Source organism: Flavobacterium sp. FG19 (genome assembly GCF_057809475.1).
The window spans coordinates 1-57,671 of the sequence record NZ_JBMDKA010000006.1 but is presented as its reverse complement, the minus strand read 5'-3'; the positions used below and the strand labels follow the sequence as shown (position 1 = coordinate 57,671).

47 protein-coding genes and 1 other RNA gene (1 of these 48 running past the window's edge) are annotated in these 57,671 nt (G+C 35.8%); 22 read left to right on the top strand and 26 right to left on the bottom strand.

The window, feature by feature from the left end:
- The 4 genes from ppk1 to ACODST_RS07935 form a co-directional block, all read left to right on the top strand.
- Positions 1-1,897, top strand: the 3' portion of a protein-coding gene (gene ppk1, locus ACODST_RS07950; RefSeq protein WP_488931584.1) for a polyphosphate kinase 1. The gene continues 182 nt to the left of window position 1, outside the view; the window shows 1,897 of its 2,079 coding nt (coding positions 183-2,079); the start codon falls outside the window, past its left edge; its stop codon occupies positions 1,895-1,897.
- Positions 1,898-1,933: 36 nt separating this feature from the next.
- Positions 1,934-2,824 carry a Ppx/GppA phosphatase family protein gene (locus ACODST_RS07945; protein ID WP_488931583.1) on the top strand — a complete coding sequence of 297 codons (891 nt, stop codon included), beginning with the start codon at positions 1,934-1,936 and terminating at the stop codon, positions 2,822-2,824.
- The gene (locus ACODST_RS07940) at positions 2,824-3,384 is read left to right on the top strand and encodes a Crp/Fnr family transcriptional regulator (protein ID WP_488931582.1); all 561 of its coding nucleotides are present in this window, start codon (positions 2,824-2,826) and stop codon (positions 3,382-3,384) included. The genes ACODST_RS07945 and ACODST_RS07940 overlap by 1 nt, the downstream gene beginning before the upstream one ends.
- A gap of 98 nt (positions 3,385-3,482) precedes the next feature.
- On the top strand, positions 3,483-4,061 hold the full coding sequence (locus ACODST_RS07935) for an NAD(P)H-dependent oxidoreductase (RefSeq protein ID WP_488931581.1): 579 nt from the start codon (positions 3,483-3,485) through the stop codon (positions 4,059-4,061).
- Between the two features lie 16 nt (positions 4,062-4,077).
- On the opposite strand, the gene ACODST_RS07930 is transcribed toward ACODST_RS07935, so the two are convergent.
- Together ACODST_RS07930 and dnaX are read right to left on the bottom strand one after the other, a co-directional pair.
- Positions 4,078-4,422, bottom strand: coding sequence for a DNA polymerase III (locus tag ACODST_RS07930; RefSeq protein WP_488931580.1), 345 nt, complete (start codon positions 4,420-4,422; stop codon positions 4,078-4,080).
- A 335-nt stretch (positions 4,423-4,757) separates the two neighbouring features.
- Positions 4,758-5,843, bottom strand: a complete 1,086-nt coding sequence (gene dnaX, locus ACODST_RS07925) for a DNA polymerase III subunit gamma/tau (protein ID WP_488931579.1) — start codon at positions 5,841-5,843, stop codon at positions 4,758-4,760.
- Positions 5,844-6,097: 254 nt separating this feature from the next.
- Here dnaX and ACODST_RS07920 point away from each other — a divergent pair, with 254 nt between their 5' ends.
- The gene (locus ACODST_RS07920; RefSeq protein ID WP_488931578.1) at positions 6,098-7,426 is read left to right on the top strand and encodes a tetratricopeptide repeat protein; all 1,329 of its coding nucleotides are present in this window, start codon (positions 6,098-6,100) and stop codon (positions 7,424-7,426) included.
- Between the two features lie 5 nt (positions 7,427-7,431).
- On the opposite strand, the gene ACODST_RS07915 is transcribed toward ACODST_RS07920, so the two are convergent.
- The gene (locus tag ACODST_RS07915) at positions 7,432-8,085 is read right to left on the bottom strand and encodes a hypothetical protein (RefSeq protein WP_488931577.1); all 654 of its coding nucleotides are present in this window, start codon (positions 8,083-8,085) and stop codon (positions 7,432-7,434) included.
- A gap of 138 nt (positions 8,086-8,223) precedes the next feature.
- Between ACODST_RS07915 and ACODST_RS07910 the strand changes: the two genes are divergently transcribed.
- The 7 genes from ACODST_RS07910 (at position 8,224) to ACODST_RS07880 (ending at position 12,955) form a co-directional block, all read left to right on the top strand.
- The gene (locus ACODST_RS07910) at positions 8,224-9,018 is read left to right on the top strand and encodes a hypothetical protein (RefSeq protein ID WP_488931576.1); all 795 of its coding nucleotides are present in this window, start codon (positions 8,224-8,226) and stop codon (positions 9,016-9,018) included.
- A gap of 65 nt (positions 9,019-9,083) precedes the next feature.
- Positions 9,084-10,136, top strand: a complete 1,053-nt coding sequence (locus tag ACODST_RS07905) for a hypothetical protein (RefSeq protein WP_488931575.1) — start codon at positions 9,084-9,086, stop codon at positions 10,134-10,136.
- A gap of 4 nt (positions 10,137-10,140) precedes the next feature.
- Positions 10,141-10,623, top strand: coding sequence for a hypothetical protein (locus ACODST_RS07900; RefSeq protein ID WP_488931574.1), 483 nt, complete (start codon positions 10,141-10,143; stop codon positions 10,621-10,623).
- Positions 10,624-10,632: 9 nt separating this feature from the next.
- The gene (locus ACODST_RS07895; protein ID WP_488931573.1) at positions 10,633-11,184 is read left to right on the top strand and encodes a hypothetical protein; all 552 of its coding nucleotides are present in this window, start codon (positions 10,633-10,635) and stop codon (positions 11,182-11,184) included.
- Between the two features lie 4 nt (positions 11,185-11,188).
- Positions 11,189-11,689, top strand: coding sequence for a hypothetical protein (locus tag ACODST_RS07890; RefSeq protein ID WP_488931572.1), 501 nt, complete (start codon positions 11,189-11,191; stop codon positions 11,687-11,689).
- A gap of 408 nt (positions 11,690-12,097) precedes the next feature.
- Positions 12,098-12,577 carry a BON domain-containing protein gene (locus tag ACODST_RS07885; RefSeq protein WP_488931571.1) on the top strand — a complete coding sequence of 160 codons (480 nt, stop codon included), beginning with the start codon at positions 12,098-12,100 and terminating at the stop codon, positions 12,575-12,577.
- 6 nt (positions 12,578-12,583) lie between these two features.
- A complete protein-coding gene (locus tag ACODST_RS07880; protein WP_488931570.1) occupies positions 12,584-12,955 on the top strand; it encodes a LysM peptidoglycan-binding domain-containing protein in 372 nt (123 codons plus the stop codon).
- A 206-nt stretch (positions 12,956-13,161) separates the two neighbouring features.
- On the opposite strand, the gene ACODST_RS07875 is transcribed toward ACODST_RS07880, so the two are convergent.
- On the bottom strand, positions 13,162-13,455 hold the full coding sequence (locus ACODST_RS07875; RefSeq protein WP_488931569.1) for an SH3 domain-containing protein: 294 nt from the start codon (positions 13,453-13,455) through the stop codon (positions 13,162-13,164).
- A gap of 124 nt (positions 13,456-13,579) precedes the next feature.
- Between ACODST_RS07875 and rnpB the strand changes: the two genes are divergently transcribed.
- The 3 genes from rnpB to ACODST_RS07860 all read left to right on the top strand — a co-directional run bounded on the left by rnpB (position 13,580) and on the right by ACODST_RS07860 (position 16,247).
- Positions 13,580-13,909: RNase P RNA component class A (gene rnpB / locus ACODST_RS07870), an RNA gene on the top strand.
- A 32-nt stretch (positions 13,910-13,941) separates the two neighbouring features.
- The gene (locus tag ACODST_RS07865; RefSeq protein ID WP_488931568.1) at positions 13,942-15,192 is read left to right on the top strand and encodes a cation:dicarboxylate symporter family transporter; all 1,251 of its coding nucleotides are present in this window, start codon (positions 13,942-13,944) and stop codon (positions 15,190-15,192) included.
- 137 nt (positions 15,193-15,329) lie between these two features.
- Positions 15,330-16,247: a ketopantoate reductase family protein gene (locus tag ACODST_RS07860; protein ID WP_488931567.1), complete on the top strand. Its 918-nt coding sequence runs from the start codon at positions 15,330-15,332 to the stop codon at positions 16,245-16,247.
- A 125-nt stretch (positions 16,248-16,372) separates the two neighbouring features.
- Here the strand turns inward: ACODST_RS07860 and ACODST_RS07855 are convergent, their stop codons facing one another.
- From ACODST_RS07855 to ACODST_RS07845, 3 genes are all read right to left on the bottom strand, one after another.
- A complete protein-coding gene (locus ACODST_RS07855; RefSeq protein WP_488931566.1) occupies positions 16,373-16,567 on the bottom strand; it encodes a hypothetical protein in 195 nt (64 codons plus the stop codon).
- A gap of 95 nt (positions 16,568-16,662) precedes the next feature.
- Positions 16,663-17,349 (bottom strand): response regulator transcription factor, encoded by a 687-nt coding sequence (locus tag ACODST_RS07850; RefSeq protein ID WP_488931565.1) that lies wholly within the window; start codon positions 17,347-17,349, stop codon positions 16,663-16,665.
- A 10-nt stretch (positions 17,350-17,359) separates the two neighbouring features.
- Entirely contained in the window at positions 17,360-18,718 is a 1,359-nt protein-coding gene (locus ACODST_RS07845) for a sensor histidine kinase (protein WP_488931564.1), read from the bottom strand.
- Between the two features lie 139 nt (positions 18,719-18,857).
- Between ACODST_RS07845 and ACODST_RS07840 the strand changes: the two genes are divergently transcribed.
- Positions 18,858-20,975, top strand: a complete 2,118-nt coding sequence (locus tag ACODST_RS07840; protein WP_488931563.1) for a TonB-dependent receptor domain-containing protein — start codon at positions 18,858-18,860, stop codon at positions 20,973-20,975.
- A gap of 77 nt (positions 20,976-21,052) precedes the next feature.
- On the opposite strand, the gene ACODST_RS07835 is transcribed toward ACODST_RS07840, so the two are convergent.
- Both ACODST_RS07835 and ACODST_RS07830 read right to left on the bottom strand, forming a co-directional pair.
- On the bottom strand, positions 21,053-21,661 hold the full coding sequence (locus tag ACODST_RS07835) for an RsmD family RNA methyltransferase (RefSeq protein ID WP_488931562.1): 609 nt from the start codon (positions 21,659-21,661) through the stop codon (positions 21,053-21,055).
- Positions 21,658-22,479: a DUF3822 family protein gene (locus tag ACODST_RS07830; RefSeq protein WP_488931561.1), complete on the bottom strand. Its 822-nt coding sequence runs from the start codon at positions 22,477-22,479 to the stop codon at positions 21,658-21,660. The genes ACODST_RS07835 and ACODST_RS07830 overlap by 4 nt, the downstream gene beginning before the upstream one ends.
- Positions 22,480-22,857: 378 nt before the next feature.
- Between ACODST_RS07830 and ACODST_RS07825 the strand changes: the two genes are divergently transcribed.
- Positions 22,858-24,267, top strand: coding sequence for an ATP-dependent DNA helicase (locus ACODST_RS07825; protein WP_488931560.1), 1,410 nt, complete (start codon positions 22,858-22,860; stop codon positions 24,265-24,267).
- A gap of 175 nt (positions 24,268-24,442) precedes the next feature.
- Entirely contained in the window at positions 24,443-25,177 is a 735-nt protein-coding gene (kdsB, locus tag ACODST_RS07820) for a 3-deoxy-manno-octulosonate cytidylyltransferase (RefSeq protein WP_488931559.1), read from the top strand.
- Positions 25,178-25,229: 52 nt separating this feature from the next.
- On the opposite strand, the gene ACODST_RS07815 is transcribed toward kdsB, so the two are convergent.
- The 9 genes from ACODST_RS07815 to ACODST_RS07775 all read right to left on the bottom strand — a co-directional run bounded on the left by ACODST_RS07815 (position 25,230) and on the right by ACODST_RS07775 (position 41,782).
- The gene (locus tag ACODST_RS07815; RefSeq protein ID WP_488931558.1) at positions 25,230-26,570 is read right to left on the bottom strand and encodes a hypothetical protein; all 1,341 of its coding nucleotides are present in this window, start codon (positions 26,568-26,570) and stop codon (positions 25,230-25,232) included.
- Positions 26,571-26,796: 226 nt separating this feature from the next.
- Positions 26,797-29,208, bottom strand: coding sequence for an alpha-ketoacid dehydrogenase subunit alpha/beta (locus ACODST_RS07810; protein WP_488931557.1), 2,412 nt, complete (start codon positions 29,206-29,208; stop codon positions 26,797-26,799).
- Between the two features lie 189 nt (positions 29,209-29,397).
- Positions 29,398-32,145, bottom strand: a complete 2,748-nt coding sequence (locus ACODST_RS07805) for a gluzincin family metallopeptidase (RefSeq protein ID WP_488931730.1) — start codon at positions 32,143-32,145, stop codon at positions 29,398-29,400.
- A 304-nt stretch (positions 32,146-32,449) separates the two neighbouring features.
- Entirely contained in the window at positions 32,450-33,178 is a 729-nt protein-coding gene (locus ACODST_RS07800) for an LOG family protein (RefSeq protein ID WP_488931556.1), read from the bottom strand.
- Between the two features lie 485 nt (positions 33,179-33,663).
- Positions 33,664-36,495, bottom strand: coding sequence for an excinuclease ABC subunit UvrA (gene uvrA, locus ACODST_RS07795; RefSeq protein ID WP_488931555.1), 2,832 nt, complete (start codon positions 36,493-36,495; stop codon positions 33,664-33,666).
- Positions 36,496-36,597: 102 nt separating this feature from the next.
- Positions 36,598-37,551, bottom strand: coding sequence for a Fic family protein (locus ACODST_RS07790; protein ID WP_488931554.1), 954 nt, complete (start codon positions 37,549-37,551; stop codon positions 36,598-36,600).
- Between the two features lie 63 nt (positions 37,552-37,614).
- Complete coding sequence (locus ACODST_RS07785) at positions 37,615-39,399, bottom strand: chloride channel protein (protein ID WP_488931553.1); 1,785 nt, start codon at positions 39,397-39,399, stop codon at positions 37,615-37,617.
- Between the two features lie 85 nt (positions 39,400-39,484).
- The gene (gene ggt / locus ACODST_RS07780) at positions 39,485-41,167 is read right to left on the bottom strand and encodes a gamma-glutamyltransferase (RefSeq protein WP_488931552.1); all 1,683 of its coding nucleotides are present in this window, start codon (positions 41,165-41,167) and stop codon (positions 39,485-39,487) included.
- Positions 41,168-41,197: 30 nt separating this feature from the next.
- The gene (locus ACODST_RS07775) at positions 41,198-41,782 is read right to left on the bottom strand and encodes an acyl carrier protein phosphodiesterase (protein WP_488931551.1); all 585 of its coding nucleotides are present in this window, start codon (positions 41,780-41,782) and stop codon (positions 41,198-41,200) included.
- A 212-nt stretch (positions 41,783-41,994) separates the two neighbouring features.
- Here ACODST_RS07775 and glmM point away from each other — a divergent pair, with 212 nt between their 5' ends.
- The gene (gene glmM / locus ACODST_RS07770) at positions 41,995-43,383 is read left to right on the top strand and encodes a phosphoglucosamine mutase (RefSeq protein ID WP_488931550.1); all 1,389 of its coding nucleotides are present in this window, start codon (positions 41,995-41,997) and stop codon (positions 43,381-43,383) included.
- 66 nt (positions 43,384-43,449) lie between these two features.
- Here the strand turns inward: glmM and ACODST_RS07765 are convergent, their stop codons facing one another.
- The gene (locus tag ACODST_RS07765) at positions 43,450-44,928 is read right to left on the bottom strand and encodes a glycosyl hydrolase (RefSeq protein ID WP_488931549.1); all 1,479 of its coding nucleotides are present in this window, start codon (positions 44,926-44,928) and stop codon (positions 43,450-43,452) included.
- Between the two features lie 187 nt (positions 44,929-45,115).
- Positions 45,116-45,988 carry a lysophospholipid acyltransferase family protein gene (locus ACODST_RS07760; RefSeq protein ID WP_488931548.1) on the bottom strand — a complete coding sequence of 291 codons (873 nt, stop codon included), beginning with the start codon at positions 45,986-45,988 and terminating at the stop codon, positions 45,116-45,118.
- Between the two features lie 111 nt (positions 45,989-46,099).
- Between ACODST_RS07760 and ACODST_RS07755 the strand changes: the two genes are divergently transcribed.
- From ACODST_RS07755 to ACODST_RS07745, 3 genes are all read left to right on the top strand, one after another.
- Entirely contained in the window at positions 46,100-46,738 is a 639-nt protein-coding gene (locus ACODST_RS07755) for a rhomboid family intramembrane serine protease (protein ID WP_488931547.1), read from the top strand.
- A 53-nt stretch (positions 46,739-46,791) separates the two neighbouring features.
- Complete coding sequence (locus ACODST_RS07750; protein WP_488931546.1) at positions 46,792-47,481, top strand: SIMPL domain-containing protein; 690 nt, start codon at positions 46,792-46,794, stop codon at positions 47,479-47,481.
- A 244-nt stretch (positions 47,482-47,725) separates the two neighbouring features.
- Positions 47,726-49,495 (top strand): mechanosensitive ion channel family protein, encoded by a 1,770-nt coding sequence (locus ACODST_RS07745; protein WP_488931545.1) that lies wholly within the window; start codon positions 47,726-47,728, stop codon positions 49,493-49,495.
- Positions 49,496-49,522: 27 nt separating this feature from the next.
- Here ACODST_RS07745 and ACODST_RS07740 read toward each other — a convergent pair whose 3' ends face one another.
- The 6 genes from ACODST_RS07740 to ACODST_RS07715 all read right to left on the bottom strand — a co-directional run bounded on the left by ACODST_RS07740 (position 49,523) and on the right by ACODST_RS07715 (position 56,666).
- Positions 49,523-50,623 carry a PepSY-associated TM helix domain-containing protein gene (locus ACODST_RS07740; protein ID WP_488931544.1) on the bottom strand — a complete coding sequence of 367 codons (1,101 nt, stop codon included), beginning with the start codon at positions 50,621-50,623 and terminating at the stop codon, positions 49,523-49,525.
- Positions 50,624-50,680: 57 nt separating this feature from the next.
- A complete protein-coding gene (locus tag ACODST_RS07735; protein ID WP_488931543.1) occupies positions 50,681-53,059 on the bottom strand; it encodes a TonB-dependent siderophore receptor in 2,379 nt (792 codons plus the stop codon).
- Between the two features lie 191 nt (positions 53,060-53,250).
- Positions 53,251-53,829 (bottom strand): DUF417 family protein, encoded by a 579-nt coding sequence (locus ACODST_RS07730; protein WP_488931542.1) that lies wholly within the window; start codon positions 53,827-53,829, stop codon positions 53,251-53,253.
- 72 nt (positions 53,830-53,901) lie between these two features.
- Positions 53,902-54,759, bottom strand: coding sequence for a helix-turn-helix domain-containing protein (locus ACODST_RS07725; protein ID WP_488931541.1), 858 nt, complete (start codon positions 54,757-54,759; stop codon positions 53,902-53,904).
- Positions 54,760-54,832: 73 nt separating this feature from the next.
- A complete protein-coding gene (locus ACODST_RS07720) occupies positions 54,833-55,294 on the bottom strand; it encodes a VOC family protein (RefSeq protein WP_488931540.1) in 462 nt (153 codons plus the stop codon).
- 82 nt (positions 55,295-55,376) lie between these two features.
- The gene (locus tag ACODST_RS07715) at positions 55,377-56,666 is read right to left on the bottom strand and encodes a hypothetical protein (RefSeq protein WP_488931539.1); all 1,290 of its coding nucleotides are present in this window, start codon (positions 56,664-56,666) and stop codon (positions 55,377-55,379) included.
- Positions 56,667-57,671 lie beyond the last annotated feature (1,005 nt).

Sequence of the window (57,671 nt, the reverse complement as noted above, 5' to 3'; positions counted from 1 at the left end):
TTCCGGTATTTCCGGAGAGAAGTATCTGGGGGGGATTTCTGCGCATCAGCTGATTAAAGATATTACCGAGATCGTAATTCAGCAGCAGTCTGAAAGTTTACGTATTTTAGGTAATATTGAAACAGAACTCGAAGCCGAGAATATTTTTATTATAAACGAAGATCAGGTAACACCAAAGCAGGAATGCTTTTTAAAGGACTTTTTTATGCAGAAATTAAGTCCGGAGCTGGTAACGATTATCCTGAATGATCTGGCTGTTTTTCCTGTTTTAAAAGATACAGCGGGATATCTGGCAGTTCGTCTGGAATTGGCCAATAACGAAATTCGTTATGCACTGATCGAAATTCCTAAAACCATTAACAGGTTTGTGGTACTTCCTTCTGAAGATGATAAACAATATGTGATTTTAATCGATGATGTCATCCGCTTAAAGCTGAAAAACATCTTCAATATATTTGATTATAAAAGTGTTTCGGCACACATGATTAAGATTACCCGCGATGCCCAGCTCGATATCGACAGTGATCTGAGTAAAAGTATGCTGGAAAAAATTGCGTCTTCGGTAAAAGACCGACGTATTGGTGAGCCTGTACGTTTTATCTACGACAGCTTAATTGAAGAAGATACACTGCGTTTTTTCCTCGAAAAAATGAGAATTGTGGAGACCGATAGTATTATTCCGGGAGGAAGATACCATAATCGTCGTGATTATATGGATTTTCCAAATCTGGGACGTTACGATTTGTTGTATAAACCCAACGAGCCGCTGCCGGTTCCGGGATTAAGTCTGGATGGAAGTATACTCGAAAAAATCAGTAAAAAGGATTATCTCGTACATGCACCTTATCAGTCCTTTGCCTATCTGACTAAATTTTTAAGAGAGGCCGCTTTAGATCCAAAAGTAAACAGTATAAAAATTACGTTGTATCGTCTGGCAAAAAACTCCCAGATAATCAGTTCGCTTATTAATGCGGCAAAAAACGGAAAAAAAGTAGTAGTACAGATTGAGCTTCAGGCCCGTTTTGACGAAGCTTCGAATATTTCTTATGCCGAGCAGATGCAGACCGAAGGGATAGAACTTATTTTTGGAATAAAAGGGCTTAAAGTACACAGTAAAATTTGTGTTATTGAAAGAATTGAAGATGGGAAAAACCGTCGTTACGGATTTATTTCAACCGGAAATTTCAACGAATCGACCGCTAAAATTTATACAGATGTAACGCTGTTTACCTGTCATCAGGGAATTTTAAAAGACACTTCAAAAATATTTGAATTTTTTGATATCAATTACAGGGTGCACCGATACAAACATTTAATTGTATCACCGCATTATACCAGAACCAAATTTGTAAAACTCATAGATCGTGAAATCCTTCATGCTCTGGCCGGAAGAAAAACATTTATAAAATTAAAAATGAACAGTTTATCTGATTTTAAAATGATCGATAAACTGTACGAAGCCAGTAATGCCGGAGTAAAAATCCAGCTTCAGGTAAGAGGAATCTGTTCTCTGATTCCGGGAATTCCGGGAATGAGCGAAAATATTGAAGCCATTAGTATTGTCGATAATTACCTGGAACATTCAAGAGTATACATCTTTGGAAATGCCGGCCTTAATGAAGTTTATATTTCTTCGGCCGATTTTATGACCCGAAACCTTGACGGAAGGGTAGAAGTAACCTGCCCTGTATATGATCATGAAATCAAAAAAGAATTAATAGACAATTTTAATATTGCCTGGAAAGGAAACGTAAAAGTAAGATACCATTCCTATAAGCTGGATAATAAATATAAGCCTCGAAACCACCATGCTCCATTCAGAGCGCAATTTGAAACCTATAAATATTATCAGAATAAAATTGCGGTACAGGAAGAAATTCCTCAAAAAGTAGATTAAATCAATACAATTCAATTACAAAATCATAAAGTGAGCATGATTAATATAAGGAAATTAGCAGCTATAGATATCGGTTCCAATGCCATGAGGCTTCTGATATCGAACGTTGTAGAACAGGAAGGAAAAGAGCCCCAGTTTAATAAAAGTTCGCTTGTGCGTGTGCCTATTCGTTTAGGACAGGACGCCTTTACTGTAGGTGAAATTTCGCCTGAAAATATTGACCGGATGGTGGATGCAATGAAAGCATTCAACCTTTTAATGAAAGTACATAAAGTAGAACGTTATATGGCGTTTGCTACTTCGGCAATGCGTGAAGCTTATAATGCCAAAGAAGTAGTGGCTCTGATTAAGAAAAAAGCCGATATTAAAATTGAGATTATCGACGGTAAAAAAGAAGCGGCGATTATTGCTTCTACAGACCTGCATCATTTGCTGAAAACAGACGAAACGTATCTTTTTGTTGACGTAGGGGGTGGAAGTACGGAGTTTACACTATTCTCTGACGGAAAAATGATCAATTCCAGATCGTTTAAAGCCGGAACGGTTCGTTTACTCAACAATATGGTACACGATGTGGTCTGGGATGAAATCGAAAAATGGATTAAAACCAATACGGCAGATTATGAAGAAGTAACGTTGATTGGTTCCGGAGGAAACATCAATAAACTGTTTAAAATGTCCGGAAAGCAACAGGAAAAACCGCTTTCGTACATCTATATTAATTCGCAGTATGCTTTCTTAAATTCGCTGACCTATGAGCAGAGAATTGCTGAACTGGGATTAAATTCCGATCGTGCGGACGTAATCATCCACGCTACCCGTATTTACCTGAATGCAATGAAATGGAGCGGGGCACGCCAGATTTTTGTTCCAAAAATCGGACTTTCAGACGGAATTGTAAAAGCAATGTATTACGGTAAAATTTAATGAAAACCGTTTTTCAGTCCATTCAGGATTTTTCAGAGGAAGAATTATCTCTTTTAGAGGATTTGATAACATTTCGGACTCTTAAAAAAGGAGAATTACTATCAGTTGAAAATCAGGTTTGTAATGAAATAGTATTTATAAGAAAAGGAATTTTACGTTCCTTTTTTTTTAATCATAAAGGAGACGAAATCACGAATTGCTTTGCTTTTGAAAATGAATTTATGGCTTCTTTTGCCAGTTTTATTACACAGGAAAAAGCGGAAGAAAATATTCAGGCTTTAGTCGATACCGAATTGGAGGTTTTAGATCGTAAAGCACTGGAAATCCTTTATAAATCAGGTTTTAACTGGCAGGAAGCCGGAAGAAAGTTAACCGAAATGGAGTTTGTAAATCTTCAGAAAAGGATGGTTTCTTTTCAGAAATTATCGGGTGCCCGTCGTTATGAAGAACTCTTTCAAAACCATCAAAACTACCTGCAGTTAATTCCCCTGCAGTATTTGGCTTCTTATTTAGGAATAACGCCAAGACATTTAAGCCGGATCAGGAAAGCTGTTTTGTAAGCTTCTGTAGATTTTGTACTCATAAATTAAAATAGTTTTCAGGACATTTGTCCGGTAAAAGGAATGAATCGCATAGTATTTTTGGAAAAAGAATATTTATGAAAAAGATACTCATTATAAACGGACATCCTAATCCTGACAGTTTTAATTTTGCTATTGCGGCTGAATATCAAAAAGGAGCAGAAGCCTCTGGAGCAGCTGTAGAAGTAATTACTATTGCGTCGCTGCAGTTTAATCCCAATTTGAAGTTTGGTTACCAAAAACGAACAGAACTCGAACCGGATTTGCTGGAGTCCTGGGAAAAAATCAAAAGGGCCGATCATTTAGTCTGGGTGCACCCGGTTTGGTGGGGCGGACTTCCGGCTGTTACAAAAGGGTTTATCGACAGACTTTTTTTACCCGGAATGGCATTTCAGTACCGCGAAAATTCAGTGTGGTGGGATAAATTACTAAAAGGAAAAACGGCGCATATTATTACCACTTTAGATCAGCCAGGCTGGTATTACAGAGTATTTTTTGGCAGACCAAGCGTTAATCAGTTAAAAACGTCGACTCTGGAATTCTGCGGAATAAAGCCTGTTAAGGTAAGTTATATTGGGATTATAAAAGGTTCTGATGATTCCCAAAGAACAAAATGGCTCGAAAAAATATACCGTTTCGGATTACAGAATAAATAATCCTTTCGTAAAAAAATTAATCTTTTAAATCCAGTCCAAATGTTGAACGTAAGAGTTCGATATTTGGATTGATTTCCAGAAAACGGTTGTAACGATCCTGGTTGTTATAGGTTCTTTTGGTTTCAGCTTTTTCGTTTACAATAATTTCAATTGTGATGTCGTGATTGTGCAGATGACCTCTTAAATGACCTAATAAACCGTTAAGCTGTCCTTCCATTTCGAGTTTGGAACCTTCGTTTGGCAGCTCGTAACTAATTTTTGTACCTTCCAGAAACGGATCATTGATCAATAAGATAGATTCCATGATCTTTAATCCTTTTTGACCTAAACGTTCCGCATATTTGTTCCAGTGAAGACGCATGTCGGTTTCGTTAAACTCCTCAGTAGGTAAAACAGACGAGGGTTTTACATAATTTTTACTGCTTTCTTCCAGCTCTTTTTTCTTGCGGATACTGGCAAGAGAAAAGGCAGAAACTCTTGGTTCACCACTGGTCTCAGTTTTAGGAACTTCTGCTTTAGGTGTTTCCGGTACAGCCGCATTCGTAACAGCAGGAGTTACGTTGTTATTGTCACTGTTTGTACGGTTTTCCTGTGATTGGGAAGCCGTATTTTGAGTTTCTGAATTTGGATTCTGAGATTTTACACTGGGTACTTCAACGATAGAAAAGCTGCCGTTTTTGTAATAAGTGGGCTGGATTATGAATTGCTCAGCTTTTTTTTTTCTCCATCAAAGTTGATAGAGGCTAACTGCATCAGGCATAATTCAACTAAAAGGCGCTGGTTCTGGCTGAGTTTGTATTTTAAATCGCAGTCGTTGGCAAGATCGATTCCTTTTAGTAAAAATTCCTGCGAGGCTTTTTGAGACTGGGCGGCATACATTTGCTGCGCCTGTTCTCCAACTTCCAGCAGAGCAATGGTCGAAGGTGTTTTGCTTACCAGTAAATCCCTGAAATGAGAAGCCAGTCCGGCAATAAAATGATGTCCGTCAAAACCTTTTGCCAGAATATCGTTGTACGCAATTAAAAGATCGGGGATTTTGTTTTCCAGAATCAATTCGGTTACACTTACATAAGTTTCGTAATCTAAAACGTTAAGGTTTTCGGTTACGGCCTGACGGGTAAGGTTCGTTCCGCAATACGAAACGACACGGTCAAATATCGATAAAGCATCACGCATCGCACCATCTGCTTTTTGGGCGATAATATGCAGCGCATCGTCTTCAAAATGGATTCCCTGACTTTCAGCAACATCAGCCAAATGTTCTTTAGCATCTTTTACCGTAATTCTTTTGAAATCAAAAATCTGACAACGGGACAAAATCGTTGGAAGGATTTTGTGCTTTTCTGTTGTTGCTAAAATGAAAATAGCGTGTTTTGGCGGTTCTTCTAATGTTTTCAGGAAAGCATTAAAAGCAGCCGAAGACAGCATATGCACCTCGTCGATGATATATACTTTGTATTGTCCTGTCTGAGGCGGGATTCGAACCTGATCGATCAGGTTACGGATGTCATCAACCGAGTTGTTGGAAGCAGCATCCAGCTCAAAAACATTAAAAGCAAAATCTTCGGTAGGATCGTCATATCCCGGCTGGTTTATTTTTCGTGCCAGAATACGGGCGCAGGTAGTTTTACCCACTCCACGGGGTCCTGTGAATAAAAGAGCAGAAGCCAGGTGATTGGTTTCAATAGCATTCAGCAAAGTGTTCGTAATGGCTTTCTGCCCCACTACATCTTTAAATGTCTGAGGACGGTATTTACGCGCCGATACTACAAATTGTTCCATGTTCCTTTTTTATTCGATAGCAAATATAGGCTGAAAATTACCAAATCACAAATCTGAAAATCATAAATCTTTTAGTGGATTTTGAGTGGTTTGAATGTGAGGAAGTAACGTTAAAACTAAAATCAGTATATCTTTTTTTAGTCAGATGATTTCGAATATATTTTTTAATACTAAACCTGAATAAGCTTCATTTTGTAATCTAAAAAGAATTATTTTAGCGCTTATATCACAGACTAAAAACACTATATAATAATATGGGAATATTTGATTTTTTATGGAAAAAGAATCCTGAAAATAAAGAACCTGATTTCAATTCGCCACAGTTTCAAAACGAGATTTTAGCTTTAGCATTGACCAAACTGCAGGAAAATCAGTTAGAGCCTGATTTAGCAATTGCCGAACTTAAAAAGTCAGGCCTTACACAAGAACAAATTGATCATGTTTTGCGTAGTGCAAACAGAATTTTAGAAAATGATAAAGTAAAAGATGTTGAAGACCATGGAATTGATGCCTTAAAATTTCAAAGTAATGAGTATCAGACTGAAATTTTGAAATATGTACAGAACTATTTTTTGGCTAATAACCAGAATTACGAAATAACAGAAGAACATCTACAGGAAAAAGGCTTAAATCAAAACCAGGCTGCTGAGGTAGTACTTAAGCTTAGAAATTTAAACGCCCAAATGGTAAAAGATTTTCAGAGTGAATTGGATTCCGGCGCTATTTCTGGTATTCGAATAATTCCAAATCCGGACCATGTAAGGGAAAACGCCGATGCGGATCAGGTTGATAAATACATAGGTTACGGTGCTTATCAAATGGAAAGAGGAGATCTGGACAATGCACTTGAACTTTTTGATAAAGCGATCGAACTGGACGAAAAAGCGACATTGGCCTATGCCAATAAAGGAACATTATATTCCAGAAAAAATGACAATGTAAAAGCACTTTATTTTTATAACAGGGCATTAGAACTGGATCCTGAAAATGTTCAGGTTCTGGAAAATAAAATGGAAGTTTTGTTTGATATGTTAAACGAAACTAACGAGGCTGAGTTTATCGAAACCGTGCTGTCTCTTCTGAAAAAGGATGCAGCACATCCAAACGCTTTAATTTTTATAATTCAGTTTTATTTAAAAGAAAATGAAACAGAGAAAGCTTTAGCGTCTGTAAGGACATTGTTTGCTGATTATTTCAGGGAACATGTGGCTATTGATTTACTGCTTAGGACATTTCACAGGTTTTCTAAAGAAAGAGCTATGGCTGAGTTTGAAAATTTCAAAAGGGCATTTGATATACATGCTGCTTACCAGCTGGCATATTGTAAAGGAATGTACTTAATGAGAATTGAGGATTATGAAGAAGCCATCGATCAGTTTAACGAAAACAATATAATCCATCCTTTTTCCTGGAATTATTACCAAGTAGCGATCATAAAAAACAAACAGGGTAAAACCACAGAATGTTTGGATTATTTAAAACTGACATTTGAATTAGAACCGGAATTAAAAGAGGATGCCAAACAGTTTCCCGGACTTCAAAATTTATGGTCTGATCCTGATTTTACAGCATTGACGAAATAGAGATTTCAGGTTTGTTTCAGTTTGTATTGTAAAAAGACAAAAAGTAAGCTCAGCAAAACTATACTATTTACAGCGAGAGATATAAAAATGTATTTAGTATAAGTCTCCGGTTCTGCTTCCGTTTTTTCTTTTTCAGAAATTTGATTTTGTTTATAGGCTCTTAATTGCTCCAGCTGATAAAAAAATGTAGAAAGCGTTTCGTTTTTAATTTTTAAGTTCAAAATTTCATTTTCCAGAGAGTCTATTCTGGTGATTTTTTCGTTATATTTTTTTATAACAGGAATTGGAGGCAGAAATCCGGGAGGAATTTCCAAGGTTTGAGAAGGTTCGCAATGACTAATGTTTATGGTGCTGTCTTCATTGAAATGAGCATAAACAATCCATAAATCTTTTTTGAAAGGAGATATATCACAATTTCTATTTCTGCTTTTTCCATGTATTATTTTGGATTGATATTTTCCTTTAAAAAGTTCAATTATTCTGAATTCATAAGTGTTTTGAATAGTGTCAGTTTTTAATAACTCTCCATAAAATACAATGTCGGCATATCTAAGACCATTATTAACTAATGTTTCTTTTCTATGTGGAGGGCAGTCACAGGCAAACACATAGTTTAGGAAGAAAAAAGTAAATAAGAATAAAGTATATTTCAATTTCATAAAATTGGTTTTGAATACAATAATACTCTTTTTATGTTTATTTTTTTCGTCACAGAATTGAATTTTTGTAATAAAAAATGTACTATTTTTAATCCGAAACTAAAATGATAAATCTGTAAAATAATAATTCGGTAATTTATGAATGCAAAACAAATAGTACGATTAAGCAATATTATAGGCATAACTTCAATACTCTTACTGGTTTATTGGGTATTTACTTTTATTCTGATCCAGGTTTTTGGATTAAAAGTATTCAGAGAAAATATGACGGAATCATTTTATTTGAGCATTCTCGGAATTTTGGCTTTAATGACAGGTTCATTGATCGTGAATTTAATGTTTAACTTAACCCGAATTGCCGAAAAACACAATCTCGATGCTGTAACTTCCAAAGGGAACCGATGGCGTTTTCTTACTTTGATTCTGATCTTTCCTCTGATTGCGGTTATTTTGTTTGGAGGAGATTATGCAACTGCAGCCAGGAAAGAAAAAATGCTGACTGACTCTGCCAAATCTGTAATGGAAGTAAATAAAACCAATAGTGATAAGCTCGTAAATTACACTTTTACAAAGAAATATATTAATGAAACTGCCAGTATTCTGGAAGTGCTTTCGGGAACAGATAAGAATTTTCCAAATGTAGTTTTGATCGTAAAAGATTCTTTAGAAAACACACCGGTTTTCTTAGGATTTGATGTTTATCAATCTGTAAATCTCAATGATACCCTAAAACCTTCTAAAAGAAATTATCTTTATAAAACAACCAAAGAAGAGCGGGAATATTTAAACAGCGTTTTCGACACTAAAAGCAAAGAATTACGGTACAGTAATCATAATGGTAATTATGAATTGTTTTATCCTTATGCCAAAAAAGGAAAGAAAATAGTTTTGTATTTTTCTGAAAACCAGCGATATGGTAAAATTGGTAAATAATTAAAAGTAAAGCAAAATAGTAATACCAGTATCCCCAAAAACGTAATTTATAGTAATTATCTGCAATGAAAAAATGGTTTCTTTTAGTTCTTTTACCAGTCAGCTTCTTTGTTTTTTCTCAGGAAAATAAAATCAAAAAGATCGAATTGATACCAGCAGATATTGATTTTAAAGGCTGTGTCAAAAAAATTAAAGTTAAAAACGTAAGGCTGGACAGAACGAGTCCTAAAAAAGATTCGATAATTACCCTTTCAGAAGTTTATTTTTCAGAAAATGGAAAGATTCAGTCTTTAAAGTTTTATGATAAAACAGCTGAAGCTTCATGGCGAAAGGTAGAATTTGATGCTTTGGAAAGAATTACGGCTATTTCACAAAACAACAACTTTGTGAGTTTTAATTATGTAAATCAGTATTTTAGCGGTAAGGCTGAATTCCCGGACTCTTTAAAAATAAGTAAAGAAGAAGAGTACCATGAAAAATACATAAACAGATTTGTTAAAAATCTGGTGGTAAAACAAGAACGTTATCTGAATGATACTTTACAGGATTTCAGGACCTATAAATACAATGAAAAGAATCAGCTGATTGAAGAACTATACCACAATCCGAAAAATGAAAGTGGTGCTGCAATGGTTACAGATCAGTCTCATGGAGGTTATAAAATGACATTTTATCCGCAAAGGCAGATCTTGTATGAACACAAAAAAGATAAGGATACGACCATTGTTATAAAAATAAGTCCACAATATTCCCGAAAAGAAATTACCAAAAAACGGAAGACTAAACAGTTTGAAGTAAAGATCGAAGAAAAGTATGAGGGCGATTTTCTGGAAAGATCTGAAACAACCTGGATTTCAAAAGACTCATTATCTAACTGTATTTATTTGTACAAAGGGAAGAAAGAGATCAGGGATTATTATAAGACGTTTAAAAATTCTAAAAAGGCCGTTTATAAATCAAAAAGTGATTTTTTTAATCAGGGTCAGGAAAAAGAAGTTGTATACACTATTGAAACCGTATATGACAAATTCAAAAACTGGATTAAAAAAACGTATTTTAATGAAGGGGTCATAGAAAGTGTTACAGAAAGAGAAATTGAGTATTGTCTTAAAAAATAACGAAATGCAGCAGTATAATTTTCAAAACGATATTTTAAATTTAAAAGTAAAAAGATCTCCATTCCTAGTTCGTCTGATATTGTTTTTACTAACCTTTTCGTTTTTTGTTTTCCCTCTGTGCGGGGTTGTTTTTAGTATTGCATCCGGAAGCGGTCTGCAGATTGGTTTCTTTATAGGAACAGGAATATTTTGTCTTTTAGGATTTTATCTTCTTCGGATGTCTTTATGGAATACTTATGGCGAAGAAACGATACTGTTTCTGGAGAATAAAGTTATTTATGAGGCCAATTACGGCTGGTTCAAAGATGGTAAAAAAGAAATAGTAATTTCAGATCCAAAATTTTATGCAGTGCCTGCCGGATATGAGGAAGATAAAGAAGGAGTATTGTTAATAAGCTCTGATGGTTTTGACATACAGTCAGTTGTGAAGCTACCTGTTCTTCAATTGGAAGAATTAATTGAAACGTTGACCAATTATATCAAATAATGAAATAGTATGGGGGTATATTTCAATATCATAATTCCGTTTGAAAAGTTTATTTCTGAACTGCAGGAAGTAATCGGTGAAAATTCTGTGAATCTGTATGCAGAATACTACAATGACTCAAAAGGGTTTTACTACGAACTAATCGATTCTAAAAGTGAAAGTATAACCTTTACTGATAATAAGGATTACCGGGGCTTTTTCTTTTCCTCTAAACCGGTGGAAATAAAAGAAGGTAATCTGGTTTTAGGAAAAAGCAGTAAAAAAGACCGGATCAGTTTTTATGATGATGCTCTTTTTCATTATTGTATTGAAGGAAAAGGAGGAAGAGCAGATCAGGATCATATTGAAATAATCAAACTAAGAATGATCAGTAAAACACCGGACAAACAGATTGCTAAATTTTACAATGCCCTGCAGGCTCTTTTAAAAAAGACAGCAGGAGTAGAGAAAGGATTGTTGATTGGTGATTATCTGGATAAAAATATATTCTATAATAAAACAGCTAAAAATATGCTTTCTGATTTCAGTAAAAAAGAAGTCAGATATCTGAAACCGGAATAATAGTATGAAACGAAGTACTTTTTTACTGTTATTCATAACCGCTTGTTTTTCAAAATCTGTCTCTCAGACCATGTCTTCAAATCAGCCTAATTTTATTAAAATCACAAATCAGTTTACCGTCGAAGATTTCGAAAAGGTAAAACGTTTTATTTTGGAAAAAGGAAACAGAAAAACCTATCGTAATTTTGATAATAACAATCCGTACTATGATTTTGGAAAATTCGGGGCTTATTTAGGTGCCGATACCGGACAGCAGAATATCAATAACAATCCAGAAGTATCAGATTTCAATGAACTGACTTTAAAAGATGAAAATGATTATTTCAAAATTCTCATAGTCAGAAAAGGCGATATCAAAGCTTCTAAAAAATGGATACTTAATGGTATGCAGGAAAATACAGTTTATCTGGTTGATGTCTATCAGCAGGAATTAGATAAAAAATACACGCAGCTGCTGCCTTATCTGGCATTTATTAAAGAAAAAAGCAATACCGGGATTAAATGAAAGAAGAGATTGAAAAAATACGCCGCAAATCCCGGATTTTTTCTGTGGCACTTATTCTGGAGTATGCCTACTGTTTTTTCTGCTTCCTATTTTTTACCTTTTTTACTTCTCAGTCTAAAATCTGCTTTTGGGCTTATTTCTTTTTTATCATAACCTTTCCTTTAGGTATGAACCTTATTATATATCTAAAAAAGAAAAGAGAAAAAGATTTTATTCAGGCTGCTAATTTTATTATTATTCAGATTTTAGTGTGGTTTCTCTCTTTTAAATACCTGATTTGATTCTGTTTTAGAATCTTATTATCCCTTGTTTTTACTGGAAAAGATGTAAAAACTGTCAGAATATCCTATAATGTTTTGGTATTTAATCTGTTTAATTTTAAACAGTTAATTATTAAAAGAATAGGTTATGAAAATTCAGTCAATTTTATTAGGAACAGGGCTTGCGGTTTCACTTTTGGCCTGTACTCCCAAAGATGCGGATATCGAAAGACAGATAAGTGAAAAACTGGGCGATACTACCGAGGTTAAAGTTACGGTGCACGAAGGTGTTGCTACTATTGTAGGAACCTGCGACGATGAAGCTTTCAAAAAAAACATAGAACGTTCCGTTAAAGCCGTAAAAGGAGTTAAAATGGTTGTAAATAACTGCCAGATTCCGGAACCTGATGTAGAACCGGCTGCAGCTGCAGTTATTATCAATTCAGATGCTGATCTGGATAAATCAGTGGGTAAGGTGGTTAAAGCGTATGAGGGCGTAAGTGCTACGGTTGTAGGTGGTATTGTAACTCTTTCGGGTGAAATTAAAAAAGAAGAGCTGTCGCCTTTGATACAAAAAATACAGGAGCTGAAACCCAAAAAAGTAGATAACAAATTAACTATAAAATAAAGAGTTATGAGTTTACAGGATAAATACAGAGAACTTATCAATCTGGCCGGTCAGTTAGAAACAGCAGATCTGGAAATAAGAGAGCATGATCATGTTTTGTATATAGACGGAACAGCAAAATCAGCTGCAGATAAAGAACAGCTTTGGAAGACTTACGAAAAGTTAGATCCCGATTTCAGGTCGGCGGATGTGGTCATGAATATTGACGTGGTACAGGGAGTCGTGAGAGAATATACAGTTGTCAGTGGAGATTCGCTTTCTAAAATAGGAAAAAAGTATGGTGTTTCCTGGCAGTCTATTTATGAAGCGAACAAAAATATTATTATGAATCCGGATCTGATTCAGCCGGGCTGGAAACTAAAAATTCCAACGGTGTAATTTTTTATTATTTTTTGAGGAAATTGTTTTTATAATAATCCTTTAGCCATAAGCATATTGTAGTTTTTAGAGGATTGGATAAAGACAGGTTTCTGTTTTATGTCCTTCCGGGACCAGTAAGATTACCTTCTTAAACACAGTAAAGGGTTTTAATGGTATATTGTTTTAAGGTTTCCGGAAGGACATAGATTACAGCTGCCGGGAAACTACCTTCCCTTAATACTTAACTGAAATAGAAACTGTGCCGTTTCCTGGTCTGAGTCGGCGGAAAAACCTGCCACATAAACACCTTTTTTACCGGAAGTAGATTTAATTCCGTATACAACTGCCTCATCCGCCGGGTCTGATTCCCCTTCGTATCGATACACATGAACAATTTCAAATTTCTCAGGATTTTTTTTAATCAGGTCAGCATTTCGATTAAAATCGCACGTAAATCCTTTTTCATTCAATTGATCTAAAGCTTTTGAAACAGTTGCGTAATGATACATTCTTCTCATGATAACTGAATTTAATGATTATGAATTTTAAAGATAACTATTTTAAAATTAAAAAGTTAGCCTGGGGCTCATAAAATCGGAAATTTAAAACCAGTATAGTTAAGTGATAAAATTGTACTTTTGCGGCGCAGACCGCCTTATCGCTGTTCCGGTTCACCGGAAGAGAGGAAAGTCCGGACACCATAGAGAAGCATAGCGGGTAACGCCCGTCGGTTCTCTCGTTTTTCGGAACGGGAGGATTAGGACAAGTGCAGCAGAAAGTATGTACAGGTAAGGCTGTAGTGAAACCAGGTAAACTCTATGCGGTGAAATACCAAGTATATCAGCATTTAAGGGTTTCTCGTCCGTTGCTGAAGGGTAGGTAGCTTGAGTCCCGAAGTAATTCGGGATCTAGATAAATGATAAGGCCCCGATTTATCGGGGACAGAATCCGGCTTACAGGTCTGCATTTTTTATATATTTGTGAAACTAACTAACCCCATTTTCATGAATATAACCACTCCAAATCCTTCTTCAAAAGCGCCTGAAAGCCTTTTTAAAACGATCATTACCAATCTCACTTTCTGGGTGCTGATTGCGATTATAGCAGGTGTGCTGCTGGGGCATTTTTCGCCCGAAAACGGTTTGAAAATGGAAATTGTGGGTAAAAGGTTTGTGGACCTGATCAAACTTTTTATCGGTCCTATTATTTTTCTGACTATCGTTTTGGGGATTTCCGGGATGGGGAATTTAAAGAAGGTAGGGCGCATTGGCGTAAAAGCCCTGTTTTATTTTGAAGTGGTTTCGACTGCGGCGCTGGCTATCGGAGTTGCTATCGCATATTTCTTTCAACCGGGAAAAATCGATAAATCGCAGCTGGCTTTAGGCGATGCGAGTCAGTATACCAATGCAGGTGCAAAAGATTTCTCGTGGCTGCAGTTTTTCCTGTCCAATTTTACTCTACAGGTCTTGCTGGCAGCAATTATCTGTGGAATTGCACTGAATTTTTATCAAAAGAGAGAACAGACGATATTAGTTTTGGAACGTTTTTCAAAAGTGGTTTTTACCTGCCTCAAATATGTTATGTATCTGGCTCCCATTGGTGCTTTTGGCGGGATGGCTTATACCATTGGAAAATTTGGTTTGCAGACTCTGATTCCGCTTGGAAAATTAATGCTGTGTGTGTATCTTACTATGGCACTTTTTGTTTTTTTGATTCTCGGAAGCCTGCTCAAATATTATAAAATAAGCATTCTTTCTATTTTAAAATACATCAAAGAAGAACTTTTGCTGGTGCTGGGAACCTCTTCTTCAGAAGCAGCACTGCCTAGTATAATGGTAAAACTCGAAAGAATGGGCTGCAGCAAATCAGTAGTGGGGCTTGTGATACCTACCGGTTATTCTTTTAATCTGGACGGGACTTCGATTTATTTATCTATGTCGGTTATATTTCTGGCTCAGTTGTACGATGTGCATTTGAGTTTTTTTGAAATCCTTTCCGTGATCGGAATTTTAATGATTACCTCAAAAGGGGCAGCCGGGGTTACCGGAAGCGGCTTTATCGTTCTGGCCTCGACGCTTACGGCGATTCACAAAATTCCTGTAGAAGGCCTGGCCTTTTTACTGGGAGTTGATAAGTTTATGAGTGAAGCCAGAGCAATTACCAATTTAATTGGAAATACAACCGCTACTATCATTATTTCTAAAACGGAAAGAGATTTTACAGAGCTGAACCTGAATCCTGTTCAGGAAGATTAGCCTGTTAACTATTGGGAAAGCAATGATTTTAGCTGATTTTATTGGAATTTGGAATTTAGAATTTAGAATTTGGAATTTGGAATTTGAAATTTTGAGATTTTGAGATTTGAGATTTGTTTTTTTTAAAATTGAAATTTATGAAGAAAATTGGAGTATTAGGACTTGGCGGCGTAGGCGGCTATTTTGGCGGACTTTTGGCGAAAGCCTATCAAAAATCAGAAGAAATACAAGTTGTATTTATTGCCAGAGGAGAAAACCGGAAAGCCATTGCCGAAAACGGATTGAAGATTATCACCGATGATTCTGAAACCATTGTTTATCCGGATCTGATCTCTAATGATCCGGCCGAAATTGGTGAACTGGATTATCTGATCTGCGCTACCAAAACCTATGACATAGAAGAAAGTTTAACTTCTCTTAAAGGATGTATTACAAAGCAAACCGTAATTCTTCCGTTGTATAACGGTGTTGATGCACCGGAAAGGATTCAGAAATTGTTTCCTGAAAATGAAGTACTGCAGGGTTGTGTTTATATTGTTTCGATGATTTTTTCACCGGGAACCATCCGAAAAATAGGGTTTTATGAGAAATTGTTTTTTGGATCCAAAACAGCTTCTTTTTCAAAACTGAAAGAATTACAGGATATTTTTCAAAAAGCAAAAGTGGAAAGTTATTTAGTAGACAATATTGAAGAAACGGTCTGGGAGAAGTTTATTTTTATTTCGGCTTTAGCTTCGGCGACTTCATATCTGAACCAGAATATAGGGGAAATTTTAAGCAGTAACGATTCTAAAGTAACTTACATAGAATTAGTACATGAAATTGAAGATGTCGCTCAGGCAAAAGGTTTAAAACTGCCCCACGATATTGTAGCACAGACAGTTTATAAATTAGAGAAATCACCAAAAGAAGCTACTTCTTCTATGCACCGGGATTTAATGGCCGGAAAAAATACCGAAGCACGTTCTTTAACGCAGTTTGTAGTAGACGAGGGGAGGAAATACGGTGTTAAAACACCGCTTTATGAAAAGATTGCGGCTATTTTGGTAAGGTAATTTTTTAGGCACACAGAAGCACAGTATTTTTTCAGTTCATATGATGCTTTCACAACTCTAAGGTTATGGAGTGAAAAACAACTTTTTTTCAAAATCAAATGCGTGTTTCTGTGTGTAAAAGAATATTACGATTCATCTTTTGTTGTACGTACCAGACTAATTCCGGAAGTAAAGAAAACGATTCCTAAAATACCATAAATAACAAGTGATTTAATATCTCTCATTTCTCCTGATGTACCGGCAAAAATCACGGCCGTACAAATAAGTCCTGCTATTCCGAGGATTGTCAGCAATCCCCCGAAAAATCTTTTTAGGTTCATGATTGTCAGATTTTAAAGTTTATAACAAATTTAAAATCTCAACCGCTTATTGCTGTTATAGAATTGTTTACTAAAATTATATGATTTACAGAAAGTTACTTTTGAATTTTAAATTCCAGACCAATATTTCGAACGCTTTCAATGCTGATGTTAGGGTCTGAATTAAAATATTTTCGCAGCCTGCTGATAAAAACATCCATACTCCGTCCTGAAAAATAATCGTCTTTTTTCCAGACAGACATTAAAATTTGTTCTCGTTTTAATAACTGGTTATGATTGAGGTACAGATATTCAATCAGAGACGCTTCTTTTTCGGTAAGCTGCTGGACGTGATTTTTAGTGTTGAGCGTTAAACGTTCGTTATCAAAAATGTACGAACCAATTTCGATTATGTTGTTTCCTTCCAGACTTCTTTTCTGCTCTATTCTCTTGAGGATATTCTGAAGACGCAGTACCAGTTCATCGACTTCAAAAGGTTTTACGATATAGTCGTCTGCTCCCAGTTTTAAGCCAATAAGTTTGTCTTCTTTTAATTTTCGGGCTGTCAGAAAAATAAAAGGAATTTCGGGATTGATTGTAATTAGTTTTTCAGCCAGTGAAAACCCGTCCAGTTTGGGCATCATGACATCCAGTATACAAATATCAAAAGTATGGTCTTTAAAATATTGTAAAGCTATTTCACCGTTTTCGGCCCAGGTTACTTCAAATTGATGCAGTTCCAGGTATTGTTTTAAAATGGCTGCAAAATCAAAATCGTCTTCGGCTAAAAGTAATTTTTTCAAAATAAAGGATTTAAACTTTTAATAAAATAGTAAACTGGGTTCCTTTTCCTAAATCGCTGATCACGTTAACTGAACCCTGATGTGCTTTTACAATCTGGTTAACATAGTACAATCCCAGACCTAAACCTTTTGTGTTATGGAGATTGCCCTGTTCGACCCTGTAAAACTTTTCAAAAAGAAGCGATTGTTTGTTTTTCGCAATTCCAATTCCGTCATCTTCAATGCTTATGGAAAATTGATTTTCGACAATTTTTGTCTTTACTGTAATGGTATTGGAACCGTATTTAACGGCATTTTCCAGGATATTCAGAAAAGCGGTCGTAAGATGAAACCGGTCCAGGATCAATACGGTTTTATGGGTTTGAAAATCGGTTTTAAGATGAATCTTTGGAAAGGTAATTTTAAAATCATTTACAATTGAAAGCAGAAAATCTTCGGTTTCGATTTTCTCTTTTTGTAATTCAATTTCATTTTCTGCCAGTGAATTGGCCATAACCTGATCAATTAAACTTTGTAACCGGCTGTTCTGACGTGAAATGGTATTAACAATGGCCTTGAAGTTTTCTTCGTTGTCCCGGATATTTTTTTGCTCCAGGATTTTGGTCGAAATACCTAAAGTGGCAAGAGGTGTTTTGAGTTCGTGGGTAATATTATTGATAAAATCAGTTTTAACATCACTGACTTTCTTCTGTTTAATGAGGGCTTTTAAGGCAATAACAAATAAAGTAATCAGCGTAAGGATTGATAATAAAGACAGAACCAGAATAAAGGACATTCGTCTTAAAATAATCATTTCCCAGTCGATAACCGAAACATACATAGAATCTTCGGTCAGCAGCTGATATTCCTGATTTTCAAAAGTACCGTTTGTGGTTCCCACATAATTCCGAACCAGGAAAGCATGGTTTAAAGAAGCCAGGTTACCGTATAATTTATTCTGTATAAAAGGTTTTTCAGAGAAAATGGTGTCGGCTTTTTTAGCATTTTTATACAAGATAAATTTGTTTAGGACAATGGCAAAGTCGATTTTAAAATTAGGCAGGTCCCTTTCAAATTTTCGTTGAATTTCGCGGGTTAAAACACTTTGATATTCATTTCTTAAAACATTTTCTTTAACATCCAGCCTGGAATTTTTTCCTTTAATATAATTCTCGGAAAGACTTTTGTAAAGGGCTTCTTTTTTTGAAACCAGAACGGAATCAATATCACTGTAATTGTTTGTAATCAGGGCAATTTCATTTTTAATCTGTGTATGAAACTGGGCAACTTTATAATCGTAAGCCGTTTTTACCAGGTAACACTGCACAGTCGACAGGATAATGAGGGCCGTAACTGCCAGGGTTATTAATAAATTGATTCGTTGTTTCATAACACTATAAAATGAGCATTCAAAAATACTGCTTTTACAACACAAATATACCGTTAACTCCGCATTAACCTTCAATTAACTCCCACTGTTGCTTTTTAGAAGCATTTTTGCAGCATCATAAACCAAAAATCCTGTATAAATGAATCTTTACCTGCCTCTAAAACTTCTTGTGGCTCTTTTGCTTTTCTGTCTGTCTTTCGCAGCCAATGCCCAAAATGAAACCCCAAAAGATTCAATCTCCAGTCAGCAGCTAAATGAAGTAGTCATCACTCAAAACAAAAAAACGTTTACAAATGAACATGGAAACATAAAAGTAGAGGTTGCTAATTCAGTGTACAGCGCCATACCCAATCCGGTTGATTTGCTTGCTAAGCTGCCATCTGTTCAGATTAGTACAGACCGGGAGAATATTTCGATTGTGGGAAAAGGAGAGCCGCTGATTTATATTGATGGTCAAAAAGGCACAATGAATGATCTGAATGCTATAGCAACGGCTGATATAAAGACGATTGAAATCATTAAAAATCCTTCTTCAAAATATGAAGCAGAAGGACGTGCCGTAATTTTAATAACGCGGAAACGGAGTAAAAGGGACAGTTTCAGAACGGATATTTCTGAAACGGCTTCTTTTAAAAGAAATTACAATAATTATTTGGGATTTAATTCTAGTTTTAAAAAAGACAAATTAGAATGGAAGGCCAATTTTAATTATAATCGCTTAAATCCGTGGGAGAGTCACAGTATTGCCTATCAGATTCCGCAGGCTGCTATTGTTTCAGATTATGACGTTTCGGCTGTTACTCACAGGAATCAGTATGTTTTTGGAGGAGGTTTGTTTTACCGAATTAATGACGATGACTATTTTTCGGTAAGTATGAACGGAAGGCGGCAGAATGATGATTTTGACATTCGTACTTTTACTTTCAACAAAAAACAGGATGAAGAAAACAATGTTTTTACTCTGAGTGATAATACCAGTAATAAGAACTTTATAAATGCATTTATTAATTATTCAAAAAAGATAAAAGCGATTGACACGCAGCTTTTTGCCGGTTTTCAATATTCCAATTTTAATCAGCATTTAGAAAGTTTAGTTACTAATAATTATAACGAAACCGGTTTTGAGCTGTCACAAAATCGCGATCAGAAATTTAATGTTGATGTTTTTTCGGGAAGAATTGACCTGGAAAAAAAGTTTAAAAATGAAATGAATCTGGAATACGGTGGATTGTATTCAAGTGCAAAATCAATGTCAAAGGCAGCTATTTTTGATTTTGAGAAACATGAAAACGAAATTTCAGATTATGATTTTAAAGAAGAAAACACAGCCGCTTATATCCAGTTTTCGGGAAAGCTCAAAAAAATAGATTTCTCATTCGGGTTAAGAGCAGAAAATACCAATGTATATGCAAAATTTAGAACACAGATTCTGCCTTCTATTGATAAAAACTATACCAATTTGTTTCCTAAAGTCAGTCTTGATTTTCCCATTGACAGCACTAAAAGTATTAATCTGAATTATGCAAAAAGCATCGTAAGACCAAAATATTCTTCGTTAAGCCAAATTGCAACCTATATCAATCCGTATTTTTTGTATGGAAGCAGTCTTAATTTAGGACCTGCATTTGTAGATGAAATTTCGGGTACATTTCAATATCATGATAAAACTTTAAAACTGGGCTATTACCAAACCAAAGATGTCGTTAACCCGACTTTTATTTTTAATCAGGAAACAAATGTGCTCATGATTACTGATATTAATTTTAAGAAAGAAACAGGGTTTACTATCGATTTGACACTGCCGTTTACCTATAAATTCTGGACGGCAGCAAACTCTCTGGTCTTTACAAAAAGTAAGACTGAAGATGCTGCTGCGTTATTACATCCGTCAAAACCGTACTTGTATTATTATTCAAACCATACATTTAAATTGCCAAAGGAGTTCAGTTTTGTTTTTTCTTTCTGGGGAATGACTAAACAAAATGACGGGGTTTTTGAACGAAAAGCCAATTTTATAGTCGATATGTCGCTCGTAAAAACATTTGGCAAAAACTGGACTTGTACTTTAAATTACAATGATGTTTTTAAAGCAACGAGTTATACGGATAGTTTTACCGTTAATAATATTAGTTCAAAGTTTAAATATTTGGTAGATGCAAATGAGATTTCTATTGCCGTTCGCTACTCCTTCGGGAAAATTAAAAACAGTGAATTTATAGAAAAGAGTGTCAATGAGAATGAAAATAGAATTAGGTAAAATTTCAAATTTCAAATTCCAAATTCCAATTTAAAGTTTGGAATTTGGGATTTTAAAAAATTGATTTTTTTATAAAACTAACCTTCGTCTTCGTCTTCAGCCACTTTTAAGGGTAAATCACCATCCAGTTCCTCATCGTCATCAGTTGAATGTAATTCGAAGAAACTAAAATAGGATCCTCCGTAACTCTTCTGGAATGAAAAATTACTTAAATGGTCCAGTTTGGTATATTTAGAATGTTCTATAATCATCATACCGTCTTCAGAAAGCAGTTCCCTTTCAAAAACGGTAAGTGCTATTCTTTCAAAAGCATCCTGATCAAAACCGTAAGGCGGATCGGCAAAAATAATGTCATACGAAGTTTTACAGTTATCCAGAAATTTATAAACATCACTTTTGGTAGCTGCGATATCAAAATCGTATTCGGATGATACCTGTTTGATGAATTTTACACAGCCGTAATCGCCGTCGATACAGGTAATAGGAGCACTTCCGCGGGAAGCGAATTCGTAACTGATATTACCGGTTCCCGAAAATAAATCCAAAACCTTTAAACCGTCAAAACTAAAATGATTATTCAAAACATTAAACAATGCTTCTTTACTCATATCAGTCGTAGGTCTTACAGGAAGGTTTTTTGGTGGAAAAATCCGGCGTCCTTTATATTTTCCTGAAATGATTCTCATGATTGAAATAAGATATAATGTTTTTGATTTTGAGCTGTACTATAATTGTTTCTCTCCTGTAAAGCGGTTACATCCATAAAAGAAACATTGCGGACATATTTATAAGCGATGGCATAAAACGGATCGTTCTGACTGATGGTTCCCAGAAATTCCAGCTGGAAAATCTCGGGATTTAAATTTAACTGCTCGGCAGTAAAAAGAATATAATAAATAAAATCCTCAGGAGTCTGGTAGTCGAAGGAATTGAATAACAGCAGTTTCTGGTTCTGTACGACGATAATTTCAAAATGGCCGGGGTTAAAATTCACCACCATTTTTTTCTCATCGTTGTTTTTGGAACCTTCCAGGATTTTTTCGACCAGAATACTGTTGACATGTTTGTAATCGAAAGACCCCACATTGTCAATCAGGAAATTATTGATGTTGATATACGGAATGTAAACCGAATTCATTTCGTAGTTTGAAATTTGATCAAATGTAAAAAAATCAGTGTCAAATACTTTCGTAGTGTACTGGAGGTAACTTCCGAGGTAATCTTCGTCAAACAAAGCAGTTGGAACAAAAGTAGAAAGGTTGTTACTGTGAATCACTAAAATATCATCATATGTTTCTTTTAATTCAGGATGAATCTTAAAAGCGGCTGCATATAAATCTTCTACTTTATGCTGTTTGTTTAACGTGTCAAACTGAATTTCGTTAAAAGCCGTAATCGTATTATTTAACGTATCGAAACAGCAAAATGAAAATCCGTTCAGCGAAACCTGAATCGAAAGTTTTTTGTAATTTTTAGATGTGATATTCGTATGATGTAATGACATAATTGATTTACAATTCGTTACCGTTCTTGTTTCAATAAGGAATTTAGGTGACCACAAACTTACAAATTAAAAAGCAACTAATATACTTGCAATTTTAAAAAACAATATTACAGGAAGGTTAGCCGGGTATTAGGATTACGTTATATTTTTTAAAACCCTATAAGTGATGTAAGCAAATTTAAGTCTGAAACTGCTTGTGTTTCTAAATCATACAGGGATGTAAGTAAAATGGAATTTAAGGATTGTTGTAAAGCAGACAGCAGGTGGTGTGAGTTTGCGAGTTATATACAAAGGCTAAAGTTTAAATTTACTTATATGGTTTTAAAAATATTGACTTTGCCATTTTAAAAACCGAACTTTGCGTTTCAAATTTACCTTATGAATTCATCCTCTTTTTACGGCGTTTTACAAAAAAGATTTCCTTTTGCCCCGACTTACAAACAGGATATCTTTTTTCAGAAAATCGCTATTTTCTTAACCGAACCGTCCAATGATACCATTTTTGTATTAAAAGGATATGCGGGAACGGGAAAAACTACCGTGATATCAACTATTGTAAATAATCTGGGTGATATCAATAAAAAAGTGGTATTGCTGGCACCCACGGGACGTGCGGCCAAAGTGATTTCGAATTACTCCAATACACAGGCTTTTACGATCCATAAAAAAATATATTTTCCTAAAAAATCATCAGGCGGAGGTGTCGCTTTTACCAAACAGGTTAACAAACATAAAAATACCATTTTTATCGTCGATGAGGCCTCCATGATTTCAGATAGTACACTTGACAGCGGTTCGCTTTTAGACGATCTGATTTATTATGTGTATTCCGGTACCAATTGTAAAATGATTCTTTTAGGCGATACGGCACAGCTTCCTCCGGTTAATTTAGATATAAGCCCGGCTTTGGATATTCATACGCTTGGAGTGCATTATGATAAAGAAATCGAACATATTGAACTGGATGAGGTAATGCGTCAGGAAGAAAATTCAGGAATTTTGTACAATGCAACAGAACTGCGTGAATTATTAAAAGAAAACTTTATTACCGAGTTTAAATTCAATGTAAAAAAGTTTAAAGATATTGTCCGTTTGGTAGACGGTTATGATATTCAGGATGCGATAAACACGGCTTACAGTAATTACAGTATTGAAGATACCGCTTTTATTGTCCGTTCCAATAAAAGAGCCAATCAGTACAATGAACAAATCCGAACCCGTATTTTGTTTAAAGAAAGTGAACTTTCTGCAGGCGATTTTTTAATGGTCGTAAAAAACAATTATTTCTGGCTCAAAGAAAATGATGAGGCTGGTTTTATTGCAAATGGCGATATTATCGAAGTACTGGAAGTTTTCGGGATCAAGGAACTATACGGATTCAATTTTGCCAAAGTAAAAATCAGAATGGTCGATTATCCACAGCAAAGGCCCTTTGAAACCGTACTAATTCTCGATACAATAAAAAGCGAAGCACCTTCATTAACTTATGAAGAATCAAATCGTTTGTATGAAGAAGTGATGAAGGATTATGAAGATGAACCAACAAAGTATAAAAGATTCCAAAAGGTAAAAGAAAACGAGTATTTTAACGGACTTCAGGTAAAATTCTCGTATGCTATAACCTGTCATAAATCGCAGGGAGGACAATGGAATACTGTTTTTATAGAACAGCCGTACCTGCCTGACGGAATTGATCAGGATTATATCAGATGGCTTTATACTGCTATGACCCGTGCTAAAAATAAACTGTATTTAATAGGGTTTAAGGATGAAAGTTTTGAGGAGTAGTTTTTCTTCTGCTGTAAATTCATATTTTTTTGTTTAAATAATTCCTGAATTTGCGGCAAAAAAATACTTTGCCATTAGCATACAACTCTTTAAATTTGATTTTGATAATCTTTCTGAATCTTTGCGTGACTTTGCGTAATAGCTGCCAGAAGAGGAAATAAATAAAAATATACAAATGAAAATAATAGCGGTAATCCCGGCACGATATGCTTCTACACGTTTTCCGGCTAAATTAATGCAGGATCTGGGAGGTAAAACAGTAATTTTGAGAACTTATGAAGCAGCGGTTTCAACAAAGTTGTTTGATGATGTTTTTGTAGTAACGGATTCAGATCTGATTTTTGATGAAATTGTTTCCAATGGCGGAAAGGCCATAATGAGTATTAAGGAACACGAATCCGGAAGTGACCGAATTGCTGAAGCAGTAGCAAACCTTGATGTAGATATTGTAGTGAATGTTCAGGGTGATGAACCTTTTACAGAAGCAGGGCCTCTGGCGCAGGTTTTGTCCGTTTTTAAAAATGATGAAGATAAAAAAATTGATTTGGCTTCATTGATGCGTGAGATTACAGACGAAGGAGAAATCAACAACCCGAATAATGTAAAAGTAGTGGTAGATCAGTCTCAGTTTGCCTTGTATTTTTCAAGATCCGTTATTCCGTATCCGAGAGAGAGAAATGTCGGGGTGCGTTATTTTCAGCATATCGGAATTTACGCTTTCAGGAAACAGGCTCTACTTGATTTTTACAGTCTTCCGATGAAATCTCTGGAAGCTTCTGAAAAACTCGAACAATTGCGTTATCTGGAATTTGGAAAACGTATTAAAATGGTTGAAACCACTCATGTAGGAATTGGAATTGATACCGCCGAAGACTTAGAAAAGGCGAGAGCTGTTCTGGCTTCCAAATAAGAACTAAAAAAAGCTCCGGAATCGGAGCTTTTTTTTGAACTATAACCATGATTTAATAAGCAACAACTGAAATTAATTTACCATTTGTTCCGTAAAACTGGGTACTGGCCAGAGACCTGCTGCATTCGTAATCTATGGAAAATATTTTTGTTTTTCCAACAAAATTATTATTCTCTGATCCGAAACAACTGTCGTTTTCTATCACCATTTTAATATCAAAACGGGAGTTTTGAGCTCCTAAAACTGCGGGATTAAATTTTATAAATGCAAGAGGATAAAACTGAACGCGAATCACATTGCCATTTTTGAAGGCTACTTCGTAGGTGCCATTTTTAGTTTTGTATTTGTTTCCTGTAAACTGATTTCTGTTTAAACCTATACCCATATCCATTTTGTAATCTTCGGCAACAGGCACTCCCAGATAACTTTTTACGGTTTCATATCCTTCCCCCAGAAGAGAACGCAGTTTTATCATGTTAGGATGTTCAGTATTCCATTTCTTGGCAGCAGCTTTTCTTTCTAAATCATATTTTTCTCTTTCTGCTTTTGAAAATTTATCGTACCATGTTTTACAGGCATTTTTACTGTATCCGTGATTAAAAAAATAAAGCAGATCTGTATTGTATAAGACAGGGCATGCCTTTTCAGTATCGCCCATTTCTATTTCTAATTTTGCTTTTTCTATTCTTATTTCGTTGTATTCGTAAGATTGAAATTTATGGCGCACAAAGTAATATTCAGTACAGTCCTCGTATTTTTTTAAAACATTCAAAAGTTCATTTTTGTCAACATTTGGATCTGCTTTTTTTTCTGAGAACACCTTTTTTATACTGTCATAACGGATCGTATTTTTTTCCTGATAAGCAGTAGAAATTTTATGGAAATTAGATTCATTAAACATTTTTATCTGGTTTTCTGAATGGGCTGCCAGTGTATTTATTTTTTCTATGGCGGCTATAGCTTCTTCTTTTTTAAATCCACTCAGATAAGCATTGGAAAAATGCTCAAGAGCCATGTAAAAATAGTAACCATCGTACCACCATCGGTTTTTAAGTTCTCTTTCGGCACGCTCGAGGGAAGATACAGCATAATTGTAATTGGTAACAGGCTGCAGTTCCAGGGCTTCTTTGTTATTTTGATCTAAGATCAAAACATTTTGCAGATTGATCAGTGCTTTTTCATAGTCTTCAAGCTGCGGGTTTTTTAGATATTTTTTAGCAAGAAGGATATAATAGTCTTTATCTTTTTCTTCTTTTTTTTCTTCTTTTGATCTTGAATAAATTCGTTCCCGTGCGTTTTCTTCTGTGTTAATGATTCTGGGAATCTGAGAATTCACTTTTGGAATGTAAAAGGCTGAAAGAAACAGAATAAAAAATAGTTTACAGGTTTTCATATTAAAGAAGAGAGATGTTTTTGTATTGGTATGTACAGATGAACACAGACCATAAAACGATTGTCCGACAGTTGCTAAAATAAGATTTATTCTACTTTATCCTGTTAAAACAGGATTGTTTTTTTAATGGTTATTAATAACCAATTTTACCTGAGAATTTGACCGTAAAAAAAACTCCGGATCAGGTTTTGATTCGGAGTTTTGTATTATTTAAATAAATGAATTTTTAGTATAAAGATGGAAACTTAGTTGGATTAACTTCATTCATCATGCTGTACACTTTCTCAAAAATATCTTCGGCAGAAGGTTTTGAGAAATAGTCACCATCAGTCCCGTATGCAGGTCTGTGGGCTTTTGCAGCAAGTGTCTGCGGTTTACTGTCCAAATGGTGGTAAGCATCCTGTTCTTCCAGAATCTGCTGTAAAATAAAAGCAGAAGCTCCTCCTGGTACATCTTCATCGATTACTAACAAGCGGTTTGTTTTGGCAACGCTTTTTACAATATCTTTATTAATGTCAAACGGAAGTAAAGACTGGATATCGATAATTTCACAGTCAATTCCTAATTCCAGTAATTCGTTAGCAGCCTGCTGAACCAGTCTTAAAGTCGATCCGTAAGATACTAAAGTAATATCTGAACCTTCTTTTAGAGTTTCAACCACACCAATTGGAGTTTTAAACTCACCAAAATTTAAAGGTGTCTTTTCTTTTAAACGATATCCATTTAAACATTCAATAACTAAAGCAGGTTCGTCGCATTCTAAAAGCGTGTTATAGAATCCGGCAGCCTGAGTCATATCTCTTGGAACCAGTACATGAATACCACGAATCGCATTAATAATCATTCCCATTGGCGAACCGGAATGCCATATACCTTCTAAACGGTGCCCCCGGGTTCTGATGATTAACGGAGCTTTTTGTTTTCCAACAGTTCTGTATTGTAAAGTAGCCAAATCATCACTCATGATCTGGATAGCATATAGTAAATAATCTAAATACTGAATTTCAGCAATAGGGCGCAATCCTCTTAAAGCCATACCGATTCCCTGACCAATAATAGTGGCTTCACGGATTCCGACATCGGCTACACGAAGTTCACCGTATTTCTCCTGCATTCCTTCAAGTCCCTGATTTACATCTCCTATGTTTCCAACATCTTCACCAAAAATTAAGGTTTCCGGATATTTGCTGAACAAAGCATCGAAATTGTCACGAAGAATCATTCTTCCGTCTAAATCCGGTTTAGCGTTTTCAGCATATTGCGGAAGTACTTTTTGTACCGAAAATACATTTTGAGCAGATTCAGAATGCTGGTTGCTGCTGAATTTTGGCTGTGTAATGCCAATGAAATTAGTAATCCAGTCTGATAACAGAACTTTACTGTTGGGTACTTCAATAAAACGAAGAATTTTACGGGCATATACCAGTATTTCTTTTTTTAAAGGCGCTTTTATAGCTTTTAATTCAGAAATATACTGTCTGATTCTTTCTTTATGATTGATGCTGGCTTCGGCAATTTGTTCTAATAAAGCCAAAAGATCCTTCTGGTCTTCGATAATAGGATTGATAAAATCGTTCCAGGCTTCTTTTTTAGCATCAAGAACGTATTTTTTTAGTTCCTGATCTAATTCTGTTAATTCCTCAGGAGATGCAATATTGATGGCAATCATCCATAAACGCATCTGACGGATACAGTCAAAATCTCTTTCCCAGGCCAGTCTTTCCGAACTTTTGTAACGTTCATGTGAACCCGAAGTAGAGTGACCCTGAGGCTGTGTTAATTCGTTTACGTGAATTAAAACCGGAACATGTTCTTCGCGGGCAATAGCGCCGGCTCTTTCATAAGTAGAAACCAGTTCGGCATAATCCCAGCCCTTTACTCTGAAGATTTCATATCCTTTTGAATCTTCATCACGCTGATATCCTTTTAAAATTTCAGAGATGTTTTCTTTGGTAGTCTGATGTTTGGCATGAACTGAAATTCCATATTCGTCATCCCACACACTCATAACCATAGGAACCTGCAGAACTCCGGCTGCATTTATGGTTTCGAAAAATAAACCTTCAGAAGTACTGGCGTTTCCTATTGTTCCCCAGGCAACTTCATTTCCGTTTACAGAAAACTTGTCTTTGATTTTAATACCGCTGACATTTCTGTAAATTTTAGAAGCCTGAGCTAATCCCAATAATCTGGGCATCTGCCCTGCTGTAGGTGATATATCTGAACTTGAATTTTTTTGTTTGGTTAGATCTTTCCAGGATCCGTCTTCGTTTAAACTGTGCGTTACAAAGTGCCCGCCCATTTGTCTTCCGGCAGACATCGGATCAAATGCTAAATCGGTATGGCCGTATAAACCTGCAAAAAACTGTTTGGCAGTTAATTCGCCAATCGCCATCATAAAAGTCTGGTCACGATAATATCCTGAACGGAAATCCCCGTCTTTAAAGGCTTTTGCCATGGCAAGCTGAGGTACCTCTTTTCCGTCACCAAAAATTCCGAATTTAGCTTTTCCTGTTAATACTTCTTTACGACCTAATAGACTACATTCACGGCTAATTACGGCAATTCTGTAGTCGTTCAATACTTCCGTTCTGAAATCTTCAAAGGTTAAAGTAGTATTGCTTTTTTCTGTTATCATAATCTAGTAGGAGTCATGTTGATGCTGCGAAATTACTTAAAAACAATCAATAATCATAATTCTTTAAACTAAATATAATTTAATTATTTGTATTTAAAATCAAAAAACTACGTATTTTTTTTATGGTATTTTTATTGTTTTTGTTCTTTTTGTGAAAATAATTTATGTTTTTGATTAAATTTTATTCGATTAAAACCATTTTCGGGTGAAAAGAGTGACTAATGTTCTTGGCGCAAAAGTTATCACAAATCTTATTTTTTCGTTGTATTTATTTTGTGATATTTCCCAGCCGTTATTAGAATAGACCGGAAAATAAAGTTCAAAATAGTCAGGAACCAGGTTTAAACGTATACCGCTGTCGTAGGCAAAATACTCATTTTGATGTTTGTTTCTTAAAACACCGGCATCGCCGTATACTTCTATCCAGTTCCATAAAGCATAACTCGCATTTAAAGTAGCCATCCACTGATTGGCAAATGAAGGGGTCAGTTTTGATTTAAAACCTCCCTCGGCAATGACATACTGCTGACTGAAGATACCACTGCTTTCGGATCTTCCCAGAATATTATAATCAAACAAATAATCTGTAGGCCGGTCTAAGCCAAAACTAAAATAATCAGAATTGGTTGTGTTATATACAAAACTTCCGGCAAACAACCTCAGATTTAATTTGCGGTTATTTTCGAATAGCCTGCGGTATTCTATTTCTGCAGACAGTTTTCCAAAACCGCTTGACAGCTGAACATCGGTCATAAAATTAAAATGATCTACCAGCTCAGTTTTTGTATTGGAATAACGGGCATTGAAAATAGAATAATTTGGTTTTGAGTTATCAGTAATAAACTTACTCGCTTCACGATTTACAATAACCTGACGAAACAACAGGAGCTGTTTTCGGTTATCTCTGAAATTTTCTTCACGTATTCGCAGCTGCACCATTGGGTTTAGCCTTAAATAAGTAGCATCCGGCGCATAATGAAAATAATTCTGACTCAAAGAATAACGCACGTTATACAAAGTACTGTTACGATAATACTGACTCCATGAAAATGCCGATGAACCGGATAATGTTCCGGCTTTTACTGAATAAGCCGGGTTAATATCAAATGTAAAAGGTTTGTCAAGTATCGTTTTATTGTGAAAACGAATCCCCGGAGTTATACCGTCATAATAGTTATAAGTAAGGGTTGGAATGTATAAAATCTGATTGTAATACGGATCTTCAAGATCTTTGGCAAAATTAAATTTGATTGGACGATTGGTAATTACCAGATTTTTTAATGATTTCCAGTTGTTTCTCTGGTTAAATTCAGGAACCTCATTATCGTAGTTAATCACTAGCTTGTCAGCATTTTTTCGGCCAAACTGATAAACAGAATCAGCTTGTTTTGGTTCAATCCATTCTTTAAAAACAACTTCATTTTTTTTGATTCCGTATACCGGAATAGGGGCATAAATACCGGTTTTGTTTTTTATAGAAAATTGTACACTGTCTGTCGTTTTAGAAACGTGTGTGAATTTGTAGTCAATAATTTCCCTTGAATTGATTATAGTAGTAAAAAACCAGTCCAGATTTTTAGGGCTTTTTTCAATTAAGATTTTTTCAAAGTCGTATCGGTTGGTTTGTTGTGTTTTGTTAAGGTTATAAAACTCCTGGATACTTTGGGGTACAATATTATGATTTAAATAATCATCAAGATAACTCAAACTTAATCCGGCTCTGTATTTACTGGCAATCTGTTCGTTAAACTTAATTAGAGTGTTTTTAGGATCACCAAGCGGCTGGTCCAGATTTTTACGGGCCATGAGCATATAATAGTAGCTGTATTGCTCATTAAAAGTCAGATTGGTAATATTGTAACTTTTGAACAATTTCATTCTTGAAAGCCTGCCCAGCATTTTTTCGTCCAGATGGTTTTCCTCCATATATTTCATCATGGCGTAAATCTGGATTCCGTCATAAACCCAATTGTCTTTTCTCGGATCGAGTTTAAGACTGTTTTTCAGGTAATTGTTGAGGTAGGTTTTAAAAAAGGTAATTTCAAACATGAATTCATCTGAAAACGGACTCAGGAAAGAAGGCAGCTGATTTAACCCGTAAAAAGGATTTCGTTCATAATCGGCCTGTGAAACAGTAATTTTCTGATGCGGATATTTCCCGATAAAAGAATTAGCAAATGCCGCTACCCGGTTGATTATGATGGCTTTTTGAATTTCACTGATCTTTTTATTCTTTAAATCAGATAACACTTCAATAGATCCGTTATCATAACTTCTGAAGTTGTTTTCTTTCTGAATGAACAAATTAAAATCGGTCCTGCTGTTTCCGGTAAATGTATACGAACTGTAAGCTGAGTTTGAAATGTCTCTGGAGACCGAATTCAAATCGGTGATAACTGAATACTCGTTCGGCACTTTTATTTCCAGTTCATAATCGACTGCCGCATTTGCAATATCGTCCAGATTAAAGTTGTTGTAACGTACAAAACGATGATTGTCAAAGCGGGCAGGGCTTAAAAACCAGTTTTTTAAATTCATTCCGTTTGGGTCAAAGCCGTAGTGGGTGAATTTATCGCTAGGAATTTTAGAGATATAGGTAAGATGTAAATCAATTTGTTCGCCGGGACGAAGTTTTTTATTAAGCCTTACTACTATAAAATCGGGGTTTTTGTCGGTTCTTTCCCATTCAAGCGCCATAAAGTTTGAATCGGTCAGGTTTAAAATGGTGGTGTTTCCTCTTTCGGCAGCTTTTGCCAGATGGAAACCACGATAAAACTCATCTGAAAAACGTCTGGCCAGCGGAGTATTTTTATCTGCAAAAGCATTGTTCCAGTCATTTAAAACGATCGAAACCAGCGTGTCATTTGATGTGTTAAAATAAGTGATGTCCTGTTTTACATTCAGTGTCTTAAGTTCAAGATTCACCGCCACTTCCATCTTAGACTGATGTTGTGCGTAGTGTTTTATAGGGCTCAATAAAACAATAAAGAGTATTATAATTTTATAAGATGATTTCAAGAATGGGCGCAAAAAATTATAAACAAATCTTAAATTAGGTGCATAAACGGGGTTCGGTTTACTGTAAAAATAGCATAAAAAAAGCTGTTTTAAAAAACAGCTCTTAATTTTTATGCAGTTAAGGTAAAATTTAACCTTATAGGTAATATAATTTCATGTAAATAGCGATTTCTCCTAATAAAATCTAAAATCGCAATATTGCTTTAAGTTATAAACCGTAATTTTAGAAATTCGGACTTAAATCGTACTTCTTGTAGAATTTATCCAGAACTTCAACTACTTCATCTTCAGTGTCTACAATTTTAAATAAGTTCAGGTCTTCCGGACTTACAGTATGCATTTTTTCGACTAAAACGGTTTTTACCCATTCCAATAATCCTGACCAGAATTCAACTCCAACCAGAATAATAGGGAACTTTCCAATTTTTTTTGTCTGAATTAAGGTAATGGCCTCAAACATTTCGTCAAGGGTTCCAAAACCTCCCGGCATAACTACAAATCCCTGTGAATACTTTACGAACATTACTTTTCTCACAAAGAAATAATCGAAATTAAGGTTTTTGTCATGGTCGATATAAGGGTTAAAATGCTGTTCAAAAGGCAGTTCAATATTCAGACCTACCGAAGTCCCGCCCCCTAAGTGCGCTCCTTTGTTTCCGGCCTCCATAATTCCGGGACCGCCGCCTGTAATAACGCCATAGCCGGCTTTACTAATTTTAAATGCAATTTTTTCGGCCAGTAAATAATATTTGTCGTCCGGTTTAGTTCGTGCCGATCCAAAAATAGATACACACGGACCAATACGACCCATACTTTCATATCCGTTTACAAATTCGGACATGATCTTAAAAATGGCCCAGCTGTCATTGGATTTAATTTCATTCCAGGTTTTTTGTTTTAAACTATCCTGAATTACTTTGTCTTCATCATTATCAAAATCTTCTAATCTCATTTTAGGTATTTTATAATTTATGTTTTCAGTTATTTTTTTGTAATGGGAAGCAGCAGCTTCTTCCTGCTGTCCATCGCATTCCCATCAGAGTCCGGCCCCTGCCTTTAATTTAAACTCTTACTATTAGAAAATGATTGTTTCTTAAAAGGTGATTTTTTATAAAAAGCGGACACTAAATTAACTCTTTTTTCGGGAATTGTTACAAAAAAACAGCTTTTAAAATTTAAAAGTAATACTGTGATCGTGAGCTGTTTTTTGATTTTAGTTCATAATCAAAGGATTGCATCTTTGTTATTCTTTTAAAGAAATTGTAATATCGATCGTTTCTGCAGAATTCAATTGTAATGATATTCAAAGATCAAACGGATTAATCTCCATAAGCAGAGAGACTAATCCGTCGAAGGAATGATAAATATTGAAAAGATCCGTGGATCGGCTCAATGGTAAAGGAGGAATCTTATTTTATTCCCGTATTTAGATTTTAATTATTCCAGTTCTTTTTTCAAAAACTTAGCGGTATAACTTTTTTTGTTTTTTGCGACTTCTTCAGGAGTTCCCTTTGCGACTAATTGTCCGCCGCCCTTTCCGCCTTCGGGGCCAATATCGATAATATAGTCGGCAAGTTTAATCACGTCCATGTTATGTTCTATTACCAGAATCGTATTTCCTTTATCGACCAGCTTGTTAATTACGTCCATTAAGACACGAATGTCTTCAAAATGAAGTCCTGTTGTCGGTTCGTCAAGGATATAAAAGGTGTTTCCGGTATCTTTTTTAGACAGTTCGCCAGCCAGTTTGATACGCTGCGCTTCACCTCCGGAAAGTGTTGTACTTTGCTGCCCGAGTGTAATATAGCCTAAACCAACATCCTGTATCGTTTTTACTTTTCGGTGAATCTTTGGAATATTTTCAAAAAACGGAACAGCTTCGTCTACCGTCATGTCCAAAACGTCCGAAATTGATTTTCCTTTGTATCGTATTTCCAGTGTTTCTCTGTTAAAACGTTTTCCCTGACAGGTTTCACATTCTACATACACATCTGGTAAAAAGTTCATTTCGATAGTTCTCACCCCGGATCCTTCACAGGTTTCGCAACGTCCGCCTTTTACGTTAAAGCTGAAACGTCCGGCTTTATATCCGCGGATCATACTTTCTGAAGTCATCGTAAAGAGATTTCGGATTTCGGTAAATACTTCGGTATAGGTTGCCGGGTTTGAACGTGGTGTACGTCCAATTGGACTTTGATCTATATCTATAACCTTATCAATATGTTCTAAACCTTCAATCTTTTTGTAAGGCTGCGGTTTTTTGACACCATTAAAATAATGAGCATTCAGAATAGGATAAAGTGTCTCGTTTATCAGTGTTGATTTCCCGCTTCCCGAAACTCCTGTTACACAAATTAACTGACCTAACGGAATATCGATGGAAACATTTTTAAGATTGTTTCCTGTTGCTCCGGTTAGTTTCAGGAATTTTCCGTTTCCTTTGCGTCGTTCTTTTGGGATTTCCAGCTTCATTTTTCCGTTTAGGTACTGGGCTGTAATAGTATCAGAGGCCAGCGTTTCTTTTGGTGTTCCGGTACTAATAATCTGTCCTCCGTATTTTCCGGCTTTTGGACCAATATCAATTACATAATCAGCTGTTTCGATCATGTCCTTGTCGTGTTCTACAACAATAACGGAGTTTCCGATGTCTCGTAATTGTTCAAGAGATTTAATCAGTTTTTCGTTATCTCTTTGGTGTAAACCAATACTTGGCTCGTCCAGAATATACAAAACACCTACCAGCTGTGAACCAATTTGTGTAGCGAGACGGATACGCTGCGCTTCCCCTCCTGAAAGTGATTTGGAACTTCTGCTCAAAGCCAGATAATTCAGGCCAACGTTCATTAAGAAATTTAAACGGTCTTTGATTTCTTTTACAACTTCAGAGGCGATTAAAAGCTGTTTGTCTGTTAAATGATGGTTCAGGTCATGAAACCAGGCCGTTAAATCGGATATATCCATATCACACAATTCGGTGATATTTTTTTCATTTACTCTAAAAAACAGTGCTTCTTTTTTAAGACGTGTGCCTTCACAAACCGGACAGTTGATTTCGTCCATAAAATCTTTTGCCCAGCGTTTTATAGTGGTTGTAGCGCTTTCATCGTATTGGTTTTTAATGAAATTTGAAATCCCTTCAAAGTCAATTTTATAATCACGCGTAACCCCCAGATCTTTTGAGCTGACCGTGAATTTATCTTTGCCGCCGTATAAAATCATGGTCATGGCTTCTTCCGGGATTTTTTCTATTGGATCTGTGATTTTAAAACCGAATTTTTCTCCAATAGTTTCCAGCTGTTTAAAAATCCAGGAGGATTTATATTCTCCCAGTGGAGCTAAACCGCCGCTTTTTATGGATAATTTAGGGTTTGGGATAATCTTTTTGACATTGATTTCGTGAACCGTTCCCAATCCGTTGCAATTTGGACACGCACCTTTTGGTGAATTAAAAGAAAATAAATTCGGTTCAGGATTTTGGTATGATATTCCGGTAGAAGGACACATTAAATTCCGGCTGAAATAACGCACTTCATTAGAATCCTGATCCAGAATCATTAAAACATCTTCTCCGTGATGCATGGCAGTATTGATACTTTCCGCCAATCGCTTTTGATTGTCCTCCGTATTCTCTATTACCATCCTGTCCACTACAATTTCTATATCGTGTGTTTTGTAACGATCCAGTTTCATTCCAGCCGCAAGGTCCTGAACTTCGCCATTTACACGAACTTTAAGAAATCCCTGTTTGGTAATCTGCTGGAATAATTCAGCGTAATGTCCTTTTCGGGCTTTAATTACAGGGGCCAGTATATTGATTCTTTTTCCGTTATAATCCTGAATGATCAGATTTTTAATCTGTTCGTCAGAATAGGAAACCATTTTTTCGCCTGTATTGTAACTGTAAGCATCAGCACCACGGGCGTAAAGAAGTCTCAGGAAATCATATATTTCAGTAATGGTTCCAACAGTTGATCTTGGACTTTTACTGGTTGTTTTTTGTTCAATCGCAATAACAGGAGAAAGTCCGTCAATTTTATCTACATCCGGACGCTCTAAGCCCCCCAGAAATTGTCTGGCATAAGCCGAAAAAGTTTCAATATAACGACGCTGTCCTTCGGCATAAATCGTGTCAAATGCCAAAGATGATTTTCCGGAACCCGAAAGACCTGTTATGACTACAAGTTTTTCACGCGGAATTGAAATATCGATATTTTTTAGATTATGAACTCTTGCACCAAGAACTTCAATAGTATTGTCTGTATCAAGCATAAATTTCAGCAAAAACGCAAAGTTACCACTTTGATTTGTTCTTTTAATACTCAATTGCAAAAGTTTATGTTACAATTAGTAACAAAATAACGCCAGCCTAAGCTAGCGTTTTCTTTTTCTTGCGGCCATATATTCTTCAATGGCTTCTTTGGTAGTATACCAGTTTCGGCCTTCTTTGTAAGCATCAATTTTACCGGTTCTGGCTAGTAAACTGACATATTCCTGACCATACGGAGTATCAGGTTCACTCACGATATCCGAAATACTTTGGTAATCGTAAGAGCTTCCCGGCATAGCGTTCAGATAAATGTTAAGTGTTCTTTCGAGTGCCTGACACATCAACAGTGTTAGTTTTTGATAATTGCCATTATTAGCCTGATTTAAAGCTTCATAATATTTCTTTCGGTCATTCTTAAGAATAATAGCAGGTGGAAAACCGCAGCGCATTAAAAGCAAATTCATACTTAAACGTACTGTTCGGCCATTTCCGTCAAAGAATGGATGAATCCAGACTAATTTATGATGGTAAATGGTGGCAAGTTCGATATCATTTAACCCTAACGGATTGGTATTAATAAAATCAATTAGTTCATCGAGATAATCGGAAACTTTATTGGCATTTGGAGGCATAAAATTTGCTCCCGAAATACGAACACCGCCATTACGGATACGGCCTGCAAAATCATCTTCAATAGAACGTAACACCAAACCATGGATTGAGAGAATATCAATACTTCGCAGTCTGTAGTTTTCATCAACTATAGAATACAAATAATCAATGGCTTTATCGTGATTATGGGTTTCGAAATGTTCTCTGAGGGATTTTCCTTTAATAGTAATACCTTCCTGAATGACCATTTGGGTTTCGCGTAAACTCATAGTATTGCCTTCAATACTATTGGAATTGTAAGTCCATTCGAGAGACAGGCTTTCCCTGATTTTATGCAGAGCAATATTGGGCAGCGGTCTGCTGGTTTGCAGTTCGTGCCTTTTCTGATACAATCGATCAAAAGTTGATTGAAATTCTGTTCTGTATGTTAAGTCTATATTCCACATTCCACAGCAAATGTATTTCTTAATATCGGATAAATAAAATTTTTAACACATCCGATAATAAGATTATTCAATTGTCATAGAGCGTAGTTTCATTCTGTAGGCTTCAAGTGCGATAGATTTTGAAATGATACCAAAATATTTATCATTTCGTAAAACTGGTAAAAACGCTGATTTTGATCTTTCAAATTTGGTCATTACAATTTCCATGCTGTCGTTAGATGAAATCGTAGCGGCCGGAGTTTTCATGACATCTTTAATTAAAGTGTATTTTACACGGTAAGCATTAAAAATAATTTCACGAATATCATTAAAATGAACCACCCCAACCAAATCCCTGTCGGCATTTACAACAGCAAAAACGACCTGATTAGAGTGAGAAATCAGGTCTACCAGCTTGCTTAAATGATCTTCAGGCGAAACGGTTAAATAATCAGTCTGGATAATGGTGTCGATATCCAGGGTAGATAATATATTAGAGTCTTTGTTACTGGTAAAGGCATGACCCTTTTTGGCCAGATTTTTTACGTCGAGTGAATATTTTTCAAAACGTTTGGAAATAGCAAAACTAATAGAGGAAACAATCATAAGCGGAATCATTAGTCCGTAACCTCCCGTGATTTCAGCAATAAGGAATATGGCAGTTAGCGGGGCATGGAATAATCCGCTCAGGATTCCGGCCATTCCTACCATAGTGAAATTACTGATCGGTAAATTGGACAAACCGGTTAAGCTGATAAGTTTTGAAAAAAAGTAACCCAGATAAGATCCTAAAAACAGGGAAGGGGCAAAATTCCCTCCGTTTCCTCCGCTTCCCAGCGTTAATCCCGATGCAAATACTTTTACCATCATCGTACAGCCTACAAAAAGAAGCAGAACCCATTGGTTGTTCCTGAAATCGGCAAAAAGAGTATTGTCTAACAATTGACCCGGATCGCTTTCAGACAGCGTTTTGATACTTTCATATCCTTCACCAAAAAGTGTTGGAAAAATGAAAATAAGAAAAGCTAAAAGAGAGGACCCAATCAAAGCTTTTTTGTAGGGATCAATTTTCATTTCCGAAAAATAATGCTCAACTCTTTGGAAGTTTCGGGCATAATAGACGGCTATAAATCCGGTCAGTAATCCAAGAATGACATAAAAAGGAATGTTATGATAATCAAAAGTTTCCTGTTTTTTAAAAGACAGAAGAATCGTTTCGTCCAGAACAATCGCCGATACCAAAGCTCCTGTAGCCGCAGAGATCATAATAGGGGTGAAGGCAGAAATACTCACATCTACCAATAAAACTTCAATGGCGAAAAGAACTCCTGCAATGGGTGCGTTAAATGCAGCGGCAATACCGGCAGCAACACCGCATCCAATAAGTAAAGTACGGTCTTTGTAAGCTAGTTTGTAATTCTGGGCATAATTGGAACCAAAAGCTGCTCCCGTAATTACGATAGGGCTTTCTAGTCCGGCCGATCCGCCTAAACCAACCGTTAATGAGCTGGTGACGATCTGAGCATACATTTGTTTTTTAGGAATAATACTCGCTTTTTTGGCAACCGCATATAAAATCTGAGATGTTCCTTTCTGGATAGTTCCGTTTAAAACTTTTTTAACCACAAAAACAGTAAGCACAATACCCACTATAGGCAGGATACTATTGATAAAACTCAGCTTGAGTATACTGTTGATATAAGTGGCAAACGAGAATACACTGTGAGCAAAAGTCTTTAAGGCAATTACGGCGAAAGCGCAGGAAATCCCCACCAAAACGCTGGATAAAAATATAAACTGTTTGGGTGTCAATATAGATTGCCCCAAAGCAATAATGCTTTCTAATCTTCGAAAAAGTCTTTTGATCATTGTTTGTTTAAAAAATTACGGAGAACACAAATTTAACTCTTAACATTCAATTTTCTATAATTTTTTCAATGAAAAAACTTTTTATTTAGAATCCGGCCGCTTTATCATCTCCCCTGAAATCGGCTCCTCCTTCAAGTGTACCGTCAGATAAAACCAGTATGGCATCAACTTTACCAATTACTGGTGTTGTATTTTCACTGATGAGATAACCTTTAGATTTTAAATCCTCTAACGTTTTATAGTTGAAAGCGCTGGGTTCAAAAGTAATAAGATCCGGAAGCCACTGATGATGAAAACGAGGTGCATTCACGGCAGCCTGCATGCTCATATTGTACTCATAAACATTTAAAATTGTTTGTAATACAGAAGTTATAATAGTTGATCCTCCCGGAGAACCTACTACCATATATAATTTTCCGTTTCTTTCCACAATTGTCGGAGTCATTGAACTTAACATTCTTTTTTGCGGGGCGATACTGTTAGCCTCATTTCCAACCAGACCAAACATATTTGGTGAGCCGGGTTTGGCACTAAAATCATCCATTTCGTTGTTTAGGAAAAAGCCTAATTCGTCGCAGTAATACTTAGAACCAAAACCATCGTTTATCGTAGTAGTCGCTGCAATAGCATTTCCAAAAGGGTCAACAATAGAATAATGGGTAGTTTCTGTACTTTCGCTGTAAGTTACTTTTCCTTCTTTCACATCAGAAGACAATGTTGCTTTTTCATGGTCAAAAGTAGACATTCGGTCTTTTAAATAAGTGTCAGATAAAAGTCCTTTAATAGGGATTTTTACAAAATCGGGATCACCTAAAAATTGACTTCTGTCGGCATAAGCCCTTCTTTCTGCTTCCACAATAACCTGAATCGACTGTTCTGAATTATGTCCCATCTTGGATAAGTAAAAAGGAGAAATCATTTTCATAATCTGGGCCAGACAGATTCCTCCGCTGCTTGGCGGAGCCATCGAGGTTACTTTTAAATCTTTGTAATCAAACTGCAGCGGAGTTCTCCATTTTGCTTCATAAGAGGCTAAATCTTTCAGGGTAATAATACCGCCTTTCTTTTTAAGATAATCAACTAATACCTGTGCTGTTTTTCCTTTGTAAAATTCATCTTTTCCGCCTTTCGAAATTCTCTTTAAAGTATTGGCCAGTGCAGGATATTTGATGGTGTCTCCTTCTTTAAACTTTCCGGCCATTAAGGTGTTCGGGCCATTTGCTTTTACAATGGCATCGTGATAGGCTTCCAGTTGCTTTTGTTGTTTCTTTGTTACTACAACTCCTTTTTCGGCAAGTGCAATTACAGGTTTTAGGATTTCAGACATAGGAAGGGAGCCGAATTTTTTATGAACGGCAAAAACTCCGGCGATGGTTCCGGGCACACCAATAGCCAGCGGACTTTCGGTGCTTTTTCCTTTTATTACATTTCCTTCTTTATCAAGGAACATATTTTTTGTGGCTGCAAGCGGTGCTTTTTCGCGGTAATCTAAACTTCCCACTTCACCATTTGCTTTTCGGTACACCATAAATCCGCCGCCGCCAAGATTACCGGCATATGGATAGGCAACGGCAAGTGCCAGTTCTGTAGCAGCCATGGCATCAAAGGCATTTCCGCCTTTTTTCATTATTTCAGTGCCAATTTTAGAGGCTTCTTCACGAGCCGAAACCACCATGGCTTTTGAAGCAGTTAAACCGGTTGGCTCAGCATTCTGCTGGGCAAAACTATAAACAGATATAAAATAAAATAAGATCGAAATTTTTTTCATAGTAACAATATATTTTATAAGCGGTTTGAATTATAATGAAAGTAATTTTTGATTTGATTTTTCCTGTATGTCTTCAAAAAAGTTAGTAAACTCCTCTTCAAATTCATTGTAAAATTCTTTTAATTCTTCACTTGCAAACTGCATTTTCGATATATTTTTCGATCTTCGGTCCATTTGAGTCAAAATTTGATGAATACCCTCTACTGTTCTGTAACTTAACAGCCAGTTTCTTTCGATCATATAAGGCATCAGCCCCTGTGTTTTTTCAGTCAGAATAGAATAGTTATCCTGTAGTGAGGTATAAAACCTGTTGATGAAATCTTCTAATTTTTCATCTGAATAATTACTCCAGTTTTTAGCTAAAAAATGATCATACACAATATCCACAATTACTCCTGAATAATGATGGTATTTTTCGTGAAGCCGTCTGGTGCTCTGTCTGAAAATATCGTGCGAATCAGTATAACTATCTATGAACCGGTGCAGGAGAATTCCTTTCTGGACCTCTTGCGGGAATTGTTCAAACTGTTTTCCGCGGATACCGTCGGCCATAAAATTACCAATTTTAATTAAGTCATTTTCACCGGAAAGATATATATGGGCTAGGAAATTCATTTTCTGTATTTTAATTTGCTGCGATTCTCAAATAGTTGAGGACCAAAGCTTATTCTTGTAAAAGTATAAAAACTTTTTTAAATCGTTTTGTTATATAATTCAGCTCTTTAACTTAAACATTTAACGCTAAATTTTAAAACTTAGCGTCTCACTATCCCAGAAGCTTAGTAACTTTTTTATATTTGTAATAAAAATAACCATAACTCACAAAGATGACTTTAATAAAATCGATCTCAGGTATACGCGGAACTATTGGCGGAAAAGTAGGAGATAACCTGACTCCTGTTGATGCTGTAAAGTTTGCATCGGCATACGGAACTTTTCTTAAAAATAATACTTCAAAAGAAAAACTGACCGTTGTTATTGGTCGCGATGCCAGAATTTCAGGGCCTATGATCCATAATCTGGTTGTAAATACATTAATCGGCTTAGGAATCGATGTAATTGATTTAGGGCTTTCGACTACGCCAACGGTAGAAGTGGCGGTTCCTCTTGAAAAAGCAGACGGCGGAATTATTTTAACGGCTTCTCATAATCCGAAACAATGGAATGCTTTAAAATTATTAAATGAAAAAGGGGAATTTTTAAGCGGTGCCGATGGTGCTAAAATTCTTGAAATTGCCGAAGCAGAAGCTTTTGATTTTTCTGATGTTGATCATTTAGGAGAAATCATTTCTAATGATGCTTATATGGATATTCATATTGACGAGGTCTTAAATTTACCTTTAGTTGATATTGAAGCTGTAAAAGAAGCCGGATTTAAAGTAGTTGTTGACGGAGTGAATTCATCGGGAGGGATTATTATTCCAAAACTTCTGAAACAAATGGGTGTCGAAGTAATAGAATTATACTGTGAACCAAACGGGCATTTTCCTCATAATCCGGAACCTTTAAAAGAGCATTTAACGGATATTTCGGAATTGGTAGTAAAAGAAAAAGCCGATTTTGGAATTGTGGTAGATCCTGATGTTGACCGTCTGGCTTTTATTAGTGAAGATGGAGAAATGTTTGGTGAAGAATATACTTTAGTTGCCTGCGCTGATTATGTTTTAAGTAAAACTCCGGGAAATACAGTTTCGAATATGTCATCTTCCCGTGCTCTGCGTGATGTAACAAAAGCTCATGGCGGGAGTTATGAGGCCAGTGCAGTTGGAGAGGTGAATGTAGTAGAATTAATGAAAAAGAATAATGCCATTATTGGAGGTGAAGGAAATGGCGGAATCATTTATCCTGAATTGCATTATGGAAGAGACAGCCTTGTTGGAGTTGCTTTGTTTCTAACACATCTGGCCAATAAAAAAATGACTGTTTCTGCTTTAAGAGCTTCTTATCCGGAATATTATATGAGCAAAAACAAAATTGAACTGACACCGCAGATTGATGTTGATGCTATTTTAACTCAAATGACAGAGAAATACAAAAACGAAGATATCTCGACTATAGACGGTGTGAAAATTGATTTTGCGGCAGAATGGGTGCATTTGAGAAAATCGAACACAGAACCTATTATTCGTATTTATACCGAAGCACCTTCGCAAAAAGCTGCTGATGATCTGGCACTGCGAATTATTGATGAAATAAAAGTAATTGCAGGGATTTAATCCTTTGTTTGTAATAAAGTTAAAGCCTCTTTCGTTAATTTGAAAGAGGCTTTTTTTGTTTAAATTTTAGTTTTTAATAATTTTTAAAGACTTCTTAACGGAGCCGTAGGCAACATTTACAATATAGATTCCTTTTGCCAGTTTCTCTCCAATCTTAATGTCTTCATTGGTATAATATGCATTGGAAGTAAAACAGATATCTCCTTTCATATCCGCTATTTTTATAAACAAAGGTTCTGTAACGGAAGATGTAATATGAAGTGTTGACTGAACTTTTACAGGATTAGGATAAATAGTAAAAGAATCTTTTTCTGCAGCAGGGTCATTTACGCCCAGATTTGCGGCAGTAACATCAATATAGTTGAAATTCATATTGTTTGATCTGAATTTGATTTTGAGATACACTTCCCCTTTTGGTAAGGTAACTCCGTTTACAATTTTATCAGCATAGGTCTGCAGGCCTCCGGTTGCCGGAAAAGTTTCCCCTGTTTTTACAACTGTATTATTAACCAGAATATCAAATTTTCCCGGGATAGATGGCGATGCAGCTCTAAAGGTTAAATTATAAGTTCCGGCATTAGTCACATTTAATAGAAATTCATTCCAGTCGCCATCATTTATAGCTGTTACGTTTTGTCCCGTTCCTGAATCGGTTGTATTTTGCAGATCAGTTCCTTTTCTTCGGTAATGTTTATTGGCTGTAATTCTGCCCGGAACAGTCATTTTTTTAGTGGTATAAGAAGTGTTGATATATTCCTCTCCAATAGGTTTCAGGACACCGCTTGCGGGGCTTAATAATTGTCCTTCGAGCATATCAGTCCAATTTGACGGAACGCGTCCGGTAAACCAGGAATACCTGTAAATGTCCGGATCATTTTCAAAATTAGTGATGATCTCCTTCATAAAGGTGATTTTTTGATCGGACGTCTGAATTACCCTGTTGGCAAATTCAGTAACCCAAATTGGACGGTTGTATTTTTTTAAAAGCCCTGTAACACCAATAACAGATCCGGAGGAGTTGTCATAAGTATGAAAAGCAATATAATCGACTTTACAATCTGGACATAAAAGAAAGAACTGATCATGCCATGCAACAGGACTTGAATAGCCGCCATAATTATCAGGGCCATTGAAGGCAGGAGACGCACTTACGATTTCCAGGTTTTTGGCTGCAGCGATTTTTTCTATATTTTTCCACGCATTTACAGCTTCCTGTGGTGTTAAACGCGCGCCGTCATTAAAATTAGGTTCGTTAAAGGCCAAAAGATATTTCGCCCCGGGTTTGATTCGGTTTATAAAAGCCTGTACATCGTTATCGTTTACTTTTCCCCAGGCCATTGGAACATATTCGACACCAATAGATTCGTAATTCGTATTCGTATCCTTTTCTGGTAAGGACCCCCAATTGTACCACCAGGAAATTCCCGGTTTAAGTGCCAGTAAATCCTGGGTTGAATTTTCTCCGTAAGCAATTCCTCTTTTCGGGCTTTGTGCAAAAATGACAGTTGAACAGCTTAAAAATAAAAAAAGAGACTTTTTAATCATGGTTAAATTTTTGATGGTTTTTTATTTGATTTAGGAACCTCAAATTTAGAAGGGTTTACTTAATTTCTGAATTAAAAAAATATTACAAAAACCCATCAAAAGACATTTTAAAGCAGGCAGAGCTTCTTTTAAATGGTATTCAAAAAAAAAGACCTAAAAGTTAATGATTACTTTTAGGTCTTTTTGACTATTGAACACGATGTTTCCATCTTTTATGTGTCCATAAATAATATTCAGGAGCTTCCAGAATTTGTTTTTCTACTTCTTTCAGGTATTTTTCGGTAATATCGAAATCGGCATATTCTTTAGGATCGTCTGCGATGGAAAGAAAAGTAGCTTCATAAAAACCTCTGGATACCTTTTTTACTTTCACCATAATCACGCTTAAATCATATTTTTTTGCCAGCATTTCGGCTCCGGTATGCACGGGAACCTCAATTCCCATAAATTTCATCGAATGAAAAATCCGGTCTAATTTTGGAGACTGGTCGCTGGCCAGGCCGTACATACTTAGTTTTCCGCTTCGCTGATTTTGTGCCATGGTTGGAATTGCCTTTCGGGTTTCAACCATTTCAGTTTTGTACTTGGAACGTATTTTTCGAATGAGTTTATCAAAATACGGATTGGCAAGTCTTTTATATACGGCAATTCCCTGAAATCCTAATTTAGGGTTTATTGTTAAAAGCCATTCATAACTGGCATAATGCGAAGCAACCAGAATCACACTTTTTCCTTTTTTCGCATAATCCTGTACTAATTCGATATTTGTTACCTGAAATCTTTTCTCCATTTCTTCGGGCGAAATGCTCATAGTTTTGATCATTTCCAGAAACATATCGCACATATGGTGATAGAATTTTTTTTCAATTGTTTTTCTCTCTGCATCGTTCAGATTTGGAAACGTCATTGCCAGATTTTCGCGTACCACTTTTTTGCGGTACCCAATAACTCTATAGACTAAAAAACAGACGAAATCTGAAAAAAAGTAAAATAAGCGAAATGGAAGTATAGAGATCAGCCAGAGTAATGGATAGGCTAATAAATAAACAATAAACTGCATGAAATTTTTTCTGCAAATATAACGTAAAAATGAATAGGGTGTGATATTTTAGATCGACATCGACTTATGTTTGATATTGATTATCTTTACCACTCAAATTTACTTTTTTATATGAATGTTATCTTAATCGGAATTATTGCTGCAAACGTCCTTTTTAGTTATAAAGGATTTAATGATCTTTATTTTTTCAGAAAATACGAATTCCATGTAGGGAGTATCCGTGCCGGGGAACAAATCAGAATGATCTCTTCAGGATTTCTGCACGTAGATATCATGCATTTGGTTTTTAATATGTATACTCTTTGGATTTTTGCTCCGGTTGTGGCAGAACTTCTCGGAAATTTTTCTTTTGCCCTGGTGTATTTTGGAAGTCTGATTTTTGGAAGTCTTTTAACCATGTTATTTCATAAAAACGATTATAGTTATCGTGCTGTTGGTGCTTCGGGAGCTGTAACAGGGGTTTTGTATTCGGCAATTCTGCTGCAGCCGGATATGATGCTGGGCATATTTTTTATTATTCCGATGCCTGCTTATCTTTTCGGGATTTTATATTTATTGTATTCTATTTATGGAATGAAAGCCAAAAATGACAATATTGGGCATACAGCTCACTTTGGAGGTGCTGTAGGAGGCTATTTGATTACTTTAATAAAACAACCGTCGCTGTTTGTTGACAATACTCTGATGGTAATCCTGCTGGCAGTTCCGATTATTATACTTTTTGGAATGGCTAAATTGGGAAAACTATAATGCTGGCATAACTTTTGAAATGCCTTTTTTGAATAATTTAAAATATCACAAAAATGAAAAAACTAGTATTATTTTTAACAATCATGTTTATGACTATGTCTTACGGCCAGGAAACCAAGCAGATTCCTCAAATTAATGTAAACGGGGAAGGAAAAGTAAAAGTAGCCCCTGATCAGGTTTGTATTTCAGCTACGGTTGAAACGAAAGGGAATAATGCTAAAGATGTCAAAAAACAAAATGACGAAAAAATAGATGCTGTTTTAAAGTTCATTAAAAAGATGAATGTTCCAACAGCCGATTTTAAAACAAAACAGGTAGCGCTTAATCCGCAATACGATTACGAAAAAAAGAAAACTACTTACAATGCGACACAGACTGTTGAAATAATCCTGAAAGATTTGTCTAAATATGATGAATTAATGGAAGGTTTGGTACAACAGGGAATCAATCGTATCGACCGGGTTTCTTTTGAATCATCTAAATTAACACAGCTGCAGTCTGAAGCCAGAAAATTAGCGATGAAAGATGCTAAGACAAAAGCCGAAGATTATGTTTCGGTTTTAGGACAAAAAGTAGGTAAAGCTTATGTGATTTCTGATAATTCACAAATCTACAACCCGAGACCTATGTATGCGGCCATGAAAAGTGAAATGATGGATGCTACCGGTGCTTCAAATGAAACACTGGCCATTGGAGAAATTGAAATTACAGCTAATATAAGTGTAAGCTTTGTATTAGATTAAATTTTATAATTTTCAATATATCAAAAACCAAGTTCCAGTTTATTGGAATTTGGTTTTTTTTTGCTCTCCATAAACAAGTTTTTTTTTTTGTTTTTGATAAAGACATTTTGGTGTTGAAAACGGTTTGCCTGTCAAACATTTGGTATGTGCCTTTAGGAATGGTTTATTTTTTGGATTGAAAGGTTTTAATCTTCTTCTATAATTTCTTATTTTTAGTATTCTAAACCAGTAAAATAAATAAACCATGACTTTAGGTATTAAGCGTTTACTGTCTTATCTGCTTTTTTTTTCTGCAGTGCTGCTAACTCCGGATACGGCTTCCGCTCAGCTGTTAGGTTCAAAAAACACAAGCGAAGAACCCGCAAAAACTCCCGAAGATTCTCTCGGACGAAGAACGCCTCAGGGAACTGTTAACGGATTTATTAAAGCAATTGGCGATCAGAATTACCTGCGTGCCAGTCAGTATTTTGTACTTAGTAAACGTTCGTACCGTAAAACAGCTGAAAGGATACGAATAGCCAAAACTTTTCAGCAGCTGCTGGATCAGGGCGGTAATTTATCACCTTCTTCTATTATCAGTAATAAAGAAACCGGACGTACCGATGATGATTTGGCAACCGGCGTGGATCATGTGGGAAGTATATCTGCTAACAAAACAACGATACAGCTTTATGTAGAAAACCAGGCCGATGACAGCCAGCCTGCCCTGTGGCTTTTTTCAGCAGAGACAATAGAATCTATTGTATCAGCTGATATTAAAGGAGAAAAAACTTTTTTAGACAGAATACTGCCAGGTGTTTTAAAAGAAAAAAAACTGGGAAATGTACCTATTGGTCATTGGCTTATAGTGATACTTATGACGGTATTGTCCTATCTGCTTTCAAGAATCCTGATTTCTGTACTTGGTTTTGTTATACAGAAGGTCTGGAAAAAAGCTGACAGTGAAAAAGGAACAGCTATCATTGAGGCATTAACACTGCCGGTTCATATGTATCTTACGGTAATTTTGTTTGTGGCTTTTACCCAGCGAATGGGAATTTCTATAATTGTCCGACAGCGTTTTAGTATTATCATTATCACCATTGGAGTTCTGGCTTTTTTAATATTGTTGTGGAGAATGACCGACTTTGTCAGTATGTTTACCCGCAGCCGGATGAGTAAAAGCGGCCGTATATCGACCATATCGGTAATATTATTTTTAAGCAGAACAACCAAGGCTGCTATTGTTTTTGTAGGGATTATCGCAATACTCGGTATTATTGGAGTCGATGTTACTGCCGGACTTGCCGCTCTGGGGATAGGAGGGATCGCACTGGCTTTGGGAGCACAAAAAACAATTGAGAATTTTGTGGGCAGCGTAAGCCTTATTGCCGATCAGCCGTTAAGGGTAGGGGATTACTGTCGGGTTGATGATATTAAAGGCACTGTAGAATCGATAGGGATGCGTTCTACCACACTGCGTACTTCGGCACGTACGATTGTCACGATTCCTAACGGACAGTTATCAGCCAGTAAAATAGAAAATTTTGCTCATCGGGATCGTTTTATTTTTAATCCGGTATTTACTTTCAGGATGGAAACCACACCGGATCAGCTGCGATATCTGCTGGTAGAGCTCAGGTCATTATTGTATGCCCATCCCGCAGTTTTAAATTCGCCTCCTATTGTACGTTTTACAGGCATTACTGCTGATGCCTTAAAAGTAGAGATTACGGCCTATATAGAAGCGCTAAACTTTGAGACCTCACAGGAAATACAGGAAGACCTTTTATTGAGGATGATGGATATTATTGAGCAAAGCGGAACTTCATTAGCTTATCCGTCACAGACCCTTTATATGGCCAGAGACCTTTCTCCTTCAGTTGAAAAGACGGCAGTGGTTTCGGAAATGGTTAAAAAGTGGAAAGATAATAATGAATTGCAGCTGCCTAAATTTGATCCTAAACGTGTAGAAGAATTAAGAAATAGTATTCCCTATCCGGATAAAGGCAGTTTTAATCCTGAAAAGGATTAAAACTAATAAACATACAAGAAACTATTTTCAGGTTTTTATCTTTACGGATTTAGATTTCTTTTTTCCTTTTTTCCACCAGATGATAAAGCCTGTTACAGGCAGCGATGCCCCAATAAGACTCACCAGGCTCCAAATTATTTTTCCGGCTAAACCAAAGAAAACTCCGGTATGCAGATCATGGTTGCTGGCTTCATAAACATCTGCCGCAGTATTGTCTTTGTATAATTTTGTCCGCAGTATCTGTCCGGTTTTTCCATCGAAGAAAATGGTGTTTTGTTTTCTTGCCCAGTCATTTGGATACGTCATTCGTAAGCGCAGTTCGCCTGTTTTTCTGATGGAAAACGAAACGGAGACTGCTCCCGGGTATCTGGAATTGGCACTTTCATAAATGGTATTGTATCTTACCGGAATGGTGGTTGAATCTATTTTTTGATTAGAAACTACTTCATCTCCTTTTCTTAAAGTACTTCCGGTTACTAAACTTACCGTTTTTTTAACCGTATCATATCTGAAGTAAATCCCTGTAAAGGCAATTAAAAGTAAAACAAGAGAAGCGTAAAACCCTAAAACCTGATGGAGATCATAGTTGATTCTTTTAAAAGAACCGCTCCATTTTATTTTTAAAGATTGTTTTATTAAGCGTCTTTGGTTTGGAAACCATAATACAAGTCCCGTAAGGAGCATGATAATAAAAATGATCACAGACCAGCCCTGAACCAATTCTCCAAATTCGCCCAAAAGCAAAGTACGGTGTATTTCCAATACAACATTTAACCAGTCGGCATTCTGCTTATTGATTAAAGTTCCGTCATAAGGATTAAAATAGTATGTTTTTTTCTTTTTCGTTGAAATCTCAACTGCTGCATTGGCTTCTTCCCGGTTTATTTTCAGAGCCGTGATTTTAAGTTCAGGTTCCAGACGTTCATAATTTTCAATTATTACTTTCAGCCCTATAAACGACTTTTGCTGGGCGGGAACATGAAGGTATTCTTTGTTTGAAAAATCACGGATTTCTTCTTCAAAAACATACAGAAATCCTGTTATACTTATTATAAAAACAATGAGGCCCGATGCTAAACCGAGCCACAAATGTATTTGTCTTATAGTGTTTTTAAAACCTTTGGTCATAATTTGTAATAAAATCCAAATGTAGATAATATCATTTAAATGGTCTTATTTAAAACCTTAGAATTTAAGGGTAATATTTCCTGTAACTCTTGTTGGGTTTTGAGCTGCTAAACGATATGACCAGTATTTTTCATTCGTAAGGTTATCTACTTTGATACCCAGTCTGTATTTCGGTCTGTCATAAAAAACAGAAGCATCTAAAACAGTGTATTCCGGAATCTGGAATTTAAAAGTGGCAGTATTAGTCTGGTAATACTGGCTTCCGTAAATTCCCCCAACTCCAAATCCAAGACCGGATGCTGCACCTTCAGTTAATCGGTAACTTGCCCAGAGATTAGCCGTTGTTGGTGAGCCTGCTGTAGTTGGTCGTAAACCATTTGTTGCCGGACTTGCTTTTGTTAATCTGCTGTCATTATAGGTATAACCGGCCACAATGTTTAAACCTTTAATTGGATTTGCAATAAGTTCGGCTTCAAAACCTTTGCTTAACTGTGTTCCGTCCTGAATCTGAAAATTAGCATGATCCGGATCATCACGGGTTATATTGGTTACTTTAATATCATAATAACTTAAAGTGGCGCTGATTTTATTAAAGTCAAACTTGAATCCGCCTTCTAGCTGATTGGCCTGATTAGGTTTAAAAGTGTCTCCGTTAAAATCAGAACCTCCCACATTGTTAAATCCGTTCATATAATTAGAGAATACAGAAACTTTGTCTTTAACAATTTGATAAACCGCTCCAAATCTTGGAGAAAATGCAGTCTGGTTGTAATTACCTGTAGTAGTATTAGTACTTGGATAATAGGCACCTTTATTGATGTAACGGTCAGCTCTAAGTCCGGCCATTACGATTAATTTATCGGTTACGTTTAGTACATCAGACACATAAGCACTGTATGTTTTTTCGTTATTGGATGTGAAGTTGACATAGGTGGCAGATGCAAACATTGGTTTTATTTTGTCTATGGTAAAATTATTGTAAGCATCACCAGGTTCTCTGAAATTAAGAGCCGGCATGTTTACAGATGCATCATTACGTGTGGCACGAAGGCTGTAGAAATCAAAACCGGCTACAACTCTGTTACGAAGGCTTCCAATTTTAAAGTCCCCGTTAAAATTCTGCTGAATATCGGTTCCGTAATAAGGATAATCCTGATTAGTAACTTGCTGCCTAAGCGTTTCGTTACTCAGCATAGTCAATTGTACAACATAACCTTCAGAAGATGATCTTGTACGGGAAACAATAGTCTGCGATGTCCATTCTTCAGAAATTTTATACTTTAGCTGGGCAAAGATATTGTACTGCTGACTGGTATAATTAACCGTGTTATTGGCAAATGAAAGTTTATAAGGAATCCCTAAATCTTCAATGCTGTGAGCTGTGGCATCAGTTTTTGTGTAAGGTGCCAGACGTGTTGGCGAAGTTCCTTTTGATGCACTGAACTCGGCATCAATAAGTAATGTCAGTCTTTCGTTTATATCATAAGAAAAACTAGGTGCGATGAAAAAACTTCTGTTAAACCCGGCATCCTGAAAACTTCTTTCGCTGTGCAGGGCGGTATTAATTCTAAAAAGAGCTGTTTTTTCTTCATTAAGCGGTGTATTAATATCAGCGGTTAAACGATTTAAATCCCAGTCACCGGCTGAATACGATACTTCACCTTTAAAGAAATTAAAAGGTTTTTTGGTAACTCTGTTAAAGAGTCCCCCGAAAGAAGAAATCGTACTTCCAAATAAAGTTGCTGAAGGTCCTTTAATTACTTCAATACGCTCTAAGTTAGAAGGATCGATCGTGGTATATGTAAAACTGCCCACTCCGTTTCTTACCAGCTGGGGTGTAGCAAAACCTCTGGAGATATTGGTAGTTCTTCCCTGGTTTCTAACCTCGGCAATACCTGCACCGGGAACGTTTTTAAAAGCACTGTTATAATCTGTTATAACCTGCTCCTTCATGAGTTCTTTACTTACAATGGTATACACCTGAGGGTTTTCCATGTTTTTTAGTTTCATTTTTGAAACTTCTTCACTTTCTTTTCTCGCAAATCGGTTTCCGCCGGAACTTACAATTACTTCTTCTAATTTCTGAGAAGTATAGGTCAGTTCAAAATCAGCGGTCGCTTCAATAGTATTCTGGTCAACTGTAACAGTAACCGGAGAAGATTCGTAACCGTTTAATTTTATTTCTACTAAATAGGTTCCAAAAGGGATATTTTTTAGTTGGTAAGTACCGTCAGAATCCGTAGTTGTTGTTTTGTTCAATTCGGAGATTTTTATCGCGGCACCCTGTAAAAAATTTCCATCTTTTAGGACTGCCTTACCTGAGATTGTTCCGTAAGACTGAGAGAAAGCTGTTTCTGAGCAAATAAATAGGATCAAAAACAGTAGAAACACTTTTGTTAAAGCATTGCTTTTAAGTGTTTTAAGTTTTGTTTTCATGTGAAATATTTGTAATTAATTCTTATTTAGACTGAATACAAATGTATTGATTGAAACAGAACTTTTTATACTAAGATTAAAATTTTATTAAAAAATAATTAGAATGGCTGTATATTCTTTAAGGTTTCAGGCTAGAGAGAGCAGGTAAATTCATTATTTGTACAGGTGCCTTTATTTTCGGTAATAGATTTTTAGAACCCGGAGGTTTTACTGTCGTTTTCCTTTAAATAAAATTGGGCAGTCTGACTTAAGGTGATCAGGGCACCTCCCAGAATTACGATGTCTTTAAGAACGAGTCTTCCGCGTCCCGAAAGAAAAGGAAAACCATAATCGGAATCACCAAGATCCGGGACCCAGCTTTCGGGTGTTGTAATAAGGAATGATAAAGTGCCCAATGTCATAAGTATAATCAGGACACTGCCAGCCATACTCCATAACGGCAGTATTTTGTAAAGGGCGAGAAGAATACCAAGGATAATTAAAAAAATACCAAGTCCCTCTGAAAATCCGTAGGTATTATTCTGAACATGCCACTGATGATTTTCCTTTATAAACTCTCCTTCTTTATTTTGATGAGATTTATACTCTTCCGGCGTATTATAAAAGAAACTCATAAAAGGACTATTGGCAGCAAAAGGCACGATGCCGTCTGCTTCATAGGTGAATAATTTAAGAGCACCTATCCAGATAAAAACTACGACAATGCCAAATCGGGTTACATTTTTGGCAAGATCTTCTAATTTGGCGAGTTGAATGATAAAATGTTTCATGATGTAATTTGTTTTTTTGTTATAACAAAGTTACATACGGCATCTAGCCTGAAACATGGATAAAAAGTGATATTACCTGTACAAATCTGCAGCGATTGAGATGCCGGTTTTTTCCCTGAAAGTCTGAGGGGATTCATTAGTGAATTTTTTGAAAACACGGCTGAAATAGAATTCATCTTTGAAATGAAGTGCGAAAGCAATTTCCTTAATGCTTTTTCGGCTCAGATGAAGTTTCTTTTTGGCTTCCAGTATTAGCCTTTCAGTAATGATTTGTGAAGGTGTTTTTCTGAAATACTTATTACAGCGTTTTGTAAAGTTGTTGGTTGACATTCGGAGAAGATCAGCATAGTCAGCAGGTTTTCTAAGAGTCAGAAAATTATCTTCAAGTAAACTTTTAAAACGCTCCATTTCTTCATCCCGGGTTACGTAATCAGAGTTCTTATCGAGTTCACGGGTTTTGATCTGACTGGATTTTGCTAAAAAAAGCTGGAGCAATGATTTGAGCACTATATCTGAAGGAGCCGGAGCAGAAAGTTCCTGCGTAATCTGGTCGCTGAGAGTATTGAAAACATGCTGATCGATAAGTTCTAGTTTAACTGATGGTTCTATGTAAATATTGTTAAAGAGCAAACCGTTGCAGGCAACTTCTTCACGGTGGTATTCTATGCAGTAAAAATCACTATGAAACTGTAATATCTCGTATTGAATTTTATCTGTTTCTTCAATATAAATAAGCTGCAAAGGAGTTGCAAAAAGCATTACGGGACCTTTAAAAGGAAAAGTTCCAAAATCAGAATAAAAGGTTCCTTCTCCTTCTTTGATGAGTATAATAGTATATTCATTAAACTGAACAGGCTGGCTTAAAATATTCTGTTTTACCTTTTGAAGACTTAATAAATTAGTACCGGATGATGATTTGAAATGAGTCATATAAGACCTGTTTGCTTTTATTGGACAATAAAATAGAGCCGGGATTACTGTTAGGAAACGTATATACTTTTAATTAATTCTCCTGAAAGGCGTCATTCATAAATTCCTGAAGTCCCGATTCTTCTAGTATTTCAATAGAGAAATCACCAAAGCGTTTAGGAAGCCAGATAATTCGGATTCCGCTTGGAGTATTCAGTTTTTCTTTTGATAAAGGTTTTCCGTTTTCATCTTCAGGCAGGACACCAGAAGCGATTAATTCATCAAAGACGGCTTCAATATCAGGAGCCGAATAACAGTGTCGGTAAATAGTTCCTTCGCCTTTATGGTCCAGCAGTTCTTTAAGGTTTCCTGAAAATGGCTGTACGAGCATAAATTTTTCCTGACCTATTCTAACAATGGCATACGTAACATGAAGCTCATCTCTCTGCCAGGTGAACTTTTTTGAAATTGAGGCCCCGAGTGTTTGGGAATAGTAATCGCAGGCAGTTTGAAGGTCTTTTACTAAAATATCGATGTGGCTGAATTTTAGTTCCATTTACTTGAATAGTATTAAAAAAAAATTGCTGTACTAAAATTTATTATAGTACAGCAAAATATAGAGTGTTATAAATCTTTATTTATTTACCGCTGGAAGCTGTTATTTTTCCTAACTGAAGTCTGAAGTCAGGTCTTCTGGCGTTGTATACATCAACAAAAGTTTCTTTATTATCAGTTTGTGAGTAAACATTAAAGAAGATACTGTTGCCGTACCAGTTTTCTAAATCAGCATTATCACTTCTGTTTTCTGTAAATATGTTTCCGCTGCATTGGTTGAAAAACATTTCTTCAAATTTGATTTTCTTTAGGTTTTCTGAATTAACTTCAGTTTTACTGTCTAAAAGAACTGCAGGGTTAAAACCGGAAACCACACTTCTTTTTAATTCCAAAGAGGCATTTTCTCCAACATATACAGCTTCTTTTACCAGACCTGCCTGAATATCGCCTTTAATATTTTCACTGTCATTTAACATTGTAATATTCGAAGCGGCAACGTAAGTCGCTTTTTTGGTAAAGTCAGTTTCGCTTTTCTTTTCATAAGCTTTTACTTCCAGACATCTTGAACCATCTTTATTACTTGATAAATAAGAAGATCTAACGGCTAAAGAATTGTATAAACGACACTGGATTCCCTGAGTGAATTTAAAATCATCGTTAATTGATTTATAGGAAACCAATTGAGAAGCATTTACATCTCCACCGTAGAAAGCAAATGAATCACCTCCTGAGTAACTCACCATGATGTTCTCAAGAATTGTTTTATTTCCTACTCCGGCAACAGTCAGTCCGTTAAAAGTATCGGCTCCTTTTACTTTTTTACCTGCAAATTCAATTCTCACATATTTTAAGACACCAGAGTTTCCGGCTGTGTTGCTTCCTCCGTATACAGTAAGAGAAGGATCAAGGTCCATATTATAAGAACCGGCACTTCCAAATTTATTAATAGGAGCGTCACCAAGAATTACCACTCCTCCCCAGTCTCCGGCTTTTTTCATACTGCGGTTTGAGGTAAATATAATAGGATCTGTTTCCTGACCTTGTGCCATGATCTGAGCTCCTTTTGTGATAACCAGTGTTCCTTTAGAATCAGCATCACCAATAATTACGGTACCAGGCTCAATAGTAAGAACAGCATTGTTAGTTACATAAACATTTCCCTGAAGAATATAAACATTCCTCTTCAGAAGTTTTGTGTTCTCAGTAATATTTCCGGCTAAAATTTGATTTGCTTCTTTGGACTCAGTTTTATGAGGTTTAAATTCGGTCCAATTGTCCAGCCAATTATTGTATCCAATAATTCCTTTTTCCTGTTGTGCGTTTACGCCGGCAGCTGTCAGCAGTAAACAAATCATTAGAGTAATTTTTTTCATAGTCTTGGGGGCTATTTGGTATTATACAATTTTTGTACACCCGGAAGCGAAGTGGTATTCAAAACAGCTGTTTTTGATCTTCGGGAATCAATCGGGTAAGAATTTATTCTTAACAAAAGTTGAAAATAAAAGTACCAGAGTCGTTTTCCTGTGGTGTGTATTACAAAAATAAGTAAATTGATTAGAGTTTTAAGGTGCTTTACTCATATTTAACATTTGTGGAAGTAAATTTAACATGTGAATGATTTCAAAATTAAGGATTTGTAAATGAAATATCTTTTGATGATTTGGAAATTAAATTGTTAAAATATTGAATATTAATGTTTTGTGTTTTGTTTTGAGGTGATTGTTCTTTATGTTGTTAAATTTAGTGTGCTTACTGTTTTTTATTGCTGGGATTCAGAAATAATGTAGACTATTGTGGTAATTTGTGTTGTAATTGTTATGCTGGTATTATATAGAAGATAATACGATTGTTTTAAACCCGAAAAAAGGAGGGAAATGTCGTTATGTTAAACAGGAAGGAATATATTTAAAAATGTAGATTCTTTTTTAGTTTTAGGATTAGCTGCTTTTGATGGTGCTGGTAATTAAACGGGATAATTGTATAATATGTATATGTATATGTATATGTATATGTATATGTATATGTATATGTATATGTATGGAGATAATTGATATGTTTCAAAAGGTATTTAGTTATATAAGTGGAATGTATATGATATTAAGGTAGAAAGAGGTTTATTTTAATAAGGTATGTATTTAGTAAAACAGATTTTGGTTGTTTGTTGTGAATCTAACGGAGTATTTAATTGGTTGTTGATGATTTTAAGATAAGATTCTTAGTGTTGTTTAATGTGTAGAAACGTGTTTGAGGTGGTTTTGGATTGCGATATTCGTAAAATCAGGATAATACAACAGGCTCGAAATAAAGAAAAAGCAATGTAAAGAAGAAAAACCCCACAGGAATATAAAAAAAATTAAAATGTAAACAAGCTGTTACCA

Excerpts from the sequence above, each read along its gene's own strand:
- ACODST_RS07810 (WP_488931557.1), bottom strand. The coding sequence starts at position 29,208 with ATGATAACAGAAAAAAGCAATACTACTTTAACCTTTGAAGATTTCAGA.
- ACODST_RS07755 (WP_488931547.1), top strand. The coding sequence starts at position 46,100 with ATGAATGTTATCTTAATCGGAATTATTGCTGCAAACGTCCTTTTTAGT.
- ACODST_RS07785 (WP_488931553.1), bottom strand. The coding sequence starts at position 39,399 with ATGATCAAAAGACTTTTTCGAAGATTAGAAAGCATTATTGCTTTGGGG.
- ACODST_RS07900 (WP_488931574.1), top strand. The coding sequence starts at position 10,141 with ATGCAGCAGTATAATTTTCAAAACGATATTTTAAATTTAAAAGTAAAA.
- ACODST_RS07730 (WP_488931542.1), bottom strand. The coding sequence starts at position 53,829 with ATGAAACATTTTATCATTCAACTCGCCAAATTAGAAGATCTTGCCAAA.
- ACODST_RS07775 (WP_488931551.1), bottom strand. The coding sequence starts at position 41,782 with ATGAATTTCCTAGCCCATATATATCTTTCCGGTGAAAATGACTTAATT.
- ACODST_RS07895 (WP_488931573.1), top strand. The coding sequence starts at position 10,633 with ATGGGGGTATATTTCAATATCATAATTCCGTTTGAAAAGTTTATTTCT.
- ACODST_RS07890 (WP_488931572.1), top strand. The coding sequence starts at position 11,189 with ATGAAACGAAGTACTTTTTTACTGTTATTCATAACCGCTTGTTTTTCA.
- glmM (WP_488931550.1), top strand. The coding sequence starts at position 41,995 with ATGACTTTAATAAAATCGATCTCAGGTATACGCGGAACTATTGGCGGA.
- ggt (WP_488931552.1), bottom strand. The coding sequence starts at position 41,167 with ATGAAAAAAATTTCGATCTTATTTTATTTTATATCTGTTTATAGTTTT.
- ACODST_RS07750 (WP_488931546.1), top strand. The coding sequence starts at position 46,792 with ATGAAAAAACTAGTATTATTTTTAACAATCATGTTTATGACTATGTCT.
- ACODST_RS07910 (WP_488931576.1), top strand. The coding sequence starts at position 8,224 with ATGAATGCAAAACAAATAGTACGATTAAGCAATATTATAGGCATAACT.
- ACODST_RS07805 (WP_488931730.1), bottom strand. The coding sequence starts at position 32,145 with ATGGAAGTGGCGGTGAATCTTGAACTTAAGACACTGAATGTAAAACAG.
- ACODST_RS07790 (WP_488931554.1), bottom strand. The coding sequence starts at position 37,551 with ATGTGGAATATAGACTTAACATACAGAACAGAATTTCAATCAACTTTT.
- ACODST_RS07825 (WP_488931560.1), top strand. The coding sequence starts at position 22,858 with ATGAATTCATCCTCTTTTTACGGCGTTTTACAAAAAAGATTTCCTTTT.
- ACODST_RS07800 (WP_488931556.1), bottom strand. The coding sequence starts at position 33,178 with ATGAGATTAGAAGATTTTGATAATGATGAAGACAAAGTAATTCAGGAT.
- ACODST_RS07720 (WP_488931540.1), bottom strand. The coding sequence starts at position 55,294 with ATGGAACTAAAATTCAGCCACATCGATATTTTAGTAAAAGACCTTCAA.
- ACODST_RS07935 (WP_488931581.1), top strand. The coding sequence starts at position 3,483 with ATGAAAAAGATACTCATTATAAACGGACATCCTAATCCTGACAGTTTT.
- ACODST_RS07880 (WP_488931570.1), top strand. The coding sequence starts at position 12,584 with ATGAGTTTACAGGATAAATACAGAGAACTTATCAATCTGGCCGGTCAG.
- uvrA (WP_488931555.1), bottom strand. The coding sequence starts at position 36,495 with ATGCTTGATACAGACAATACTATTGAAGTTCTTGGTGCAAGAGTTCAT.
- ACODST_RS07920 (WP_488931578.1), top strand. The coding sequence starts at position 6,098 with ATGGGAATATTTGATTTTTTATGGAAAAAGAATCCTGAAAATAAAGAA.
- kdsB (WP_488931559.1), top strand. The coding sequence starts at position 24,443 with ATGAAAATAATAGCGGTAATCCCGGCACGATATGCTTCTACACGTTTT.
- ACODST_RS07930 (WP_488931580.1), bottom strand. The coding sequence starts at position 4,422 with ATGCGTCTTCACTGGAACAAATATGCGGAACGTTTAGGTCAAAAAGGA.
- ACODST_RS07845 (WP_488931564.1), bottom strand. The coding sequence starts at position 18,718 with ATGAAACAACGAATCAATTTATTAATAACCCTGGCAGTTACGGCCCTC.
- ACODST_RS07865 (WP_488931568.1), top strand. The coding sequence starts at position 13,942 with ATGAATATAACCACTCCAAATCCTTCTTCAAAAGCGCCTGAAAGCCTT.
- dnaX (WP_488931579.1), bottom strand. The coding sequence starts at position 5,843 with ATGGAACAATTTGTAGTATCGGCGCGTAAATACCGTCCTCAGACATTT.
- ACODST_RS07835 (WP_488931562.1), bottom strand. The coding sequence starts at position 21,661 with ATGAGAATCATTTCAGGAAAATATAAAGGACGCCGGATTTTTCCACCA.
- ACODST_RS07815 (WP_488931558.1), bottom strand. The coding sequence starts at position 26,570 with ATGAAAACCTGTAAACTATTTTTTATTCTGTTTCTTTCAGCCTTTTAC.
- ACODST_RS07840 (WP_488931563.1), top strand. The coding sequence starts at position 18,858 with ATGAATCTTTACCTGCCTCTAAAACTTCTTGTGGCTCTTTTGCTTTTC.
- ACODST_RS07915 (WP_488931577.1), bottom strand. The coding sequence starts at position 8,085 with ATGAAATTGAAATATACTTTATTCTTATTTACTTTTTTCTTCCTAAAC.
- ACODST_RS07905 (WP_488931575.1), top strand. The coding sequence starts at position 9,084 with ATGAAAAAATGGTTTCTTTTAGTTCTTTTACCAGTCAGCTTCTTTGTT.
- ACODST_RS07885 (WP_488931571.1), top strand. The coding sequence starts at position 12,098 with ATGAAAATTCAGTCAATTTTATTAGGAACAGGGCTTGCGGTTTCACTT.
- ACODST_RS07745 (WP_488931545.1), top strand. The coding sequence starts at position 47,726 with ATGACTTTAGGTATTAAGCGTTTACTGTCTTATCTGCTTTTTTTTTCT.
- ACODST_RS07940 (WP_488931582.1), top strand. The coding sequence starts at position 2,824 with ATGAAAACCGTTTTTCAGTCCATTCAGGATTTTTCAGAGGAAGAATTA.
- ACODST_RS07735 (WP_488931543.1), bottom strand. The coding sequence starts at position 53,059 with ATGAAAACAAAACTTAAAACACTTAAAAGCAATGCTTTAACAAAAGTG.
- ACODST_RS07725 (WP_488931541.1), bottom strand. The coding sequence starts at position 54,759 with ATGACTCATTTCAAATCATCATCCGGTACTAATTTATTAAGTCTTCAA.
- ACODST_RS07740 (WP_488931544.1), bottom strand. The coding sequence starts at position 50,623 with ATGACCAAAGGTTTTAAAAACACTATAAGACAAATACATTTGTGGCTC.
- ACODST_RS07760 (WP_488931548.1), bottom strand. The coding sequence starts at position 45,988 with ATGCAGTTTATTGTTTATTTATTAGCCTATCCATTACTCTGGCTGATC.
- ACODST_RS07765 (WP_488931549.1), bottom strand. The coding sequence starts at position 44,928 with ATGATTAAAAAGTCTCTTTTTTTATTTTTAAGCTGTTCAACTGTCATT.
- ACODST_RS07875 (WP_488931569.1), bottom strand. The coding sequence starts at position 13,455 with ATGAGAAGAATGTATCATTACGCAACTGTTTCAAAAGCTTTAGATCAA.
- ACODST_RS07860 (WP_488931567.1), top strand. The coding sequence starts at position 15,330 with ATGAAGAAAATTGGAGTATTAGGACTTGGCGGCGTAGGCGGCTATTTT.
- ACODST_RS07855 (WP_488931566.1), bottom strand. The coding sequence starts at position 16,567 with ATGAACCTAAAAAGATTTTTCGGGGGATTGCTGACAATCCTCGGAATA.
- ACODST_RS07830 (WP_488931561.1), bottom strand. The coding sequence starts at position 22,479 with ATGTCATTACATCATACGAATATCACATCTAAAAATTACAAAAAACTT.
- ACODST_RS07715 (WP_488931539.1), bottom strand. The coding sequence starts at position 56,666 with ATGAAAAAAATTACTCTAATGATTTGTTTACTGCTGACAGCTGCCGGC.
- ACODST_RS07945 (WP_488931583.1), top strand. The coding sequence starts at position 1,934 with ATGATTAATATAAGGAAATTAGCAGCTATAGATATCGGTTCCAATGCC.